The organism is Helicobacter sp. 12S02634-8 (assembly GCF_002272865.1).
In the GTDB taxonomy this organism is placed as follows: Bacteria; Campylobacterota; Campylobacteria; order Campylobacterales; family Helicobacteraceae; genus Helicobacter_J.
Genome location: NZ_MLAP01000001.1, coordinates 1 through 57,671, shown reverse-complemented (window position 1 = coordinate 57,671; position 57,671 = coordinate 1). Strand labels below are relative to the sequence as shown.

General features: G+C 41.9%; 56 protein-coding genes, 5 tRNA genes and 1 other RNA gene (1 of these 62 running past the window's edge). 23 read left to right on the top strand and 39 right to left on the bottom strand.

Annotated elements, in window-relative coordinates; translation table 11 throughout:
• From BKH46_RS00305 to BKH46_RS00225, 18 genes are all read right to left on the bottom strand, one after another.
• Positions 1-500 carry the start of a glycosyltransferase family 87 protein gene (locus BKH46_RS00305; protein WP_095224823.1) on the bottom strand. The gene continues 718 nt to the left of window position 1, outside the view, so 500 of the gene's 1,218 nt are visible here — the first part of the coding sequence; the start codon lies at positions 498-500; its stop codon lies off the left edge, out of view.
• Positions 501-502: 2 nt separating this feature from the next.
• Positions 503-2,167 carry a hypothetical protein gene (locus tag BKH46_RS00300; RefSeq protein ID WP_095224822.1) on the bottom strand — a complete coding sequence of 555 codons (1,665 nt, stop codon included), beginning with the start codon at positions 2,165-2,167 and terminating at the stop codon, positions 503-505.
• Between the two features lie 11 nt (positions 2,168-2,178).
• Positions 2,179-2,712, bottom strand: coding sequence for a hypothetical protein (locus BKH46_RS09725; RefSeq protein WP_253248261.1), 534 nt, complete (start codon positions 2,710-2,712; stop codon positions 2,179-2,181).
• On the bottom strand, positions 2,693-3,058 hold the full coding sequence (locus BKH46_RS09720; protein WP_253248260.1) for a UbiA family prenyltransferase: 366 nt from the start codon (positions 3,056-3,058) through the stop codon (positions 2,693-2,695). Before BKH46_RS09720 ends, BKH46_RS09725 begins: the two co-directional genes overlap by 20 nt.
• A gap of 171 nt (positions 3,059-3,229) precedes the next feature.
• Positions 3,230-4,954, bottom strand: a complete 1,725-nt coding sequence (locus BKH46_RS00290) for a thiamine pyrophosphate-dependent enzyme (RefSeq protein ID WP_095224821.1) — start codon at positions 4,952-4,954, stop codon at positions 3,230-3,232.
• Between the two features lie 345 nt (positions 4,955-5,299).
• The gene (locus BKH46_RS00285) at positions 5,300-7,012 is read right to left on the bottom strand and encodes a GMC family oxidoreductase (protein WP_095224820.1); all 1,713 of its coding nucleotides are present in this window, start codon (positions 7,010-7,012) and stop codon (positions 5,300-5,302) included.
• Positions 7,012-7,761, bottom strand: coding sequence for a gluconate 2-dehydrogenase subunit 3 family protein (locus BKH46_RS00280; protein ID WP_095224819.1), 750 nt, complete (start codon positions 7,759-7,761; stop codon positions 7,012-7,014). The genes BKH46_RS00285 and BKH46_RS00280 overlap by 1 nt, the downstream gene beginning before the upstream one ends.
• 287 nt (positions 7,762-8,048) lie before the next feature.
• An RNA gene (ffs, locus tag BKH46_RS00275) (signal recognition particle sRNA small type) lies at positions 8,049-8,146 on the bottom strand.
• Between the two features lie 47 nt (positions 8,147-8,193).
• Positions 8,194-9,336: a tricarballylate utilization 4Fe-4S protein TcuB gene (gene tcuB / locus BKH46_RS00270; protein WP_253248259.1), complete on the bottom strand. Its 1,143-nt coding sequence runs from the start codon at positions 9,334-9,336 to the stop codon at positions 8,194-8,196.
• The gene (tcuA, locus tag BKH46_RS00265) at positions 9,305-10,708 is read right to left on the bottom strand and encodes an FAD-dependent tricarballylate dehydrogenase TcuA (protein WP_095224818.1); all 1,404 of its coding nucleotides are present in this window, start codon (positions 10,706-10,708) and stop codon (positions 9,305-9,307) included. The genes tcuB and tcuA overlap by 32 nt, the downstream gene beginning before the upstream one ends.
• Positions 10,709-11,058: 350 nt before the next feature.
• A complete protein-coding gene (locus tag BKH46_RS00260; RefSeq protein WP_095224817.1) occupies positions 11,059-12,372 on the bottom strand; it encodes an MFS transporter in 1,314 nt (437 codons plus the stop codon).
• A 281-nt stretch (positions 12,373-12,653) separates the two neighbouring features.
• Positions 12,654-14,228, bottom strand: a complete 1,575-nt coding sequence (locus BKH46_RS00255; RefSeq protein ID WP_095224816.1) for a Na+/H+ antiporter NhaC family protein — start codon at positions 14,226-14,228, stop codon at positions 12,654-12,656.
• A gap of 57 nt (positions 14,229-14,285) precedes the next feature.
• Entirely contained in the window at positions 14,286-14,702 is a 417-nt protein-coding gene (locus tag BKH46_RS00250; RefSeq protein ID WP_095224815.1) for a DUF1090 domain-containing protein, read from the bottom strand.
• 86 nt (positions 14,703-14,788) lie between these two features.
• On the bottom strand, positions 14,789-15,175 hold the full coding sequence (locus tag BKH46_RS00245) for a DUF1090 family protein (RefSeq protein ID WP_095224814.1): 387 nt from the start codon (positions 15,173-15,175) through the stop codon (positions 14,789-14,791).
• 372 nt (positions 15,176-15,547) lie between these two features.
• Positions 15,548-15,635: transfer RNA gene (locus tag BKH46_RS00240), tRNA-Ser, on the bottom strand.
• Positions 15,636-15,667: 32 nt separating this feature from the next.
• A tRNA-Cys gene (locus BKH46_RS00235) sits at positions 15,668-15,742 on the bottom strand.
• A gap of 25 nt (positions 15,743-15,767) precedes the next feature.
• Positions 15,768-15,855 (bottom strand) — tRNA-Leu (locus BKH46_RS00230).
• 101 nt (positions 15,856-15,956) lie between these two features.
• Positions 15,957-16,031: transfer RNA gene (locus tag BKH46_RS00225), tRNA-Gly, on the bottom strand.
• 161 nt (positions 16,032-16,192) lie between these two features.
• Here BKH46_RS00225 and BKH46_RS00220 point away from each other — a divergent pair.
• The 4 genes from BKH46_RS00220 to BKH46_RS00205 are packed head-to-tail and all read left to right on the top strand — an operon-like array spanning position 16,193 to position 21,316.
• On the top strand, positions 16,193-17,329 hold the full coding sequence (locus BKH46_RS00220) for a succinyldiaminopimelate transaminase (RefSeq protein ID WP_095224813.1): 1,137 nt from the start codon (positions 16,193-16,195) through the stop codon (positions 17,327-17,329).
• Positions 17,329-18,663, top strand: coding sequence for a UDP-N-acetylmuramate--L-alanine ligase (gene murC, locus BKH46_RS00215; RefSeq protein ID WP_095224812.1), 1,335 nt, complete (start codon positions 17,329-17,331; stop codon positions 18,661-18,663). Before BKH46_RS00220 ends, murC begins: the two co-directional genes overlap by 1 nt.
• Complete coding sequence (locus BKH46_RS00210; protein ID WP_095224811.1) at positions 18,663-19,073, top strand: hypothetical protein; 411 nt, start codon at positions 18,663-18,665, stop codon at positions 19,071-19,073. The genes murC and BKH46_RS00210 overlap by 1 nt, the downstream gene beginning before the upstream one ends.
• Entirely contained in the window at positions 19,073-21,316 is a 2,244-nt protein-coding gene (locus BKH46_RS00205; RefSeq protein WP_095224810.1) for an endonuclease MutS2, read from the top strand. The genes BKH46_RS00210 and BKH46_RS00205 overlap by 1 nt, the downstream gene beginning before the upstream one ends.
• 67 nt (positions 21,317-21,383) lie before the next feature.
• On the opposite strand, the gene BKH46_RS09765 is transcribed toward BKH46_RS00205, so the two are convergent.
• Complete coding sequence (locus tag BKH46_RS09765) at positions 21,384-22,676, bottom strand: PAS domain-containing methyl-accepting chemotaxis protein (protein ID WP_095224809.1); 1,293 nt, start codon at positions 22,674-22,676, stop codon at positions 21,384-21,386.
• Positions 22,677-22,788: 112 nt separating this feature from the next.
• On the opposite strand from BKH46_RS09765, the gene BKH46_RS00195 reads away from it, so the two are divergent.
• A complete protein-coding gene (locus BKH46_RS00195; RefSeq protein WP_095224808.1) occupies positions 22,789-23,253 on the top strand; it encodes a tRNA (cytidine(34)-2'-O)-methyltransferase in 465 nt (154 codons plus the stop codon).
• Here BKH46_RS00195 and nspC read toward each other — a convergent pair.
• From nspC to folD, 12 genes are all read right to left on the bottom strand, one after another.
• Positions 23,250-24,461 carry a carboxynorspermidine decarboxylase gene (gene nspC / locus BKH46_RS00190; protein WP_095225024.1) on the bottom strand — a complete coding sequence of 404 codons (1,212 nt, stop codon included), beginning with the start codon at positions 24,459-24,461 and terminating at the stop codon, positions 23,250-23,252. The two genes, BKH46_RS00195 and nspC, sit on opposite strands and share 4 nt — an antisense overlap.
• Positions 24,462-24,472: 11 nt before the next feature.
• The gene (locus BKH46_RS00185; RefSeq protein WP_095224807.1) at positions 24,473-25,435 is read right to left on the bottom strand and encodes a chemotaxis protein; all 963 of its coding nucleotides are present in this window, start codon (positions 25,433-25,435) and stop codon (positions 24,473-24,475) included.
• A gap of 151 nt (positions 25,436-25,586) precedes the next feature.
• Complete coding sequence (locus tag BKH46_RS00180) at positions 25,587-26,468, bottom strand: radical SAM/SPASM domain-containing protein (RefSeq protein ID WP_253248258.1); 882 nt, start codon at positions 26,466-26,468, stop codon at positions 25,587-25,589.
• The gene (ychF, locus tag BKH46_RS00175; RefSeq protein WP_095224806.1) at positions 26,461-27,558 is read right to left on the bottom strand and encodes a redox-regulated ATPase YchF; all 1,098 of its coding nucleotides are present in this window, start codon (positions 27,556-27,558) and stop codon (positions 26,461-26,463) included. The genes BKH46_RS00180 and ychF overlap by 8 nt, the downstream gene beginning before the upstream one ends.
• A 1-nt stretch (position 27,559) precedes the next feature.
• Positions 27,560-28,993 carry a leucyl aminopeptidase gene (locus tag BKH46_RS00170; RefSeq protein WP_095224805.1) on the bottom strand — a complete coding sequence of 478 codons (1,434 nt, stop codon included), beginning with the start codon at positions 28,991-28,993 and terminating at the stop codon, positions 27,560-27,562.
• Positions 28,980-29,621 (bottom strand): DedA family protein, encoded by a 642-nt coding sequence (locus tag BKH46_RS00165; RefSeq protein ID WP_095225022.1) that lies wholly within the window; start codon positions 29,619-29,621, stop codon positions 28,980-28,982. Before BKH46_RS00165 ends, BKH46_RS00170 begins: the two co-directional genes overlap by 14 nt.
• Entirely contained in the window at positions 29,617-30,174 is a 558-nt protein-coding gene (locus BKH46_RS00160; protein WP_172402520.1) for an adenine phosphoribosyltransferase, read from the bottom strand. Before BKH46_RS00160 ends, BKH46_RS00165 begins: the two co-directional genes overlap by 5 nt.
• 17 nt (positions 30,175-30,191) lie before the next feature.
• Positions 30,192-30,533 (bottom strand): hypothetical protein, encoded by a 342-nt coding sequence (locus BKH46_RS00155; protein WP_095225021.1) that lies wholly within the window; start codon positions 30,531-30,533, stop codon positions 30,192-30,194.
• A gap of 13 nt (positions 30,534-30,546) precedes the next feature.
• Positions 30,547-30,981, bottom strand: a complete 435-nt coding sequence (gene rpiB / locus BKH46_RS00150; protein ID WP_095224803.1) for a ribose 5-phosphate isomerase B — start codon at positions 30,979-30,981, stop codon at positions 30,547-30,549.
• A gap of 12 nt (positions 30,982-30,993) precedes the next feature.
• Positions 30,994-31,665: a site-2 protease family protein gene (locus tag BKH46_RS00145; protein WP_253248257.1), complete on the bottom strand. Its 672-nt coding sequence runs from the start codon at positions 31,663-31,665 to the stop codon at positions 30,994-30,996.
• A complete protein-coding gene (lepB, locus tag BKH46_RS00140) occupies positions 31,652-32,575 on the bottom strand; it encodes a signal peptidase I (RefSeq protein ID WP_095224802.1) in 924 nt (307 codons plus the stop codon). The genes BKH46_RS00145 and lepB overlap by 14 nt, the downstream gene beginning before the upstream one ends.
• An 8-nt stretch (positions 32,576-32,583) precedes the next feature.
• Positions 32,584-33,444: a bifunctional methylenetetrahydrofolate dehydrogenase/methenyltetrahydrofolate cyclohydrolase FolD gene (folD, locus tag BKH46_RS00135; RefSeq protein ID WP_095224801.1), complete on the bottom strand. Its 861-nt coding sequence runs from the start codon at positions 33,442-33,444 to the stop codon at positions 32,584-32,586.
• A gap of 94 nt (positions 33,445-33,538) precedes the next feature.
• Between folD and BKH46_RS00130 the strand changes: the two genes are divergently transcribed.
• The 3 genes from BKH46_RS00130 (at position 33,539) to BKH46_RS00120 (ending at position 36,666) form a co-directional block, all read left to right on the top strand.
• Entirely contained in the window at positions 33,539-33,907 is a 369-nt protein-coding gene (locus BKH46_RS00130; protein WP_095225019.1) for a c-type cytochrome, read from the top strand.
• 163 nt (positions 33,908-34,070) lie between these two features.
• Entirely contained in the window at positions 34,071-35,363 is a 1,293-nt protein-coding gene (locus tag BKH46_RS00125) for an outer membrane family protein (RefSeq protein WP_095224800.1), read from the top strand.
• A 109-nt stretch (positions 35,364-35,472) separates the two neighbouring features.
• The gene (locus BKH46_RS00120; RefSeq protein WP_095224799.1) at positions 35,473-36,666 is read left to right on the top strand and encodes an NAD(P)/FAD-dependent oxidoreductase; all 1,194 of its coding nucleotides are present in this window, start codon (positions 35,473-35,475) and stop codon (positions 36,664-36,666) included.
• Between the two features lie 36 nt (positions 36,667-36,702).
• Here the strand turns inward: BKH46_RS00120 and BKH46_RS00115 are convergent, their stop codons facing one another.
• On the bottom strand, positions 36,703-37,068 hold the full coding sequence (locus BKH46_RS00115) for a rhodanese-like domain-containing protein (protein WP_253248256.1): 366 nt from the start codon (positions 37,066-37,068) through the stop codon (positions 36,703-36,705).
• 96 nt (positions 37,069-37,164) lie between these two features.
• On the opposite strand from BKH46_RS00115, the gene BKH46_RS00110 reads away from it, so the two are divergent.
• The 4 genes from BKH46_RS00110 to BKH46_RS00095 all read left to right on the top strand — a co-directional run bounded on the left by BKH46_RS00110 (position 37,165) and on the right by BKH46_RS00095 (position 42,343).
• Entirely contained in the window at positions 37,165-40,029 is a 2,865-nt protein-coding gene (locus tag BKH46_RS00110; protein WP_253248255.1) for an FAD-binding and (Fe-S)-binding domain-containing protein, read from the top strand.
• The gene (locus BKH46_RS00105; RefSeq protein ID WP_095224798.1) at positions 40,026-40,715 is read left to right on the top strand and encodes a di-trans,poly-cis-decaprenylcistransferase; all 690 of its coding nucleotides are present in this window, start codon (positions 40,026-40,028) and stop codon (positions 40,713-40,715) included. Before BKH46_RS00110 ends, BKH46_RS00105 begins: the two co-directional genes overlap by 4 nt.
• A 117-nt stretch (positions 40,716-40,832) precedes the next feature.
• A complete protein-coding gene (locus BKH46_RS00100) occupies positions 40,833-41,537 on the top strand; it encodes an ABC transporter ATP-binding protein (protein WP_095225016.1) in 705 nt (234 codons plus the stop codon).
• On the top strand, positions 41,534-42,343 hold the full coding sequence (locus tag BKH46_RS00095; RefSeq protein ID WP_095224797.1) for a hypothetical protein: 810 nt from the start codon (positions 41,534-41,536) through the stop codon (positions 42,341-42,343). The genes BKH46_RS00100 and BKH46_RS00095 overlap by 4 nt, the downstream gene beginning before the upstream one ends.
• Positions 42,344-42,350: 7 nt before the next feature.
• Here the strand turns inward: BKH46_RS00095 and BKH46_RS00090 are convergent, their stop codons facing one another.
• Positions 42,351-42,557, bottom strand: a complete 207-nt coding sequence (locus tag BKH46_RS00090) for a hypothetical protein (RefSeq protein WP_095224796.1) — start codon at positions 42,555-42,557, stop codon at positions 42,351-42,353.
• A gap of 194 nt (positions 42,558-42,751) precedes the next feature.
• Here BKH46_RS00090 and sppA point away from each other — a divergent pair, with 194 nt between their 5' ends.
• Positions 42,752-43,618 (top strand): signal peptide peptidase SppA, encoded by an 867-nt coding sequence (gene sppA / locus BKH46_RS00085; RefSeq protein WP_095225015.1) that lies wholly within the window; start codon positions 42,752-42,754, stop codon positions 43,616-43,618.
• 12 nt (positions 43,619-43,630) lie between these two features.
• Positions 43,631-44,461 carry a formyltetrahydrofolate deformylase gene (purU, locus tag BKH46_RS00080; RefSeq protein ID WP_095224795.1) on the top strand — a complete coding sequence of 277 codons (831 nt, stop codon included), beginning with the start codon at positions 43,631-43,633 and terminating at the stop codon, positions 44,459-44,461.
• Between the two features lie 24 nt (positions 44,462-44,485).
• On the opposite strand, the gene purE is transcribed toward purU, so the two are convergent.
• The 4 genes from purE to prfB form a co-directional block, all read right to left on the bottom strand.
• Positions 44,486-44,986, bottom strand: a complete 501-nt coding sequence (gene purE, locus BKH46_RS00075) for a 5-(carboxyamino)imidazole ribonucleotide mutase (RefSeq protein ID WP_095224794.1) — start codon at positions 44,984-44,986, stop codon at positions 44,486-44,488.
• Entirely contained in the window at positions 44,986-46,275 is a 1,290-nt protein-coding gene (locus BKH46_RS00070) for a peptidase U32 family protein (protein ID WP_095224793.1), read from the bottom strand. The genes purE and BKH46_RS00070 overlap by 1 nt, the downstream gene beginning before the upstream one ends.
• Positions 46,275-47,015, bottom strand: a complete 741-nt coding sequence (locus BKH46_RS00065; RefSeq protein WP_095224792.1) for a chemotaxis protein — start codon at positions 47,013-47,015, stop codon at positions 46,275-46,277. Before BKH46_RS00065 ends, BKH46_RS00070 begins: the two co-directional genes overlap by 1 nt.
• Positions 47,016-47,101: 86 nt before the next feature.
• Positions 47,102-48,190, bottom strand: a complete 1,089-nt coding sequence (prfB, locus tag BKH46_RS00060) for a peptide chain release factor 2 (protein ID WP_095224791.1) — start codon at positions 48,188-48,190, stop codon at positions 47,102-47,104.
• Between the two features lie 92 nt (positions 48,191-48,282).
• Here prfB and msrP point away from each other — a divergent pair, with 92 nt between their 5' ends.
• The 6 genes from msrP to BKH46_RS00030 all read left to right on the top strand — a co-directional run bounded on the left by msrP (position 48,283) and on the right by BKH46_RS00030 (position 53,832).
• The gene (gene msrP / locus BKH46_RS00055) at positions 48,283-49,287 is read left to right on the top strand and encodes a protein-methionine-sulfoxide reductase catalytic subunit MsrP (protein WP_095224790.1); all 1,005 of its coding nucleotides are present in this window, start codon (positions 48,283-48,285) and stop codon (positions 49,285-49,287) included.
• 107 nt (positions 49,288-49,394) lie between these two features.
• Positions 49,395-50,744 (top strand): NADP-specific glutamate dehydrogenase, encoded by a 1,350-nt coding sequence (gene gdhA / locus BKH46_RS00050; protein WP_095224789.1) that lies wholly within the window; start codon positions 49,395-49,397, stop codon positions 50,742-50,744.
• 115 nt (positions 50,745-50,859) lie between these two features.
• Entirely contained in the window at positions 50,860-51,516 is a 657-nt protein-coding gene (locus BKH46_RS00045) for an amino acid ABC transporter permease (RefSeq protein WP_172402519.1), read from the top strand.
• Positions 51,513-52,184 (top strand): amino acid ABC transporter permease, encoded by a 672-nt coding sequence (locus tag BKH46_RS00040; protein ID WP_095224787.1) that lies wholly within the window; start codon positions 51,513-51,515, stop codon positions 52,182-52,184. The genes BKH46_RS00045 and BKH46_RS00040 overlap by 4 nt, the downstream gene beginning before the upstream one ends.
• A 17-nt stretch (positions 52,185-52,201) precedes the next feature.
• Positions 52,202-52,951 (top strand): amino acid ABC transporter ATP-binding protein, encoded by a 750-nt coding sequence (locus BKH46_RS00035; protein ID WP_095224786.1) that lies wholly within the window; start codon positions 52,202-52,204, stop codon positions 52,949-52,951.
• A 50-nt stretch (positions 52,952-53,001) separates the two neighbouring features.
• Positions 53,002-53,832 (top strand): cysteine ABC transporter substrate-binding protein, encoded by an 831-nt coding sequence (locus BKH46_RS00030; RefSeq protein WP_095224785.1) that lies wholly within the window; start codon positions 53,002-53,004, stop codon positions 53,830-53,832.
• Positions 53,833-54,211: 379 nt separating this feature from the next.
• Here BKH46_RS00030 and prfA read toward each other — a convergent pair whose 3' ends face one another.
• Positions 54,212-55,267 (bottom strand): peptide chain release factor 1, encoded by a 1,056-nt coding sequence (prfA, locus tag BKH46_RS00025; protein WP_172402518.1) that lies wholly within the window; start codon positions 55,265-55,267, stop codon positions 54,212-54,214.
• Positions 55,268-55,305: 38 nt separating this feature from the next.
• Positions 55,306-55,578 carry a 30S ribosomal protein S20 gene (rpsT, locus tag BKH46_RS00020; RefSeq protein ID WP_095224783.1) on the bottom strand — a complete coding sequence of 91 codons (273 nt, stop codon included), beginning with the start codon at positions 55,576-55,578 and terminating at the stop codon, positions 55,306-55,308.
• Positions 55,579-55,666: 88 nt separating this feature from the next.
• Here rpsT and glmM point away from each other — a divergent pair, with 88 nt between their 5' ends.
• The 3 genes from glmM to BKH46_RS00005 all read left to right on the top strand — a co-directional run bounded on the left by glmM (position 55,667) and on the right by BKH46_RS00005 (position 57,566).
• The gene (gene glmM / locus BKH46_RS00015; RefSeq protein ID WP_095224782.1) at positions 55,667-57,004 is read left to right on the top strand and encodes a phosphoglucosamine mutase; all 1,338 of its coding nucleotides are present in this window, start codon (positions 55,667-55,669) and stop codon (positions 57,002-57,004) included.
• Positions 56,998-57,459, top strand: coding sequence for a signal peptidase II (gene lspA, locus BKH46_RS00010; RefSeq protein ID WP_095224781.1), 462 nt, complete (start codon positions 56,998-57,000; stop codon positions 57,457-57,459). Before glmM ends, lspA begins: the two co-directional genes overlap by 7 nt.
• A 31-nt stretch (positions 57,460-57,490) precedes the next feature.
• Positions 57,491-57,566 (top strand) — tRNA-Ala (locus BKH46_RS00005).
• Positions 57,567-57,671 lie beyond the last annotated feature (105 nt).

The following is a 57,671-nucleotide window of genomic DNA, read 5'->3' as shown; positions in this document are numbered from 1 at the left end:
TACGCCACAGAAATCAAAAAGCCCAAAATCATACCAATCTGACCATTTCTAAAAATATTCCCAAAGGGATAACCCCCTAAAAATACAATCGCCAAGGATAATACAAACGCTAAAGGGAGCTTGTGCTTATAAAACACCCATAAAGTCCCAAAAAAGCAAGCAAAATTAAGGATTGCAAAAGCCATCTTTGCGCCTTGAAAATCTAGCAAAGCCAAAGGATACATCAGCACATAAAGCATTGGGGCATAGTTAGGGCCTTGTGATAAAAATGTATCACCATTGAGATATGCTATGTAAGGATTGATCGACTCTACAAAACTCCCCAATCCCCAAAACTGCCTAGCAGGATACCACTGCATATCTTCACTACAGCCCATCGCTTCTTGATAGCCCAAATATCCATACCGCACAATAGCAATAGCAAAAATAATGAAAAACACCCATTTGTATTTTTCAAAAATATGCAAATAAAAATTCTTTAATGTTTCTAAAAATCCCACAGCTACTCCTTGATGGTTGATTTTGCCCCTTTTATAGGCAAGTCTTTGACATAAATAATAAAATGCTCGCTTTGAGCGACCTTTTTGAAGCCATAAGCACCTTTTTCTAGGGCTGCTATTGTCTGCAAGCTCAAAGCAAGGTCTTTAGAAATTTGTGTATGCTTGGCATAAAAGCCCCCTTGCCTTGAGAGGACAATCACATCAATGGGAGTAAAATAAGCAAGATTCTTTGAGTGCGATCGTTCAAGAAAGGCTTGGGGTGAAAGCATATCGGGTGAAATCCTGCCAAAAATCTGATGGATATTTTTATAGCTAAGCCCTAGCTCTTCATAGCCAAACGAGGGAAAATCGCTCAATATCGCAACGCCCCTACCCTCTGCATGCAGCTCTTGGACAATGGGTCTTAACATATGCAATAGCTCCGCACTTTGTGCATATAGCCCTGATAAATCTTGATTGTATTTTTTAAACACAGACACATAGCTATGATTTACCCCCCCCCCCCCGACCTGCAATAAAAGCAAAGGTATCAAGAGGTATCGGGATTTTTTTGAACCACACAGCCAAAAAACAAGAAGCAGCACGCCCAAATAAATCGTGCTCAAATAATAAATACTCCAAGCCTTATTGACAGCAAAAAGCAGATAAACCAAACTCACCAAAAACCCCACACTCACCACGACAAAAAACTCCATTTGCCCCAATCTCTGGTCTTTGCACGCTCTTTTTGGGTATTTTTGTGCCTGCAAATACACAAACTTCCCTAAAATAAATCCCCCCAAAACAATCACAAACAAAAAAACCACATTTTCAAAATAATAAAAATCGATCACACCAAAAATTTTCTCTCCCAAAGAAACAGAGGTATAAGCACCGTGATTGGTCGCATTTGAGCGCATATTGAGTATAAACATATCCCACCACGCAGCAAATCCACGAGGGTGGAACAGATATGGGTTTGTCAAAAGCCAAAGCAAAAGAGTGCTCGCAGTGATACCCAAACATTGCTTGAGTGCAAAGTGCAACGCTGCCTTATTTCTATAAACACAAAAAGGCATACAAGCATACATATAAAACAAAGGGAAAAACATCACTGCCTGAAATTTCGCTATGCCTACTGAGAGCCCAAAGACAAAAATCCCTCCATAATAGAATTTGCCAAAATCAAAACGATCCCTTGCTAAGAGATACACACTCACCAAAAGCAAAAGTGCTTGCAACACATCGGGTTTGAGCATATAGCCCATAGCCCAAAATCCCCCCATCAAGCCCACCATTAGCACAATCCCATACGCATAAACTGCACTCAAATAAAGCCTGCAAAATCGATACACCACCAACAAGCACAACACACTCAATAGCCCATTGAGTAATCTGGGCATATAAATAGCCATTTCTGTGTGATGGAGCATATGAAAAGGAGCGATGACTAAGAGATTGAGCACATACCACCCAAAGCCATAGTTATAAAATTCAAAGCGAAAAATCTTTTCAATATCAAGATGTAAAAAGCCCTCATACATATGCTGCCATTGATGGAACTGGGGCAATTCATCTCCACTTGTAGCGCCTAAAAATTGTATATCCAAATATCGATAATCCATATACGCAAACACGCCCAAACAAAGGAGCATGACAACATAAATCACCCTATCTTTCCACGCCATCTTCTCACACCTTACACATACATCAAAATCAGCAAAAAGACAAGCCAGCACAAAATCACCACTTGCAAAAACCTATCCTTTAAAACGATTTTACTCGGACTCCCACTTCTGTTTTCCACAAAAGTAATCTGCATATACCTAAATATCCCTGCAAGCACAAACACGCTGCTTAGATACAAATAATCACTATGCAATCGCTCTCTCACCTCCAAAGAAATGCTCCAAAAAATATACGCAAGCATTACAATAGAAGCACTGATAGCCATTGCAATATCTAAAAATTGCTTGTTGTAGCCATCGATGACTTTACGCATTTTAACCCCGCCTGATTCTTGCAAAATCACATCATCGCGCCTTTTAGCAAGGGCTAAAAAAAGTGCGAGCAAAAAAGTCATGATAATAATCCACTCTGAAAGCACAACACCCCCTGCAAATGCCCCAACAAACAAGCGCACATCAAAGCCCGCAGCGATGATAAAAATATCTAAAATAGGGATATGCTTGAGTTTGAGCGTATAGAGGATATTAAGGACGATATAAATCAATAAGCAAAGAATAATTGGGGGGGGGGGGAATCAAGACCCAAGCACCCACTAGCCCCAAACACAAAAGAATCAAGGCAACAAAAAGTGCCATACGCACAGATATTTTACCTGCAGCGATGGGGCGTTTGGCTTTAGTTGGGTGGATTTTATCCAGTGGTGCATCAATCACATCATTGAAGATATAAACAGCGCTCGCACACAAGCTAAAACACACAAATGCCACCAAAGTATCGAGCAAAATCGGCAAATCAAAAATCTTAAAACTAAAAAATACAGGCAAGAAAATAAAAAGATTTTTTACATATTGGTGGATACGCATTAAATGAAAGATATGTATGAGCTGCAATCAAACTCCATTAAATAATTGGATAATTGGATAATTTTTCAAAAGCAATCATATCCAATCCAAACTTAATCTTTCACCCCACTATTTAAAGTCCCCTCTCTCTATCACCAAAAAGCCAAGAGAGCGCATATCTAGCCAAGAGAGCTTGGGATTTGAAAAAATTTGAAAAAATCAGAGGATATTTTTAATATTATTGATATTTGTTTTCAGCATATCTTCGACATCTCCTGCCCTCCCTGCTAACAAGGCTTTAGCAGAATACAAAGAAAAATGTGCCACTTCGCTCAGATTGACCCTAGGGGGCATGATTAATTCTTTAGAATTGACAACAACATCTAAAAGTGCGGGCTTATTGGAGTGCATGAGTTTCTCCACGCACCCCTCAAGCTCTGCAGAACTCTCCACGCGCCACGCATCAAAGCCCATCATCGCAGCGACTTTAGCAAAAGAGGGATTTTTCAAATCCGTATAATTATCCAAAAGCCCCTCAACTTTCTGCTCTAACTCCACAAAATTCAAAGATGAATTATTAAAAACCACCACCTTGATAGCGAGATTTTCTTGAATAGCTGTCAAAAGATCGCCCAAAAGCATTGCCAACCCACCATCTCCAGAAAAAGAAATGACCTCTCTTGATGGGCAAGCCTTTTTAAGCCCTAAAGCCATAGGCATTGCATTTGCCATTGTCCCGTGCAAAAGAGAGGTAAAAAATCTCCGTCCCTTTTTCCCCTTTAAATAGCGCAGTGCCCAAAGCATTGGCGAACCACCATCAGCACTGAAAAGCGCATCATCGGCTGCATATTTATCAATCATCGCACTCAAGGCTTGCGGGTGTATCAAATCCCCTGATATTTCTATGTCTTTGAGTAGCTTTTTTTCTACTTGAGCTTTAGTCTGCAAACAAGTATCCAAAAACTCCCTATCCTCCCTCTCTTCGATAGCTGCAAGGAGTTTTTCTAAAGTATGCTTCACGCGCCCTAGCACACCAAGCTCCACATCGCAGCGACGCCCTAGATGGCTTGGGTCTTCATCGACTTGGATAATCCTAGCTTTTTGGGGATAAAATTGCCGCCAAGCCATATCTGAGCCCAACACCAATAAAGTATCGCATTCGTTCATCATATCAAAGCCCGATTTCAAGCCCACCAAACCTGTCATACCCATATTATAGGGATTGTCATATTCGACAAAGTCCTTAGAGCGCGCACTATGGGCAATGGGAGCTTTGAGCTTTTGTGCTAAGGCAACTAGCTCATCGTGGGCATCTTCTACCCCTGCTCCTGCATAGATAGCGACCTTTTTGCCTGCTTTTAAAATCTCTGCCATTTGTGCGATTTCATCTCCATTGGGATAAAAAATCGGCTTGGGCGTATGCACCTTCATATTGGGGTCATAGGTAGCAGTCTGCACACTCATATTCACAGGCATAATCACAACAGCCACGCCTTTTTTATTGATCGCATTTTGCAAGGCCATTGTAACAATCTGCTGGGCTTGTGAGGGTGCGAGAATCTGCTCACAATACACACAAAAGCTGCCATAAATTGCTTTAAAATCCACTTCTTGGGGGAAGTTAGTCCCTAGATGTGGCGTTTCTAGCTGGCTCGCTATTAAAACCACAGGTGCACGATTACGTCCTGCGTCCATCAATGAATTGATAAAATGCAGACTGCCTGGACCACAAGAGCCCGCACAAGCTACAGGTCTTTGGGTAATCAACGCATCAGCCCCTGCTGCAAAGCCGCCTGCTTCTTCGTGGCGCATATGCACCCATTGAATATTTTGATTGTGATAAATCGCGTCAGTAAAATGATTGAGCGTATCCCCAACAATCCCATAACATCTCTGCACGCCTGCTTGCACCAAAGTTTCTACAATGATTTCTGCTACCTTCATATATTCTCCTTTTTCCATCAATTTATTTAAATATATTTTATTCTAATGAAATAATATTAATAAATATAAACTTTTTAATATATAAAAATTATCATAAAATAAATTTTTTATTTTATACCATTTCTGTGGTGGCGTGATAGTGTGATGGTTGAGTGTGTTGAGTATGATAGTAGTGCAAAATCCCCCTCCCTTTTTTTCTTTTTGACCCCCTCCCTCCTTTTTTACTTGCTTGCTTGCGTTGATAAAAGAAAAAAGAGAGGGGAAGAGAGAGCAATTCAAAAGGCTAGCAAGAAAAGCTAGCCCAAAAGAAAATAAAAGAGAGAGTAAGAGAGCAAAAATGGGAGCTTATGCGAGCTTGCCACCATTTTTATGGTATTTGATGATACCCTCAGCACATCGATAAGCCAGCGCCCCAACAGTGGCAGTTGGATTATAACCACTATTGTGTGCGAAATTCCCCGCACCAACAACAAAAAGATTTGCGACATCCCAATGCTGCAAATAATTATTGACCACACTGATTGCGGGGTCATCGCCCATTGTTGTCCCACCAACATTGTGCGTTGATTGATAAGGCACGATACTATAATCAGTGATTTGAGGCACTGAAAGAATAGATTTGGGATTGAGCTCTTTAGCAATGGCCTGTGTTTTTTGCGTGATGAATTTATATAAGGCTCGGTCTTGGTCAGTAAAGTTATAAGTCATACGCAATAAGGGCAGTCCATAGGCGTCTTTATAAACAGGGTCTAAGTCGAGATAATTTTGGAAATGTGGCATACTCGCCCCTTGCCCGCCGATCTCAAATGTCCGTGTGTAGTAATAAAGTGAAGCTTTTTTGAAGGCACTCCCCCAAGATGGCGTCCCACTCGGCACAGGATTGCTAGCAATCGGTCTTGCACCACTTTGCACGGTATAAATAAGCCCTCCGTGGATAAAATCTAGCCCTGAGTGGTCAAAATTATCACCATTGAAATCATCGATATTTGTCCCCAAAGCCCCTGCGCCCATAAAAACATTGAACTGCTTATCAAAAAACGCCATTGTCCCAGGGTTGAGCTGATAGCAGTAGTTTTTACCCAAAGTTCCCTTTCTGCTTACGGGGTCATATTGTGTGCCAATCTTTGATACCATCAATAACTTCGCATTATTGAGCACAAAGCTAGAGAGCACGACAACATCAGCAGGCTGGATATACTCTTCAAGTGTGCGTGTATCGACATACTTCACACCTGTAACCTTATCGCCTTTTTTGAGAATCTCAACAACATTAGCGTGGTTTCTGATCTCATAGCGCCCTGTTTTGAGTGCTGTGGGAATGACTGTAACAATTGGGCTTGCCTTTGCTCCATATTCGCAGCCAAATCGCTCACAAAACGCACAATATTGGCAAGGGTTGAGCGTTTCACCATCGGGATTGGTGTAGCTTTGAGAGCTATTGGCTGCAGGCATGCGATATGGGTGGTATTTCATTTTTTTAGTGACTTCTTCAAACATATGCAACACAGGTGTATCGCTCAAAGGAGGATTGGGATAAGGACTGCTTCTTTTGCCCTCAAAAGGGTTTTTAGCCTCTCCAGAAATCCCCGCAGTCTTTTCAAATCGATCAAAATACGGCTCCATCTCATCATAAGTGATACCCCAATCTTGGAGGAGATAGTCTTTTGAAAGTTTATTTTTGCCATAACGTTTTTCTGTCATTGTCTTGATTTCAAAATCATAAGGGAAAAACCGATATGTCCAGCCGTTCCAATGCACGCCCGCACCACCAAGCCCATTACCTAGCAAAAACGAGCCCATTTTTCTCATCGGTAGCGCTGTTTGTTTGGGGTTGTTTCTGAAAGTTACACTTTCTTTAGAAAGGTCTTGCATCAAGCCATAATTGATAGCATAGCGGTATTCATCGTGGATTTCAGCAAAATCCTCAGTCCCCCTCGCTCCTCCTCGCTCCAATCCCACTACATGCAGCCCAGCTTTCGTGCATTCTGCAGCGACGATACCACCAGTCCAGCCCGCACCCACGGTCACCACATCAACTTTTTTCAATACCTTTGCCATCACATACCTCCTTCCATATCTGATAGGGACATTGGGGGAATCTTTTGAAATTTCTCATCAGTGATAAATGCCAGATAAGACATCTGTGCACCGGGAAATTCCTTCATTTTCCAGCCCTTCATACCATCATTGCCGCTATAAATAGGATCTGCATAGACCCCACATAAAGTCATCTCACGCAAAAGCGAAAAGAAATAACTCGCCTCCACTCCCTCCATAGCGACCTTATCTGCTTCAAAGTCATGCAAAATTTTATCTTGCTCTTTTGGGTTAAGATCAGGGAAATTTTTCTTAAATCTTTTCTTGGACTCTCTTTGGATACAATGCACACCCTCCAAAAAAATCTCCTGACGGATCATCGGTGTTTGGTAGCCTTGTGTGGGTTCGCCCTTTGAAAAAGGCCCTTGCATATACTCTCTGATATTATTCCCATATGCCCCAGCAAGCTGATTATCGATAAAATAAGGCACACCCAGTGCAATACTCCCCTCCCCTAACTCATCAGCAGGAAAAATCCGTTCTGTCGCTGCTGAGAGCACTTGAAAATCTTCATCTTTGGTAAAAAACATACGCCCTCTGGCTTGTCTGTATTTTTCTGTATTTGTGCTATCCTTAGATTTTGGGGTGGGATTTGTGCTGTGCTTGTGCTCTGCAGCATTGCCCATCACACCACTCCCTAGCACAGCGGTGGCTACAAATGTAGAAGTTTTTAAAAAACTCCTACGAGTTATTTTGTTTTCGTGTTCCATTATTTTTATTCCTTTAATAGTTTGATACAAAGTAATGCAATCAATTCTACTTTTTATAAAATAAATATTAAATAAAAATAAAATTATCTAAAATCAAATTTGTTTCAAAAATAAACAAAAAAGCAAATAGAAAACAAAAGACAAAATGGTTTTAGGGGATCAGCGAGATTTAATAAAAATATAAAAATATAAGGTTATAAAGTTGCGAGAGTTATAGAGATATGAGAGATAAAAGTAAGGAGAAATACAAGGACAAAGTGAGAAAAAAGTGAGAAAAAAATTGAAACCCCTTCCCAGATGACTAAGGCACACCACAAGCTAAGCTGCTCTGCTGTGTTCCCACCCTGAAGCATTGTCCTAGCCTATGATTGCATAGGTCTGAAAAGGAGCGAGGGTATTTTATATCGATTGGACTTAAAGTTTTGTAAAATCTCAGGCCTTTTTGGATTCTAAGGCGTATAAAATCAAAGCCCCCAAGCGATAAAACCCGTGGATAAACTTCCCATAAGGCATCATCACAAACAACGCAAGCACTACGCTCAAATGGAAGACCACTAAAAGCGCTAAAGCTTGTGAATCCCTTAAAAGCATCAATACAAGCCCACTGAGTGCAGCGATAAACAGACCAAAAATAAAAGCATAATCCATTCCGAGCGTTTTGAGCGATTTGGGAGTTTTATCCGCGATTATCTTCAAGACAAAAAGCCCCAAAGTCCCCACACACAGAGATATTCCCCCAAAAGTCCCAAATAATTTAGGCAGACTCAAAAAATCATAAGGCGCACGCAAATGCAAACAATGCGCATAAAAAGCCCCCAATGATGTAGCAACAAAACAAGCCAAAAAGCCATAAAAAGTAAAATGATGGAATATTTTTCGGATATTTGAGCGTCTATCTTTGGGATAGGTGCAGCCATCATTATCGTGCCCGCCTAGATATTTGAGCGAAAAAGCATCAAAAAGCCCTTGAGTGAGCGCGGGAAAAGTGATGGACTCATTAGGTGTGATGTATATCAAAAAGCGCACAAACCCCACCCCCAAAGCACACAGCACAAAAATCCCCACGACACTAAACACTCCTACCATCAGCCCATATGGGATCACTTGATAAAAATCACCTGCAAAATCTAAAGAAAAAAGCTCCCCTTGATGGAGGGCAGAAGCTAGCAAAAATAGAACAAAAATAGAAACAATCAATGCAATAAAAGCAAAAAAGCCATTTTTTTCAAACACTCTGCTAGCCCAAGTGGGATAAGCAAATTTCTGATAACTCAAAGCGCGTATATCACCGAGCTGTGCGGGGATATTGACATCAAATGTATGCGGGGGTGCGTATTGACAAGCATAAAAGCACTCCCCACACTGATGGCATAAATTAGCCAGATAATCAATATCGCGCACATCAAAATCCCTCCTTTGCTCCATAGCAGGGAAAACAGCACAAAATCCCTCGCAATAACGGCACGAATTACACACAACACAAGATTGTTTTGCTATGGTATATAAACGATTGATTTCTTGAGTTTTCTCCATCTTATCCATCTTAAAAGCTCCTTTGAAGTGATTTTGCTGCATTGGTGCCTGCTATCCTGCCAAACACCGAACCTATCGACATTCCAAACCCCGCTACATAGCCTTGAGTGAGGATATTCCCCGCCATAATCTCCCCTGCTGCAAAAAGATTAGCACACACGCCTCCATCTGCTTGGACAACTTGCGCATCTTTAGTGACTTTCACTCCCAAATAAGTAAAAGTCACTCCGGGGGCTAGGGGATAGCAATAAAAAGGTGGTGTATCGATGGCTTGCGCCCAATGGCTTTTGGGTATCTCTAGCCCTTGTGTTCTGCAGTCATCTAAAATCGTATGGTCAAACCGACCTGACACTAAAGCATTGTTAAAATCTCTTATGGTTTTTTCTAAGATTATGGGAGGAAGCCCTAATATTTTAGCAAGCTCTTTGATACTTGGGGCAATGATGGGAGGGAATAAAGAGGGCATATATTTGTCTAGGACTTTTTTATCTGTGATCGAATAAGCTATTTGCTCGGGCTGATTGGCTACTAATCGCCCCCAAATCGCATATCTCTTGGGCCAAAAATCCTCACCTTCATCATAAAATCTCACGCCATTTTTATTGACCACAATACCCAAAGACACGCAATCCACTCGAGAAACAATCCCTCCATCATATTTTGGTGCACGCGCATCAACAGCCACCATATGCCCTTGCGTGGGATCTCCGATAATCATAGCTCTAGCTTTTTGCAAGGCTTGGAGCATTTGCCCTTGGTTGTATCGCGTCCCACGAATCAAAAAATTATCTGCCTTCTCGCCCCACGCTTCCTTGAGCCATTTTAGATTGGATTCAAAGCCCCCAGAAGCGATCACATAAGCCTTGGCTTTGATTTTCTTATTCTGGAGGGTTTTTTTATCTTTGGCTAAAACATACAGACAATATCGGTCTTGTATGCATAAATCTAGCGCTTCATATTCATAGGCTATCTGGATACCCAGCTCCTCGGCTTTATGGTAATAGGCATTGAGTAAAGCCTTGCCCCCACCTAAGAAAAAGGCATTTGTCCGCCCCAACTGCAAAGTCCCGCCCAAACTAGGCTGGAATCGCACGCCATAAGATTTTGCCCACGCAATCACTTCAGGGGTTTGCGCGATCACAAAACGTGCGTATTCTTCATTGGTCTGCCCACCTGTCACCTTATAAACATCTTCATAAAATTCATCTTCACTATAGCACCCACTCAAAACATCAGTAGGCTCTGTATGCATTGAGCGCAAGTTTCTAGTGTGCTGCGAATTCCCCCCGCGCCAAAGCTTGGGCGCACTCTCTAAAACAAGCACACTTTTGCCCTGCTCTCTTGCTGATAGGGCTGCACAAAGGGCTGCGTTCCCACCTCCTATAACCAAAACATCACAATCAAAATTCTCCATAACTCCTACCTCTGTCCTTTAAAAATCAATCACTCCACTCACACACTCAAAGATTAATATTTTTTAGCTTAATGTATTCTTTTGTATTCAATATAAAAATATAAAAATTTCAGTATCCATAAAAGCACCACAACCACCACCCATCAAATCAGACAAAACAACACTCAAAGCAAGAGAAAAAATAGAGAGCAAAAGGGAGAATCAAGAAAAAACAGAATTCAAGGGGGCGAAAAAAAGGGGGGGGGGCAAGCGAGCAAAGAGGGCGAGGGGCAAATCATCAAATCATCAAATCCAAATCAAGACAGACCCCCTGCCCCCATCATCTCAATCCAAATGACAAAGGCAAATAGCTAAAGACTTGCTTTCTCCCCTTGAGTTCGCCTATGGTGTATGCCACCTTTTTTGAAAAGAGCCAAGGCAGCCAGCAAGCTACATAAGGCTGCTATACTCAGCCACACTCCGGGCATTGCATTATTACCACTCTCATGGATAAGATAGGTAGAAATAGCAGGAGTGAATCCACCAAAAATCGCTACAGCAATCGAATAAGACAGTGAAAATCCTAATGCACGCACCTCTCTAGGCATAATCTCAGAAAGCCCCACCACCATCGCACCATTATAGCTCCCAAAGATAAAACTAAACCATAGCTCTACAATCACAAGATTAGCAAAACTGATATGATGGGTCAGAAAATACATCGCAGGATAGGCTGTGATGAGGTTTAAAATCGTTATCGCAATCAAAATAGGCTTTCGCCCAATCCTATCGCTCAAAGCCCCTGCTACAGGGAGCCAAAAGAGATTACTCAGCCCGACAATCGCTGTAACAATAAAACTATCTAGGCGCGAAAGATGTAAGACTTTATTGGCAAAAGTAGGGGTATAGGCTGTGATAAAATAAAAAGTTACCGTAGTCATCATCACAAACAAACTACCTAAAATCATCACTTGCCAGTTTTGGACAATATTTACAAGCATTGCACTGAGCTTTTTGGGGGCTTGGTGGGCTCTGGCTCTAAACTCAGGGGTTTCTTCTAAAGTCCGCCTGATGATAAACAAAAAAGGCACCACCAAACAACCAAAAATAAAAGGCACCCTCCAGCCCCACACACTCACAATCTCATCTCCCAACCAATAATGCAAAGCAACTCCAAAAACTCCCGCTACAATCGTAGCCACCTGCTGGGAAGCACTCTGCCAACTGACATAAAAGCCCTTTTTGTCTGCGGGGGCAATCTCAGCCAAATAAACACTCGCCCCACCAAGCTCTGCCCCTGCACTAAAGCCTTGCAAAAGCCTCCCAATCACAACAATAATCGGTGCGAAAACTCCAATCTGTTCATATCCTGGGCAAACAGCTATTGTCAATGTGCCGATAGCCATCAGCGCAAGGGTCACTAAAAGCCCTTTGCGTCTGCCGTGCTTATCCATATACGCCCCAAGCACAATCGCCCCAATCGGACGCATCAAAAACCCCACTCCAAACGCCATAAAGCTCATCATAATCGAAGCAAATTGATTATCGGAGGGGAAAAATATCTGCGCGATAAAACTAGCATAAAATCCATACACAGCAAAATCATACATTTCCAAAAAATTGCCACTCGCAACCCTGAAAATCGACTTTGCGTCTTTCATAGCCCTGCTTTGAGTCTGACCCATAACGCTCTCCTAGTTTGTTTTGATAAATCTTTGATAAAACAATTTAAACTTTGATATGTTTTTACTTAAAGACTTCTAAAATGTAAACAAAAAAATACTTACTTTTACTAAATGCCACATTTCTATACAGACCTTAAGGGCTTGCTCTAGCTGGGTTTGAAGCGATAAATCCCCCCCCCCTCTTATCTTTTTAAAATCCAAAGACAAAAGGCACTCATCTAGTGCAAACTCCGCACAAAGAGCCAAAAACTAAAAGAACATAGACCCATCAAGCCAAGGGCTTAGCAAACTGTTGGAGAGGGGCTTGATGGAGGCAGATTTGATGGAGAGGGGGCAAAATAAATCTTATAAAAATAAAACAACCCCACCAATAACGCAATCCCCACGCCATAGCCCACCAAAAGCGAATCACTCAAACTCGCCACTCCAAAACTCACAAACGCACACAAAGCCGCAGTGGTCGCATAGGGGAGTTGCGTGATGAAATGACTCTGCACAGAGCACCCTGCCCCTGTAGCTGATAAAATCGTTGTATCCGAAATTGGCGAAGCGTGATCACCATACACAGCCCCAGCAAGCACAGCTGAAATCGAAAGGATCATATCTCCCCCTGAAGCGCCCACCACACTCACGCCAATAGGCAGCATGATAGCAAATGTCCCCCAGCTAGTCCCTGTGGCAAATGCGATAAATCCAGAAATCAAAAACAAAATCATCGGCATTGCCACCACAGCACCTTGGGATAAAAACTCCTTACTCAAGTGGGCTAGATACACCCCTGTTTGCATATCATCTCGTATCACAGGACCTATCGCCCAAGCCAAAATTAAAATCAAAATTGCTGGAAGCATACTTTTGATACCTTGGGTGATCATAGGTAAAAGCGAGCTAGGGGGCAAATATTTCCACGAAATCAAAACACTCAACACCAACGCAAACAACCCGCCATAAAAAAGCGAAAATGCTGTATCGGTGTTTTTGAGTATCACAAAAAGTGTGGCTTCCTTGCTTGCGTGATAACCTGTCCATAGAATCATTGAGCCAATAGAAACCATCAAAACTAGCACAGGAATAATGAGCAGCCATACCGAACTTGAGGGCTTCTTGAAATCTCCATCACGCAACAAATCGCTCACGCCCATATTGCGATATTTAGACATTGCAGGGAGATTGACCTGCCAATAGATTGTCAAAAACACCGCTAAAAGGGCAAACCACGCATAATAATTGCTCCATACACTCCCCATCAGCACAAACAGACCATCGCCCACAGAGGGCGGCACACTTGTCTGCATGATTCCTATGATATAAGCCCCCCAGCTTGAAATAGGCATTAAAATACACACAGGCGCTGAAGTCGAATCAATCACATAAGCAAGCCGCTCCCTTGTAGAGTGGTTAGCGTCATTGAGGGATTTGGAGATCTGACCCACGGTGAGGGCATTGAAATAATCATCAATAAAAATCACTATTCCAGCTAAAAAGGCTATGAATTCTGATCCTTGCGGGGTCTTGATTCGATGTCTTGCCCACTGCACAAAAGCATTGACTGCCCCAGAGTGCGAAATCACTTGAGTCAAAATCCCTAGTAAAATCAAAAATCCAAATACATAAACACTCCACCAGCTGATTGCAATATCCCAAGTGCCTGTATCGGTGGTTTTTAGGCTAAAAATAACCGAGGAAATTCTCTCATAAATATAAGCAAAAATCCCCCAAAAATGGTCATAATGCATCATCACCCCACCCAAGACGATACCAAAAAACAAAGAAAGCACTACTCTTTTGGTGATAAATACCAAAGCAATCACGCAAATAGGCACCAAAAGACTCAAAACAGAATTGGCATAATCCATACAATCCCTCTCATTATCAAAAAATTATACAATCATACCAAAATTTAAATCATCTACTTAAGGCTTAGGGCTTACTTTGTTGCCACTTGATAGATCTTGCTTTTCTTGATAATCCTTGCGATAAAATTCTAGTTCAGTTTGGAGCATTTTAAGCTTCATTTCTTGCTCTCTGACTTTATCTGTCTTGCCCTTGGCCTTGAGTGCTGTAATCTTGTCTTTGACTTCAGAGATTTTATGCTCTGTTTGGCTTATTTTTTCTTTACTTTTTGCAAGCATTTTTTGATCATCACAATGGTCTTGCACCTCTTTGAGTGCGTGTGAAAGCTCAGAGACTCTGTGCTTTTGTCCGTTTTTATTGGCGTGATCGATTTGGTTTTGGAGATCTTTAGCCTTAAAATCACAAATCGGACCTGCTAGCAACACACCTCCCAAAACACTCCCTAGCACAAAACCACAAGATAATATCTTTTTCATCAAAACTCCTAGTTGTAAAATATGATTACTAAAATATTAAAAAACCCTCGCATTGTAGGGAAAAAATCTTAAAAACAAGATTAAGTTTAAGGATTTTTGAGCAAATCTTTCATACGCAATAATTCTTGTTGTGCAGCGACAAACTGCATATTAGCGATCTTGACTTCGATTTGGGCTTGTCTGATTGCGTGGGGATCGCCTTGAGATTGGGCTTGAGAGAGATGGGCTTTTGCTTGTTTGTATTGATTTTGGGTGACTTCTATGTTGTGATGGATATCAGCTAAAATATCAGAATCCTTGCAATCTTTCTTAAAAGCTTCAAGCTTCTTGATGAGCTCTGCTGCCCTTTGTGTGTGTGCTTTGTTTTGTGCGTCTTGGATTTGGGTTTGCAAGTCTTTTATCTTAAAATCACAAATAGCCCCACCATACACAAAAGCCGCAAAAATCATCGGCACTATTAAAATTTTTTGCATTTTTCCTCCTTGTTTCCTCGCTCCCTCCCCAAAGCCCTCTTGTCCTCATAGCATACATAGCTTGGGCGATTGCTATAGGGGGTTTTGATAGGAGATTTTGACAAATTTTGATAAACAACAAATCATTAAGACAAGACAAAATAAGGCAAGATAAGATAAGACAAAGAGCGGGGGATAAAAGATAAAATATTCACAAAGCAATCAAAGAGGATAAAAAAGTGAGGGGGCATGGGAAAAATGGAGTATAGAAAAATAGAGTATGAAAGAAATGATTTTAAGGGATTGAAAAAAATAAATCATATGATTTGAGATTGGTTCAAGAGCTTGATTTAAGAGTTTGAAATTTAAGGGCTTGATTCAAGAAAAATAAGCTGGCCGGGAGAGAGGGATTCGAACCCCCGGAGGTGTGACCCTCAACGGTTTTCAAGACCGCCGCTTTCAACCACTCAGCCATCTCCCGAAATATCTCATTGGATTGTAGTGAATAAAATCTGGAGGCGACACTCGGATTCGAACCGAGGAATCAAGGCTTTGCAGGCCCATGCCTTACCACTTGGCTATGTCGCCCTCTTTAATGGGGGTCTATGATCCATGGTGCCCGGAGCCGGACTTGAACCGGCACGGAAGTAATATCCGAGGGATTTTAAGTCCCTTGTGTCTACCGGTTCCACCATCCGGGCATTGTATCACAAAGACATACATCAATCATTGACTCATTAAGTATTTCAAAAATAAAAATATTCTAAGAGAATTATTTATCTCAAAAAGAAAGTCAAAAGTATGGAGCGGGAAACGGGGGTCGAACCCGCGGCCCCAACCTTGGCAAGGTTGTGCTCTACCACTGAGCTATTCCCGCAAATATTTCAATCATCTAAGGGCGTAATTCTAGCAATCCTTTAGGAAAAAATCAAGACCCAAAGCAAAAATTCACAAAAATTTCTATACAATTACAAATAACATTATCCAAAGACAGCCTTGAGTCTAACTTAAAAAAAGAGAATTAAAGAGAGCAAAAAAGTGAATTTTCAGCCCTATCCATTTGAAAGACTAAAAAACCTCATTGCCCCCATCACCCCCAAAAAAGAGGGTTTGACCCTCACGATCGGTGAGCCACAATTCCCAACGCCCGCCACAATCCAAGACGCCCTCAAAAGCCACACAGATGAATTGCGCTATTACCCCAAAAGTATCGGTGAAGATTATCTTAAAAACGCTCAGATTGGCTTTGTCCAAAGCCGTTTTGGTATCAAGCTAGCTCCCAACGAACTACTCCCGACCTTTGGCACAAGAGAAGTGCTTTTCAACTTCCCGCAATTTTTGCTTTTTGATACCCCTAATCCCACTATCGCCCATCCCAATCCGTTTTATCAAATCTATGAGGGAGCTGCCAAGGCCTCTAGGGCTAAAAGCATTTATATGCACTTAGAAAAATCCAACGATTTCAAGCCAACTCTAAGCTTAGAACAAAGAAAGCAAGTGGATTTAGTCATCTTGAATTCGCCCAATAACCCAACAGGCGCTACTCTCACGCTAGAAGAGCTGCAAATTTGGGTGCGTTGGGCGCTTGAATATGACTTTGTCTTGCTCAATGATGAATGCTATAGTGATATCTACCAGACAACCCCACCCCACTCTATTTTAGAAGCTTCTTATGGGATTGGCAATCAAGATTTTAAAAACATCTTAGCCCTCAACTCCATCTCCAAGCGCTCCTCAGCCCCTGGCCTTAGAAGCGGCTTTATTGCAGGAGATTCTAAAATTTTAAAGAGCTATCAACAATACCGCACCTACCTTGGCTGTGCAATCCCTAATCCTATCCAAAGAGCGAGTGCGACTGCTTGGGAAGATCGCATTGAAAGTGAAAATATCCGAAAAAAATATGCTGCTAATCTCAAAATAGCCCAAGAAATATTCCCCGACACGCCCATTGCCCCATATACATTTTATCTATGGCTTTTTGTGGGTAAAGATATTGAGTTTACACAAAAACTCTATGAGCAAGAGGGGATTTTGGTGCTGCCAGGGAGTTTTTTAGGCAGAGATGGGGGAGGAGAGGGCTATGTCAGGATCGCACTTGTATATGAAGAGAGTGTCTTGAAGGAGGCTTTAAAATGCATTGCAAGTTTTCTTAATTCTTACCTAAAAGGCAAATAATGATTCTCAAAAAAGATATCGGCAAACTCAAAATCCATTTCATTGGTATCGGTGGGATCGGCATCTCAGGACTTGCCAAATATCTCAAAGCCCAAGGGGCTAAAATCAGTGGCTCTGATATCGCCCACAGCAACGCGACAAAGTATCTTAGCTCCATAGGTATCCCCATCAGCATTCCCCATACTCCAGCAGCAATCACTGACCAAGACCTCATCATACACTCTGCAATCATCAAGCCCGATAATATCGAGATCCAAGAGGGCAAAAAAAAAGAAATTTTAATTCTCTCCAGAAAAGAAGCATTGGAATTTATTTTATGCAACAAACGCGTTTTTAGTATCTGTGGCGCACACGGCAAAAGCACGACAAGCGCGATGTTGAGCGCTATTTTCCCACATTTTGGGGCAATCATTGGAGCAGATACCAAAGAATATGGCTCTAATGTCAGAGAAATCCAAAGTCAAAGCATTATTTTTGAAGCCGATGAATCAGATAAAAGCTTTTTGAATTCCAACCCCTATTATGCTGTGATCACCAACGCAGAGCCTGAACATATGGAAAGCTATGGGCATAATCTGGAAAATTTCTATGGTGCTTATCGTGAGTTTCTCCATATGGCCTCTAGGCGCTGTATCAATATCGAAGACCCATTTTTAGGCACATTTGAGCAAGAATCTTGCCGACTCAGCCCCTCTAAAGACATCAGCAATATCTCTTTTTACCTCAAAGATGATGAGCCTTATACACGTTTTAGCTTGAAAGATTTGGGTGAGTTTGAGGTATGGGGCTTTGGAGGGCATACAGCTATCAACGCTTCTTTAGCGATTTTAACAGCAATGAGTGAGCTCAGTATAGAAGAGATCAGAGAAAATTTGCTACACTTTAAAGGTATCAAAAAACGTTTTGATATCATACAAAAAGGTGATTTGACGATTATCGATGATTATGCCCATCACCCCACTGAAGTCAAAGCCACGCTCGAATCAGTCAAAATCTATGCCCAAGCCAAACAAAACCATAAAATCATTGCGATTTGGCAGCCACATAAATATTCAAGACTGCTCGATAATCTTGAGGGTTTCCAGCAATGCTTTACACAAGGCTATGATGAGCTGATTATCTTGCCTGTATGGAGGGCGGGGGAAGCTGAGATGGTGCTGGATATGGAAAAACTCTTTGGGCATTACCGCCCCATCTTTGCCCAAAGAATCCGAAAAAATGGCAATACCTTAGAATTGATCCATCAAGACAGAGTGATCCAAACAATTCAAAATGGTATCGCTATCGGACTTGGAGCAGGGGATATTACTTATCAATTAAGAGGAGAAAAATAATGCCCGCACTTTTAGCTATCTTTTTGGTGCTTGCCCTCACGCTCATACTTTTGTATTTTGTCTTGAGAGATTTTGGTATTATCACCACCAAGCAAAAAATTATCGCCCTTGTGGTTTTAATCGCATTTGGGGTCTTTGCCACTATCTATAGCTATTTTCAGAGCAAATCAGATAAAAACGATATGTTGCTCCAAACTGCCTTTTTGAGAGGGGAGTCATTGGAGTGTGGAGGGGTCATCATCAATAGAGAAAATTTCAACCTCGTAACAGGCACTTTGAGTCTTATAGGCAAAAAAAATGGTCCGATGAATAATATCATCATTTCCCTAGACACATGCAAAATCACGACCCAAGAAGTCGCACCCGAAGAGAGTTCTAGAAATCTCCAAGAAGAGCTGCAAAGAGATTAATGCAAGACAATCCCTCCTATCAAAGTCTTATTGACAAGCTCGATTTGAGTGCGTTTATCAGCTCTTTTGAGGGGTTTTTTGCACGCAAAAAACCGATTTGCCTAGAGGGCGATAGAGTGAGTTTAGGAGCGTTTATCAAAGAGCTAGACACATTAGTATTCACGCCCCCGCCCAAGCTCAAGGCCCTAGACACAGAGATATTACATCTCAAAAAATTTGGCGTCCTCAAACTCACAGAAATCTTTGAATTCATCAAACTAATCCGCTATTTTCTCTATCTAAAATCTCTCCAGCAAATCCCTGAAAACACACATCTCTACAAATATCTCCAAAATATCCAAATCCCCCAAGAGCTCAAAGATTTGAGTAAAAATTTTGAAAATGACGCGCAGATCAAAGCAGGGATTTATGAAGACTTTGACAGCTTACAACAATCCATATCAAGACAAAAAAGCCAGATTGCAAGGACAATGAGCGAGCTATTAAACGCCCCCAAGCTCGCTACATATCTCATCGATAAACAAATCCATTATATCAATGGCAATGAAGCATTATTGCTAAAAGCTGGGTTCAACCACGTCATCAAAGGGATTATTATCGCGCGCTCCCAAGGGGGCTTTTTCTATCTTTTACCCAATGAAATACATAGTATCCATCAAAAAATTGCTGCACTTGATGACAAACTGCAAGCTTGCGTTTATGAAATCTGCAAAAATATCTCCAAACTCTTAGGCAAGCATATTTTATTTTTAAAATATATCAATAAAGAATTTGATCGATTCGACCATCTCCAAGCAAGAGTCAAGTTTGCCCAGACTTATAACCTTGAATTCATCACCAACAAAGCCACAGACAAAGTCATCATACTCAAAGACTTCTCCCACCCCGCACTCTCACACCCAAAGCCCATCAGCATTGACTTTTCTTCTGCGCTATTGATGATCACAGGGGTCAATGCAGGGGGCAAAACAATGTTACTTAAATCGATTTTAAGCAGTGTCTTTCTCCATAAATACTTGCTCCCGATGAAAATCAATGCTGCTGCCTCTAAAATCCCGAACTTCAAAAACATATCCACCATCATTGCAGACCCCCAAAATAGCAAAAATGATATTTCAACCTTTGCAGGCAGAATGCTCCATTTTAGCCAAATCCTCAATCTCCCTGATTTACTCATTGGCATAGATGAAATCGAACTTGGCACAGATGCTGATGAAGCTAGCAGCCTTTATAAGGTGCTTTTAGAGGTCTTGCTAGATAAAGAAGCTAAAATCATCGTGACCACCCACCACAAACGTCTATCAAGCTTGATGGCACAAGACTCAAGGATTCAAATGTGCGCAGCTATCTTTGATGCAGACAGACAAATGCCTACTTATGAATTCCTCCAAGGCAGTATCGGCAAAAGCTATGCGTTTGAAACTGCTAAACGATATGGAATCCCTGAAAATCTCATCGCAAAAGCCAAGCTAGTTTATGGACAAGATAAAGAAAAACTCAATACCTTGATAGAAAAATCTGCACAACTTGAAATTTCTCTGAAGCAAAAAGCCCACGAACTAGAAACACAAATCGCCCAATATGAACGAAAAAAAATCGAACAACAAGAGCTCATCACAGCACTCAAAGCCGATTACACAAAAGAAAAATCACAACTCCAAAATACCTACCAAAAAGCCCTCGATGCACTCAAAGCTGTTATCAAAGACAAAGAAATCAGCAGCTTGCATAAAGGTATCAATAACGCCAATAAAATCCTATCTTCTCTCAAAAAACAAAGCGAACTCCAAGCACACGCCCAAAAGACCCAAAAAGAAATCAACATTGGCAATCGGGTCAAATACGGCTCTGCAAAGGGCGTAGTCATCGGTAAAAATGGAGATTCATGCCTTTTAGAGCTCGATGGAGGTATCAAACTCAAAATCAATGCAAAAGAACTCAAAGTCATCGCAAACACCAAGCTCCAAGCCCCAACAAAACTCCACTACTCTCCCCCCACAAAAGCTAACATCAGCCTAGACCTACACGGATTACGCGCACAAGAAGCCATCGAACAATTGGATAAATTCCTCTCAGATGCACTCATAGCAGGCTTTGATGAAGTGATTGTCTATCACGGAATCGGCACAGGCAAGCTTTCTTTTGCAATCAAAGAATTCCTCTCCACACACCCAAAAGTCCTCTCATTTTGCGACGCACCCCCGCAAATGGGAGGTTTTGGCACTAAAATCATCAAGCTTTGATGGATTGATGGCTTGATAAATTGATAGACCAATAAACTGATGGGTTGTTTGCTAGGATTTGCTGGGATTATTTGTCTAAAATTGCGTGGGCAACTTTTGAAGAGCTTTCTCTGATTTTTTCCATAAAATCCTTAGCTTCATTAGCAAGCGCTACACTGCTATCTACTTCATCAAGACTAATGCGTATGCCCTCGACAACTTGCGAGGTCGTATCCCGCATTGAATTGATTGTCGTAGTGATCTCAGTGATAGAGTGTGCTGTCCTCTCTGCGAGCTTACGCACTTCATCAGCCACGACCGCAAAGCCCCTGCCGTGCTCCCCTGCCCTAGCTGCTTCAATGGCTGCATTGAGCGCTAAAAGATTTGTCTGATCGGCAATATCTTTGATAGTCTGAATCACTGAAGTGATCTCGCCTGATTGCACATCTAATGAAGCAATGAGATTGGAGCTTGCTTGCATTGCTTCTGAAATATGCCTGATATTGTTTGCTGTCTTTTCGATAATCCCTGCCCCACTTTTAGTGAGTGTGTCATTTTCTAGCACCAACCCAGAAGCTAGCTGTTCATTGGCCTTATCCCGATCGACTTGAGCGGTAATATCAATGGCAAATTTAACGATTTTATAGACCTTGCCCTCAAGGTCAAAAATTGGATTGTAGTTTGCGTGCAAATAAATCTGCTTGCCACTTTTTGAAAGACGCACAAACTCCCCAGATTGAAACGCCCCTGCTCGAAGCTGCTCCCAAAATCTCGTATATTCTAAAGAATCTGTAAAGGACTTTTCACACAGCATACTATGGTTTTTGCCCACCAACTCATCTAAGCTATAGCCCACTACTTTTAAAAACATATCATTAGCGTGCAAAATCTTGCCACTGGGATCAAACTCAATCGTAGCCATAGAGCGATTGGCTGCCTTCAAAACACTCTCTAAGTCATTTTTAAACTGCACATCTTTTGTCACATCTGCAACAAACTTCATCAAACAATAAGGCTTGCCATCACAATCAGTGACTAAATTATAGCTTGCCTCCAGCCATACTTCCTGACCTGATTTGGTGTATCTTTTGCAAACACCTGATTTGTGCGTGCCATCTTTGAGCTTCTCCCAGAAGTGTTTATAATCGACAGAGCCCACAAACTTAGGGTCACAAAATATACTATGGTGTTTGCCTACAATCTCATCTAAGCTATAGCCCATCAAATGCAAAAAGTTTTCATTTGCAGTGATGATATTCCCATCAAGATTCAATTCAATACTTGCCCTGCAACGATTTAGAGCCCTTAAAATGTCGTCCATTTTTTGCATTTTTTCTCTGAGCTCTGAGATTTCAAGTGTATTTTTTTGCGTAAAAAACATTATCCCTCCTTGAGATTGAATTTTCAAATCATTTCAGATCACCAAACAACGCGCATAAATGCACGGATTCTATCAAAAAATGGATAAAATACATTTAAAAATAAGGGCTGTTATGATAAATATCGTGCTGATACAACCACGAATCCCCCAAAACACTGGCAATATCGGTAGGCTTTGTGTGGGCGCAAAGGCAAGACTCCATCTGATCTATCCCCTAGGCTTTTGTGTCGATGATAAATCTCTCAAACGCGCAGGGCTAGATTATTGGCAACATCTTGATTGGTATCAGTGGGAGAATATTGAGCATTTTTGGAGCGCACACCCCATCAACTCGCAGCACTTTTTCTTCAGCACCAAAGCAAGCAAGCTCTATTATGACGCCCATTTTGCTGATGAGTGTTTTTTATATTTTGGCAGAGAAGACGCAGGGATTGCTCCAGAGATTCTAGCACAGCACAGCGCACAAACCTTTAAAATCCCTATGACACAAGGCACACGGAGTATCAACCTCGCTACAGCCGTAGGAGCAGTGCTCTATGAAGCCATCAGACAGACCAAAATCTACCTAGACTTTTAATTGCGATTTTTATAGTCGCTATAATCAAAGCTTTTTAAAAGCTTGAATTTTTTATCTGCAATCACACCCAAACTCGGCAGAGGAACGCCATTGAAGGTATTATTTTTGACAATCGTATAATGCATCATATCTTCAAACAAAATCCTATCGCCCACATTTAAAGGACTCTCAAAGCTATAATCCCCAATCACATCACCTGCTAAGCAAGTAGGCCCTCCAAAGCGATAGCGATATTTCCCCACTCCTATGCCCTCATCTGATTGGATTTGTATGCCCTCAGCATTGAGTGAGAGCTTTTTGACTTGAGGGCGATAGGGCATTTCAAGGCAATCGGGCATATGTGCACTCGCACTGACATCTAAAATAGCAATAGGGATTTCGTTCCAGATAATATCAAGCACTTCCCCAATCAAAAAGCCACACTGCCAGCCCACTGCCTCACCGGGCTCTAAAAAAACCTCTGCCCCTTGATACCTTGCCCTAAACTCTTTGATAATCCCCACCAATCTCTCCACATCATAATCAGCCCTTGTGATGTGATGTCCCCCACCGAAGTTGAACCACTCCATCGCAGACATATACGGGGCAAAATGCTTTTGGAAATGCACCAAAGTCCGCTCGAGTGCATCAGAATTTTGCTCACAATGTGTATGGAAGTGCAGCCCTGTAATCCCCTCTAAACCAAACTCTCTCACCCCTTTTTCAAACTCTGAGGGCACAATCCCCAAACGACTCCCTGATATGCAAGGATTATAAATCGGAGGCTGCACCTCGCTATAAAGTGGATTTACGCGCAATCCCACTTTGATTGGTGATAGCCCTAGGGATTGGAGCTGTTTGTTTTTAGCCATGATTTTAGGCTTGAATTTCTGCCATTGCCCAAAGGAATTGAAAATAATATGCGTAGCCACAGGCAAAATCTGCTCCATTTCAGCACTCTTGTATGCGGGGCTGAATACACAAATCTCCTTATCACTCTCTCGCCCACCGAGTTCTTCAAAAGCAAGCACAGCCTCATACACACCACTCGCACAGCTCCCTGCTAGATATTCTCTAATCAGCTCAAAACTTCTCCAAAACGCATACCCTTTGAGTGCGAGCAAAATCTTTGCCCCACTTTGGACTTGCACTTGGCGCATGATTTCTAAATTAGCCTTTAGCTTATCTTCTTCAAGGACATAGCAAGGTGAGGGGATTTCAAATAACATCATATGACTCTTTAATCGTGGATAATGAATTGCTTGATGGCTCTTTCTATCTCAATGGGATTGGACTTAGAGATAAAATCATCAGCGTGCAACGATCGCGCCATACTTTCATTGCTACTCCCGCTCATAGAAGAATTGACTACAATAGGGATATGCGCAGTAACAGGATTATTTTTGACTTGCTTGATGACTTCAAATCCACTTGCTTCGGGCATTTCTAAATCTGTGATAATCATTCCGATATTTTCAATCTCTGTGCTAGGGGCAAATAAATATTCTAAAAGCCTTTGTCCATTGATAAAATCGTGGTGTGTTACTCCAAGTTTATCTAAAATAATCTGCATTGTTTTGAGCACGCTTGGGCTATCATCAGCGAGCAAAATACTTTTATTTGTCTTGACTTGCTTGACTTCTTTGAGCTCTGCTTGCTTTTCTTCTTCTATCCAAGGGAAAACATCTACAAGCATTTTTTCAATATCTACCACCTGCACAAGCCTCCCATCAAAATATCGCGTGCGGCTCACAAGCTTGCTATTCCCACCACTCCCGCCAATCCCTGCACTCTGCTCCATCTCTGTCCATTTTTTGTTTAAAATCCTATCGGCCTCATAAATCCTCACACCAATTGTCCAACGCGAAAATTCACAAATCATAATAATATCATCTTCATCTGCTTGGCGCTGGATTCTATAAGGTCTTAAATCTTTATCTTTGTTTTTGCCATCATAATAAAACCATTTTTTCATATCAATCAAAGGGATCGTAAGCTCCCTGATGGTAATAAGCCCCTCAATCAAAGAGCTATTTTCGTGGCTGATAATAGTCAGTGCGCCTTGATATTTGACCACTTCTCGGATTTTGAATACATTGACAGCATACAAATCTTTATCTTTCTCAAGGCGAAAACACAGCAACTGCAACTCATTGTTTTTATGCAAACTTGTGATTTGATCTACTTGGGTGAGATTTGACATTTTCTAAGCCCTTTTATTTTCTAGCCCCTTTTATAAGAGCAATCAAGCTATTGTGTGTATCATAGCATAGTTTTATTTCAAAAGTCTTTAGCCCAAGCCTTTAGCCCCCCCTCCCATCAGCCTACTCATCTGTATCCCCCCCCCTTTTTTTCTATGAGCCCCTTTTAGCTGGATAAAGGCAATGGCGACAAAGCTCCTCGCAAGCCTCCCCGCGCATAAACCCCTCTTGAATCCTTAATGCCCTCGGACTTTCTAGGACTTCTGTGAGTGCTTGTGTGTATAGATTGCCAAGTGCAAGCTTGCCCTCTGCGTCCATACAACAAGGCACAATTGTCCCATCAGCAAGAATTGCTACTTGAGAAATCAGCCCGTGGCAGTATTTTTCTGTCTTTATAGCACTTTGGGGAGAGATTTTGGGCCATTGAAAAGTCTGCGTGATATTCAAAAAGACCTTTTTGCCTAAGCGAAAACGCCCCTTGCTCCCATCACCACTCCCATCACCACTTCCATCACTATCATTCCCACTATCTTTGACCCCAAAATATTCAAGGATAGATTTTTTCACACCAGAAAGCCTTGCCATCGTGCTATCTTGGATTCTAAGATTGATAAAATTTGCTGTATCTTTAGCCAACTTATAGCGGCAAAATTCAAAAATAGTTTCTAGGTAGTTTTCCAAAGGAGGATTGGCTGGATCAAACCCTGCGTTTAAAGAGATAGAAATCTGTGCGATAGGGGGAGAGAGCAATCGATCAAAAGAGTGGGATAAGAGATAAAACCCGCTAGTCACCAAATCAACTTTTAAGCCATAGTGTTGCGCGATATCTAAATAATCACTGAGATTTTTTGCCCTACACGGATCGCCCAAGACATGCAAAGCAATGCGATCACACAATCTCTTACTTTGCACACAAGCCTTTTCAAACAAAGCTAAAGGCATACTTTTACGGACATTTTTTGCACTCGGACAAAAGCTACAAGCAAGACCACAGACATCACTGATTTCGATATAAATCTTTTTGAACCTAGACATTGAATCTAAAATGCATCACATCGCCATCTTGCACCACATAATCCCTGCCCTCCACTCTTAGGGCTCCTGCTTCTTTTGCCTTGGCTTCTCCACCATATTGGATAAAATCATCATAAGAAATCGTTTCTGCACGGATAAAGCCTTTTTCAAAGTCTTTATGGATCACACCAGCAGCTACAGGGGCTTTATCCCCTTGATGGATCGTCCAAGAGCGCACCTCTTTGACCCCTGCGGTAAAATAACTAATCAAACCGAGTTTGGCAAAGCCCGTGCGGATAATCTGCTCCAAGCCACTCTCCTCACAACCCAAGCTTTTTAAAAACTCTTTGCGTTCTGCCTCGTCCATATCCACCATTTCTTCTTCGAGTTTTGAACAAATCACGATCGCTTCAGCTCCATGGCTATGCGCATACTCAAACACCTGCTTGGAATATGCGTTTCCATTGATTGCATTTTCTTCGACATTAGCACCAAAAATCACTGCTTTATTACTCAAAAATCGCAATTCTTTATTCAAAACCTCAAATGCCTCACTATCCTTGCCCCCAAAGCTCCTTACTGGCAAAAGATTCTCTAAATGTGCCAACAAGGCATGTGCGCACTCTAGGGAATTTTTAGCTTCTTTGTCTGTTTTGGCTTGTTTTTGGAGTCTTTCAATGCGTTTATTGAGCGTTTGGATATCAGCAAGCAAAAGTTCAAGCTCGATAATCTCAATATCACCAATCGGGTCAATCCTCCCCTCAACATGCGTGATATTGCCATCTTCAAAACACCGCACCATATGCAAAATCGCATCACATTCTTTGATATTTGCCAAAAACTGATTCCCCAGCCCCTCGCCCTTGCTCGCACCCCGCACAAGCCCAGCAATATCAACAAACTCAACAACAGAGTGCAAGACTCTCTCTGGATTGACAATCTTAGCCAACGCTAAAAGTCGCTTGTCAGGGACATTGACCACAGCTCTATTGGGCTCAATGGTGCAAAAGGGATAGTTAGCTGATTGCGCGTTTTGGGCTTTTGTGAGTGCGTTGAAAGTGCTAGATTTTCCCACATTTGGCAGCCCTATAATCCCAATAGAAAGCCCCATATCAGCCCCTTTTTGCTACATCAAGGACAAACTCCACGCCTGCACGCACGCCTGCTCCTGAAGCCCCAAAGGCATTGATATCCCACTCTTTTTCTACATACGCAGGGCCAGCAATATCAATATGCAGCCACTTGTCTTTGTATTGCGGGCGGATAAATTCGCTCAAAAACATTCCCGCAGTGATTGCCCCTCCATATCGAGAAGAAGCCACATTGCAAACATCGGCAATTTTAGACTCAATCAATTTAGCCAAATGGCGATTGAAAGGTAATCGCGCCATCAATTCACCCGATTGCAAAGCTAGGGCTTCAAACCTGCTTTTGAGCGCTTCATTATGCCCCATGATACCACTAGTATATTCACCCAAGCCAAGCACACACGCCCCTGTGAGCGTAGCAAAGTCAATCAAATAATCAGGCTCCAAATCTTGCGCATAGCTCAAGCAATCAGCCAATACCAATCGCCCCTCTGCGTCGGTGTTGCGGACTTCAATGCTCTTGCCCTCGCGTGCAAAAAGCACATCATCAGGTTTATAAGCATTCCCTCCAATCATATTTTCAGTAGCCCCTATAATGGCGTGGATCTCAGCTTCAACTCCGATTTTTGCGCAAATATCTATAATCGCCAAAACAGCACAACCTCCACTTTTATCAGCCTTCATCGTAACCATATAATCAGCTGGCTTCAAGCTCAAGCCCCCGCTATCATAAGTAAGCCCCTTGCCTACAAGCACGATTTTTGCCTTTGATTTTTGGGGCTTATAGCTCAAATGGATCAGTCGTGGTGGGTGGCTTGAAGCGCGATTGACAGCCAAAAAGGCAAGCATTTTTTCTTTTTTGAGGAATTTTTCATCACCGATTTTGCACTCTAAATGATTATTTGTAGCGATTTTTTGAGCCAAATCAGCCAAAAATACCGGCGTGGCGTATTCTGGGGGTGTGTTGATAGTATCGCGTGCTAAATTTACCCCACTAGCAATCACTTCAACCATATCCAATATCTTACCCAAAGGTGCAATCGGTGCTTTATCAAAGCTTTCATGGGCAATAAAAATCTCGTTGAGTGCTGCAGGATTGGGCTTGGTCTTGTATTGATAGAATTCATAATCCCCCAACAATAGACCTAAAAACATTGCCTTATTCATCTCTCCATCGCCATAGATACCGATTTTAGCATTTTTAAAAGGTGTTTTTTTGATATAACGCACCACTTGCGCACTCACTTCACGCATCATATCGGCATTATAAGGACTGATACCTGCATAAAGTGTTTTATTCTGCTGGTCTAAAAACAGCCCCTCGCCTTTGTAGTCAAATTCTTTGAGTGTCTTGAGCTCTATCCAAGGGTGTTTGAGATTTTTGTCTATGACAAACACAATGGATAATTCTGCCTTGGTCTGTGCAAAATCTGTCTTTTTCAAACTAATTTTTAACATCGTTTTTTCCTTCCTTCACTTCTAATTGAGATTGTATTTTTTGAATTTTTTTATCAATTTTTTTTGTATGGGACTTGAAATACCAAACCACAAACCCCAAAAAGCCCACTAATAAAATCACAAAAATATAAGGGTGGTGTTTGAGCCAGCCCAAAAGATGTAAAATCTGATCGCCCAAAAACCACGCCAAAAGAATTGTAATCGCTGCCCAAACCCAAGCACTGATGAGATTGATGATAGCAAATTTGAGCGCACTATAGCGCGTGAGCCCTATGCTAATGGGAATAATCGTGCGCATTCCATACATATATCTTTGGATAAAAATAATGGGCCAGCCGTATTTTTGCAGCAATAAATGCGCTAAAGCAAGCTTGCGCCTTTGCTTGCTTAAATGCCTTTGGATATAGCCTTTGTTGAACCTACCGATATAAAAATAAATCTGATCGCCCACAAACCCCCCTAAGCCCGCTACAAACACAGCCAAAAACACATTCATATGCCCCGTATGCGCTGCGATACCAGCAAATATCAAACCCAGCTCGCCCTCTAAAATACTCCAACAAAACAAAATCAAATAGCCCCAATCAGCTACATAAGTATCCCAAAGATTGATAATATACCCCTCAATGCCCATTGCCAACCCCTACATCTAATATCGTAAAGACTCCAACAAATTCTCTCAATCTCTCTGCCCCGCCAGCTTGAGGGATATCAAGCAAAAAGCAAGCCTCTACGCAACGCCCTCCCACGCGTTCAATCAACTTCAAAGCCGCTTGAGCCGTCCCTCCAGTAGCAATCAGATCATCAATGAGTATCACTTGAGCATTAGGGATCTCTCTAAAAGCGTCTGTGTGTATCTCGATTGTATCAAAACCATATTCAAGGCTGTAAGATTCTTTTGCAGTGCTAAAAGGTAGCTTGCCTTTTTTTCTGATAGGGACAAAGCCCACGCCAAGCGCATACGCAAGTGCTGCTCCAAAGATAAACCCTCGGGATTCAATCCCAACGATAAAATCGATTTGCATACGATTGTATCGCTCCTTGAGTGCCTCTATCAAGGCAGCAAACAACGCCCCATCATTGATCAATGTTGTGATGTCTTTGAATAAAATCCCCGATTTAGGATAATCAGGTATCTCTCGAATCGCAGAATTCAAATCTTTTTTGAGTTTTTCAGAAATTGAGTGCATATTTTTCCTTATAGCAGAGCTTCGATTTTTTGTTCTAAGTCTTTGATTCTGCTTTTGTATTTGTCTGTTTCAATGCGATATTGTGAATTTCTTTGCTTGAGCGTTTTGACCTCATTTTTGAGTGCGTTCATCTCTTGGGTGAGAATATCGATATTCCCCAAAGCCCTCTGGAGCTGTAGCTGGTGCTTTTGGATCAAAATCTCGGCTTCTTGGAGAGTGAGTTTCATTGAAGCTGCGTTGCGCTCTTCTTTTTCAGCAATGGATTTGTAAAAAAATGTTTTGATAATCATATAAAGCACAAATAGCACAAAAACCGTTGCTAAAAACCACTCTATCGCCGCATTGACCATCATACAACTCCCATCAATCAAAGGCTTCTATTTTTGAGATCCTGCCCATATGCCTGCCCCCTTCAAAATCTGTCTGGACAAATGCCTCCAAAATCGATTCCACCTCACCAAGCCCACTGATCCGTTCTGCTAAACAAAGCACATTAGCATTATTATGCAAACGAGCCATTTTTGCCATATATGCATCCAAGCATAAAGCAGCCCGAATCCCAACAAAACGATTGGCCGCAATACTCATACCAATCCCTGAACCACAGATAAGCACACCTCTAGTATCTTGTGTATTCAAGATTTCTCGGCAGACCTTTTGGGCAAAATCAGGATAATCCACCCTTTGGGGAGTCTTTGGCGCGAGGTCAAGCACTGCAAACCCCCTAGAGTGCAAATATTCCTTTACAAAATCTCTTAAAACAAGCCCTGCGTGATCAGTCCCTAAAACATAACGCATTGATTTTCCTTTTTAAGTCAATAAAAATTGCAACAAAAGCTGCGTAGGGTAAAAAAATACTTGTGATAAAGGCGTCGCTAAAATAATCAAAACAATAATCATACCATAAGGACTGATTTGATACATCATTTTTGGGATTCTATAACTCCCTAAAGCAATGCAAGCAAAGCCCAACGCTCGCCCACCATCTAAAGGTGGAATCGGCCAGAGATTAAACATTCCTAGCACGACATTATAGACAATAAGCTGCACTAAAAATAACACCAAAATCTGACCCACTTCCCCAGAGATACCCCCAAATACACCACTAAAGAGCAATCCACTGATGATGAGGGCTAAGATGAGATTATAAGCAATGCCTGCTAAACTCACAACAATCCCCGCTCCATAGCCCCATTTTTCGATGATATATTCCATATTGATCGGCACAGGCTTTGCCCAGCCAAACAAAAAAGGCGCGTTAGCAAAAAACAACACCAAAGGAACGATAATCGAACCAACAAGATCAATGTGCTTGAGTGGATTGATACTCAAGCGACCTAGATTTTTAGCTGTGTCATCTCCATACCGAAAGGCCACATATCCGTGCATGATTTCATGCCCAATCACAGCGATCAAAAATGCCAACACCATTATGAGCGTTTTCAAGATATTTTGCGCAGAAAACAATTCATAAAATTCCATTATCAATGCTTCCTTTTTGTATGTTTGAAGTCTTTATCTGCTTTTCTAGGTATTCTACACTCTTAAACATACGTTTCCATCGGATTGTAAAAAGAGCTTTAGGATTTTTGTCTGCACCAGCTTCATAGCTATTTTTGAGATTGACACTAAAATAAATAAACCAAGGCTTGCCAATGATATTTTTATAAGGCACACTCCCCCAAAATCTTGAGTCATTGCTATCATCGCGATTATCACCAATCATAAAAAACTCATCGGGCGCGATTTTTTTATAAAACACCACTTCCCCATCAAGATTTAAAGGCATCATTGCAATCCCGCGCCCATTGGGATTGTCATTGAGGGCTAAAAAGCCACTGGAGAGGTCTTGTTGGGCGATAGAAGCCATCACAAAATACGATGAATTGCCATTGCTATAGTGGATACCTGGGTGGTCTTGCGCATAAGGCTCAAAGACAAATTGCTTGCCCATCATCATGACAATTCTGGAGGAGTCATAATGGGCTTGGATATACGCATCTCCCTCGTGTGGACGGAGATAAAAACCATTTGGAGTAAACAGCACCTCATCACCACCTACAGCAAAATTTCTCTTGACATAATAAGTCTTGGGCTCATTGGGTGGGATAAAGACAACGACATCACCTCTTTGGGGGTATGCCCCATCAATAATATGCCCATCACCTTTAAAATCAGGCAACACAGGGATTTCCAACCAAGGGATTTTAGGCACAGGGATACCATAAGAAAATTTTTTCACAAACAGCATATCCCCCTCATATAAAGTCCCTACCATCGAGCGAGTCGGGATTACAAAGGCTTGCGCTACAAAAAAAATCACAAACAAAACAATGATAATTGTGCCTGTCCAGCTCGCACAAAAGTTATACACAGATTTTAAAAACTTCATCAACTTCCTTAATATTTTTGATTTTTTGACTTTCTCTTGCGGGCTGATATGAGCGTATTTTGCAGCAAAGAAATAATTGTCATGGGTCCCACGCCCCCAGGCACAGGTGTGATAAAACTTGCCTTTTTGCTCACACTCTCAAAGTCTACATCTCCGACTAAACGCCCATCTTGGAGGCGATTGATTCCAATATCAACCACTATAGCACCCTCTTGGATCATCTCTGCACCAATCAAGCCCGCCTTACCCACGCCGACACACACAATATCTGCGTGTTGGGTAAAGGTCTTGATGTCTTTTGTCAAGATATGGCACACACTGATAGTTGCCCCTGCATTGAGCATCAAGGAAGCCAATGGCTTGCCAACGATATTACTCGCACCAATTATAGCAACATTTTTGCCTGCTACATCAATGCCATAATGCTCCAAAAGACTCATCACGCCCAAAGGTGTAGCTGGCACAAAGGCTTCAATCCCAGCAAGTGTACGGCCTGCGTTAAATGGGTGGAAACCATCGACATCTTTTTGAGGATCGATGGCCTCTAAGATAGATTTGGTATCGATATGCGCACTCAAAGGGAGCTGCACTAAAATCCCATCAATCTCTGGGTCAGCATTGAGTTCTTCAATCATAGGTATGAGCTCTATTTGTGTGATCTCTTCTTTGAGTTTTTTAGCAACACAAGCAACCCCGCAACGCTCGCAAGCCTTGATTTTCATATTGACATACGCACAGCTTGCAGGATCTGTTCCGACCAAAATCACTGCGAGTGTGGGGATAATGCCTTCTTTTTGCAGCAAATCTGTTTGTATGATAATCTCTTTTTCGATACTTTGTGCTAGAGATCTGCCATCAAGAAGTGTCATTTTATCCCCTTTAAAATTGAAGTGGTGTATTATAATAAAAACTCTATTCTAAAATCTTTAAAGGATATTTGCGATAATGACAAATAAATTTTTAATGCTATTTTTGCTTTTGCTCTCTCCCCTCCCCTTGCTCACAGCAGATTCTCCTAAAGATGATAGTTTCATCACGCCCCAAGAATATGGCAAAAAGCTCTATGAAAACCCTCGCAATATCGGCTGTATCAAATGCCACGGCAAGAGTGGAGAAAGCGAAACCATCGCACATTACAAAGCCAAGGGCAAAAACAAAACAATCCAAACTCCCCAAATCAACCATATGGATTTTGAAACCTTCAAAAAAGCACTCAATAAAGACAAAGGAATCATGCCAAAATACGACTTGACAGAGGAAGAAATCAAAGCAATTTATTTTTATATCACTAGCAAAAAATCTTCCAACCCCACCACGACAAAAACCCCCTAAAACGCCCAAACACAAGGACTTTTAAGATTATTAAAAACGCCCAAACACACAAACAAGCCAAAGACTCTACCCAGCAAGGGGCAGCAAAATATAGTAAAATAAGGCGTTTGTATCTCTACAGATCAAACGCGTTTTTTAAATCATACCTAACTAAGGAGGAGAGATGGGTAACAAATATTCCAAACAAATAACTAGCAAGATTTTATTGCTGACTTGCTGGGGTCTTGCGCCTCTTTTTGGCTTTGACTTCCAAGTCAGCGGACAAGCAAGCAGCTTTTCAAAAATCGGCTTTGATACTCGAAAATACAATCCCCAAAAAGGCGTCTATCCTACTGAAAGCTATGCTACGATGTTAGGAGAGCTTGATTTACATCTCAATCTCGCTAATCATCTCAATATCACTTTAGGCGGTATGATCAATACAATTGTGTATGACTCTACAATCTATCAAAGTGGAGAGCCATTAGCCAGTGCATATATTGGCTATTGGGCGACCCATAGCGGTCAAGACCTCAAAGACCCTCGCTTTGCGATGGTGCATAATGCTTATATCAGCTATGAATACAATGATATGTTTGGCTTCAAAGCAGGGCGATATGAAACACAAGGCTATGATTGGTTCAGTGCGTTCAATCAAGGCGGGGAGGCTTATGTCAAGCTCTATGATACCAAAGCTTGGATACTCTTTTCTGATGCCCGTGCTTCAGCTTACAACGACTGGTTTTGGCCCTATGGCAGATACTATACAAGTGGGGCACCACTGATTGCAGAGGGGATTATATACACCAAAAATGGCTGGAGTATTTCACCTTATATCTACCATATCCTTGAAAATATGAACGCCCCTGGCTTTAATATCAGCTTTGATAGCAATCCTGATTTTGCTTCTGAGGGCTTTCGCTCATCAACCACTTTAGTGGCGTTGTTTCCGTTTTATCAAGGCGTGAGTGCGAGCTCAAGAGATACGATCGTATTCAACCAACCACTCGGGAAAAGTGCACAAACACTTTTTATCAAACAGCATTTTGATATCAATAACTATCATTTTGGGGCTATCATTTATAAAAACTTTGGCAATGCCAATGGCAAGATAGGTATCTATGGCGATCCCATCACTTACAATATCTGGACAGGCAGTATCTATGACCTAGGGACTTCGCTCTCTAATATGGTCGGCAAAGACGCTTTGAGCGGGTTTTTGTATGTAGGAGCACATTACCAAAGCTTCAAATGGCAGCTACTTGGCAGACTCACTACAAGCCCTAGGGCTGATGAGCAAAGCTTAGCGCTTTATTTGAGCTATGTTTTTGACAAACACATCAGCACAGGGCTTAAAATCGAGTATTTTAAAGATACAACCCATAAAGGCTATACCATCGGCACAGGCCCTATACTGCAAAACAACAACACTTCTGATAGAAGCCATATGATGATGCATATCACTTATGCATTTTGATGATAAGGCTAGGGTTAGATAGTGCCTTTAAAGATGGGGTTTATTATTTTGAATACTATAAAATGCGATTAGAATCATTATAATCTCAAATCTAAGGAAAACAAAATCAATGAAACAGCTGAATATTCTTCTTTTAGGTGCGGGCTATGGGGTCTTGAGCGTCTTAAAAAATCTCGATTCTAAGACCTTGCAACAAGCCAAATTCACCCTCATCAACAACAACCCCTACCACTACCATACGATTTTGCTCCACGAAGTGAGTGCTGGAGTCAAGGATAAAAGTGTCTGCTACCCCCTCAAAGACATCTTGCCTCAAGAAATAGAAATCATCACAGACACAGTCCTCTCCATAAAACACAATCAAGTCATTACAAAAAATGCTACCTATGCTTATGACTATCTCATCATCGGTTTGGGCTTTCGCTCAGATTCTTTTGGGATAAAAGGCATTGAAGAATACGCCTTAAATATCACCTCTTATGCAAGTGCGCTCCATATCAGAGAACATATCCAAAAAAAGCTTGAGATGTATTTGCAAGACAAAAACCCCCAACACCTCCAATTTGCCATCTGTGGAGGGGGCTTTACGGGGATTGAATTGAGTGCGTCTTTAGCCCAAGAATTACACAAAAAAGCAAAACATTATGGGATCGATCCTGCTCTTTTTGACATCGCTTGCATTGAGGCAATGCCCCATATTTTGCCAATGTTTGATACCAATGCCAGTCAGATCGCACGCCAAAGGCTTGAGTCTTTGGGCGTGAAGGTATGGGAAAGCTCTAAGATTTTGGAATGCTTGAGTGATGGAGTCTTGATCCAAAATGGAAATGAAAACAAAAAAATCCCTGCTAGCACTATCGTCTGGAGTGCTGGAGTCAAGGGCTCTGCAGTGATAGAAAACTCACCTTTTTTCCAAAGCGAGCGCAGCAAGATAAAAATCGATTCTTTTTTACACCCCATACAAGACCTGCCCAACAGAGATAAAATCTTTGTTGTAGGGGATTGTGGGGCTTTGAGCGATCCCATATCGCAACGCTTCTACCCCCCTACTGCTCAGCTTGCCACTCGCGAGGGGGCATACCTAGCCCAAGCCCTCAAGGCTATTCTTGATGGCAAAGCCCCCACCCAAGGCTTTAGCTTTAGCTTGGGCGATAGCATTTGCTCTTTAGGCAAGGGCTATGCCATAGGCACACTCAAGGGCAAAACCATCCATGGCCTTAAGGCTTACATACTCAAAAGACTTGTAGAAAACATCTGGAATCTCAAAATCCAAGGACTCACAAGCCTTTTCAAAAAAGACTAAAAGCCCTTAAAAACAAAAATGAGAGAGGAGGGGCAATCAGCCTTGTGGGGATTTTTGCAAAACAATGCCATAATGTTCAAAATCTAAAATATTTTCATCTAAATAATAAATATTCTCTAACCCCGCTAAAGTCAGCTCACTGCCATAAACAGAAGCTGTATGCCCGCTATAGCAGTGCAAGAGGATTTTTTTATCGGGATTTTCTTGTGCGATTTTAGCTATTTTGCCCAATTCAACGATATTCAAAGCCCCATTGATATGCCCTTGTGCGTGGTCATAAGGGTGACGGATATCGATGATGAGATAATCTCTCATATCCAAGCCCTCTAGATACACAGGATAAGCATAGCTTTTATTGTGCTTGCCTAGAAGCTGCTTGTTGCGTCTTATTTCTTCACTCATTTTCAAACCTTAAAATTTTTTCGGTATTCTATAATGTTTTGTTAAGAACTTCCCCCAGATTTGCTAAAATAATAAAATTTTTCATACGAGGTGAGTTTGAGCACACAAAATAGCATACCAGATTATGTGTCATTTCAGCAAGAAGCCGAGCAATTTTTAGGCGATCGGGTCTATAGTGATTATTTGCGACGATTTGTTTATGGCACAGACGCCTCTTGCTATCGCTATATCCCAAAGCTTGTTATCAAAGCCCATTGCGAATCAGAAATCATCAAACTCTATGCCCTCGCACACAAATACAACACCCCCATCACATTTAGAGCAGCAGGCAGCTCACTCTCTGGGCAAGCCTGCTCTGATAGTATTCTCATCATCACCACGCACCATTGGCAAGATATCCATATCGGAGCAAACGCAGATTCTATCAGGCTCTCTTGTGGGGTCATAGGCTTGAGTGCAAATGAAGCCCTCAAACCCTATGGCAAAAAAATCGGCCCTGATCCTGCGACACTCGCGACTGCGATGATAGGAGGGATTCTCTCAAACAACTCCAGTGGTATGTGTTGTGGGGTCAAGCAAAATAGCTATCAGACTCTAAAATCCTTGCGCGTGATCTTATCTGATGGCACCTTGCTCGATACAGCAGACCCACAAAGCGTGCAAAATTTCACACGCACACACGCCCATCTCATCAATGGACTCCTAGCACTCAAAAAAGAAGTATTGGCCGATCCAATGCTCTCAGAGCTCATCACAAAAAAATACAAAATCAAAAACACCACTGGCTATAGCCTCAATGCCCTGCTTGACTTCACAGACCCCATCGACATACTCACACATCTTTTTATCGGCTCAGAGGGGACTTTGGGCTTTATATCTGCGTGTGAATATTTCTGCGTGCAAGACCTACCTTATAAAACTTGTGCCTTGCTGTTTTATTCTGATATGCATACAGCCTCAGAAGCGATCAAAATCTTAGCCAGTCTTGATTCTATCATCACAGCAGCTGAAGTGATGGACTATGCTGCACTCAAAAGCACGCAACACTCCAAAGATATGCCCAGTTTTATCACACAAATTCAGCCCAACAATGCGTGTATCCTCCTCCAAATCGAAAGCACACAAAAAGACCTCCTAGAAACAAACACGCAAAAAGTTCTCAATGCACTCAAGCATATCCCCTTGGTTTTGCCTTTATTGAAAAGCGATGATGAAAAAGTCTATGCCTCTTGGTGGAAAATACGCAAAGGACTGCTCCCGATTGCTGCAAGCACTCGCAGAAAGGGAAGTTGTGTCATCACAGAAGATATTTGCTTTGAAATCAAAGATTTTGGTGCGGGCGTAGCAATGATTGAGGGATTATTCAAACAATATGGCTTCCAAGATAATGGCATTATATTTGGACACGCCCTGAGTGGGAATATCCATTTTATCATCACCCCGATTTTGGACGATCCTGTTGAATACAAAAATTTTGAGGGCTTGATTGAAGCGATGGCAAAAAATGTCGCAAGCTTTGGTGGGTCTATCAAAGCCGAACACGGAACAGGCAGAATGGTCGCACCATTTGTAGAGATTGAGTGGGGTCAAAAGGCCTATGCACTCCATCAAAAAATCAAAAAACTCTTTGACCCCAAAAAGCTCCTCAATCCCGATGTAATCATCTCTGATGACCCCAAAATCCATACCAAAAATCTCAAAAGTATCACAGAAATACAAGACTATCTTGATGGCTGTATGGAATGTGGCTTTTGTGAAAAAATTTGCCCAAGCAAAAATCTCACACTCACTCCAAGACAGCGCATCACACTCCAAAGAGAAATCAAACGACTTGAAATCAGCGTATCAAAGGGCAATCTCGCCGACCAAAAACTCTTAAAAGAACTCCAAAAAGGCTATGCTTATCTCAGTGATACTACTTGCGCAGTGTGTCATATGTGCGCGACACTCTGTCCGCTTGAAATCTCTGCGGGCAATATCAGTGCAAACTCCAGAAAAAAGAGCACACAAGGCTTGAAGACAAAAATAGCACAACAAATCGCCCACCACATGCCAGCAAGCACTTCTATCGCAAAATGGAGCTTGGGGCTAGCAAATAAAAGTGGGAAGATTTTAGGAGAGCAGTCTTTAGAAAATCTAAGCACCACCTTAAGAAAGCTCACCCCCCTCTTCCCCCATATCAAAAAGCACCTCCCCCAAAAAAATACCTTCAAGCTCACCAACAAGCAAGCTAGCAATGCCTCATCTTGTGTTATCTATTTCACCACTTGTATCAATCGCACTTTCGCCCCCTCCAAACACATGCCCGATACAAGAAGTATCCAAGAAGTGTTTGAATCCCTATGCCATAAGACCCATACCACGCTTATCTATCCCAAAGAAATCCACTCCATGTGCTGCGGGAAAGCCTTTAGTGATTATGAACAACTCACAAAAGAAAATACCAAAAAAAACTACGCCCTACTCAAAGAACTCTCTTGTGATGGCAAAATCCCCATCGTGCTAGACCACACTGCCTGCAGCGCCTATCTCCTCCAAACTCTCAAAGACACGGGGCTAAAGGTCTATGATATGAGTGCTTATATCCATACATTTTTGCTCCCTGCTTTGAAATTCAATCCTATCAATGAAAATATCGGACTTTACACGATGTGCGCAGGCAAAAAGCTAGGATTAGAGAGCTCAATGCTTGCATTAGCAAAGCAATGCACAAAAGGTGCAATCATTATCCATAAAGACACAGGCTGCTGTGGGTTTGCTGGAAATAAAGGCTTTTTCACCCCTGAGCTCAATCAAAGTGCCCTAGAAGACTTCGCAAAATTCTATGCAGACAAGAATATCCAAAGAGGTTTTGGAAGCTCTAGCACTTGTGAAATTGGCTTGAGCGATGCAAGTGGCTTTGCTTGGCAACATATCGCTTATCTCATCGATAGTCTGACCTCACCAAGGGAACTGCCTTGAGCGCACTCAAACATCTAGCCATCATTATGGACGGCAATGGCAGATGGGCTAAGCAACGTGGGAAAATGCGCACCCAAGGCCATAGAGAGGGGATCAAGACCTTAAGAGAAATCACAAAATGGTGCGCTAAAAATCATATTGCCTATCTCACACTCTATGCCTTTTCTACTGAAAACTGGAATCGCCCCCAGACTGAAGTGGATTTTTTGATGAAATTACTAGAAAAATACCTCATCAAAGAAAGGCAAACCTATCTGCAAAATGATATTCGTTTTAAGACTATCGGGGATATGCGAGCTTTCAACGATCCCCTCAAACAGACCATACAAGCCCTCCAAGCCGACACAGCCCACAACACAACACTCACTCAAATTCTAGCACTCAACTATGGCTCTAAAGATGAAATCAAACGCGCGTGTGAAAAGATTATCCAAACCCAAGCATACAAACACACAAGCGACACACTCAAGCTGATTGAATCCCATCTTGATACCCAAGGTATCCCTGATGTAGATCTGCTAATCCGCACAGGCGGGGAAATACGGCTCTCAAATTTCTTGCTCTGGCAAGCGAGCTATGCAGAGCTTTTTTTCACACCCACGCTATGGCCAGACTTCGCCCCTAGCGAACTTGCAGAGATTATTGCGCATTTCAAGCAGCGGGATAGGAGATTTGGCGGGCTATAGGCTTGATTAAAATATTTTAGATAAAATCCCACCACCCTCCCTAATCCCCCCCCCCAAAAAAAAGAGGAGGGGGGCGAGTGATTGGGGATTGAATAGTCGGAGTAATGGGAGCAGATGATGGAAACCTCTTTAGTGCCTTTGATCTCTATCAAACACCTCAGCAAAAGCTATGCAGGCACAAAAGTCCTTGATGGTATCAACCTCACGATTTGGCCCAAACAAATCATCGGCTTGCTCGGTCCAAATGGCGCGGGCAAAACAACTTTATTAAAAATCCTAGCCCACCTCCTCACGCAATTCCAAGGCTCAGTATCTGTCAATGGACAAGCCCTTGGTCTGCAAAGTAAAAAAATCATTGCCTATCTGCCTGATATTGATTTTTTAGACCCCAATGTGAGCACAAAAGATATGCTGGGCTTTTATCAAGATTTTTTTGAAGATTTCCAAATGCAAAAAGCCCTAAAACTCCTAGAACAATTCTCTATCCCCCCACTCAAAAGGCTCAAAACCCTCTCCAAAGGCACTAAAGAAAAAATTCGGCTGATTCTAACCCTCTCACGCAAAGCAAAGCTATATCTTCTTGATGAACCCATCGCTGGGGTCGATCCTTTAGCGCGTCAAGAGATTTTTGATTTGATTTTGCAAAATCGCAGTGCAGATTCTAGCGTCATCATTTCTACGCACTTAGTCGCTGATGTGGAGCGCTATCTTAATCAGTGTATTTTCATCAAAGAAGGCAAGATCATTGCCTTTGCCCCTACAGAGAATATCACAAATGGCTTTGCCAATCTCCAAGAGAGCTTTAAGGAATATTTCCGATGAAAAACCTACTCAAACACGATTTTTTAGAAAACTACATCGGCATAGCCCTCATCAATGCTTTGATATTTTTCTCTCTCATTGGTTCTGGCCTTTTATCGAAGTTTGACTTTGATGACATGCCCTATTTTTTAATGCTTTTGGTGGTTTTGTATGGGGTGATGGTTGTGAGTGGATTTTTTTGGATTGCCTTGATTGTGCTTGCGATTTTAAATTCTATCAACAAAAAGCTCTTCTCCCCCCAAGGCTATCTGACATTTTGCTTGCCCGTGAGTATTGATACGATTTTGATAGCAAAAATCCTCATCAATCTATTTTGGATTTTTGTGAGTTTTTTGTCTTTTTATATCGCGCTGTGTATTAGAGAGTGGATCTACCCCTCATTATTCCAAACCATCTTTGTCAATTTTTATCGCTCCATATCCAACGCCCCGCTCCATTTATTTGCCCTCTATCTTGATATTTTTATCTCCATTGTCTTGCTTTTAGTGAAATTTATTTTTATCCTCAGCCTACTCAATATCGGTAAGATCAAAAAACATCGTTTGCTTGCAGGGATTTTTATATTTTTAGGCTTACAGATTCTTTTAGGTATGTTAGAAGCTATCCCATCAGCCCTATTTCCAGAAATTTATGCCAATCATCTCGCCCCAATGACCCTCTATCATTTCGCACAGATTTTCACAGACCAAAGCCCCACGCTTTTGCCCTATCTCCTCAAAATCTCTGCAAACCTGATACAAATCATCATTTTCTACCTACTCGCTCGCTATCTCATCGCAAACAAACTCGAACTCGAATCATCTTAACCCATCATTATTTTTCATCAACCCCTGCATAGACCTTTTTGCAAGCATATGTATCACCATACAAGCAAGCTTTCTGCAAGGCTTCAAAGGCTTCCACTCTTGATTTTTCCCTCTGTTTGCTCTGATATTTATCCACACCATAAAAAGCCACGCACACAATCACTATCAAAACAAGGTCAAATTTTCTTATCTTAGGGCAGAATTTACAAGCCATTGCCAATCCTCAATTTCTAAATATCACCCACAATCATAACCCAATTCCTCTAAAAACCATATTTATCAAACAAAACTAAGCAACCCTTGAATATAATGGCAAATTTTAATGCCCCCCATCAAAACGATAGAACACTCAATGCACTCTATCGGCTATCACAGCACACATGGGGTATCTATAAAAGAGGACTTTTAATGTTTAAAAAATTTTTTCAGCTCTTGATTTTACCCTTAGATTTTATCACCAAATATTTTAAAGCCCTTGTGCTGCTTTTGATTCTCATATTTATCTGTATCGCCCTTATCCCCCAAGACACAGAGCTCAAAGCCCCCAATCTAGCAAAGATATATCTGCAAGGCCCCATTTTAGACAGCCATAGTATCTATGAACAAATTGAAAAAATTTCAAAAACCCCTAGCATACAAGGCGTGCTCCTCCTCATCGATTCTCCAGGCGGGGCGATGGGTGCTAGTGTAGAAATCAGTGATATGATTAGCGAACTCAAAAAGAAAATGCCCGTTGTTGTCTATGTCCAAGGGGCTATGGCAAGTGGTAGCTATTATGCAGGAATGTATGCTGATAAAATCTATGCGAATCGTGCCGCACTCATTGGCTCAATCGGCGTGGTCTTTAGCAGCTTTGATATTCAAGATCTTATCCATAAACTAGGTATCAAAGCCCAAGGCATTGCTGCAGGAGAATACAAAGAAGTTGGCACTTTTATGCGCCAATGGACGCCCAAAGAAAGGGCTTTCCTCCAAGACCTTATCCAAGAAGAATACCAGATGTTTGTTTCTGATGTCGCTGATGCTAGAGGGCTTGAAGTCAAAAATAGCACCCAATACGCCCAAGGCAAGGTATTCACAGCTGCCAAAGCCCTCAAATTAGGACTGATAGATGTGATAGGCACACAAAATGATGCGATAGAAACACTCAAAAATCTCTCTCAAGTCACAGACCCCATTTGGCTCAAAAAAGATAAATTTGAAGCCTTTGTAGATAAAATCATCAAAACAACCACGCAAATCAGCCTGCAAGCCCTCACCCAACAACTCCACTAATCAAGGGACACTATGAAACATACCGTGCTGATTGCCTGCCCTGATATGGCTGGGCTTGTTTATAAAATCTCTTCTGTGTTTTTGAGCTTCCATCTCAATATCGAACGCAATGATGAATTTGTCGAGAAGCAAAGCGGGCAATTTTTCATGCGCACACTCATCAAAGGCACATGCAACCCCATAGAGCTAGAAGCTGCCTTGAGCGCACAACTCCCCCAAGAAGCACAGATCAAAGTAGTTTCTGAGAAAAAAAAGTCTATCATCATTTTATGCACCAAAGAAAACCACTGCTTAGGGGATTTGCTCCTGCGCTATGATAGTGGGGAGCTTGATGGAGAAATCAAAGCAGTCATTAGCAACCACACAAACCTCAAAGATCTTGTGAAAAAATTTGGCATTGATTTTTTCCATATACCTGCTGAAAATATCCTGCGCCAAGAGCACGAAAAGCTCATTGCAGAAGTCTGCGATCAATATGCAGTGGATTTTTTGGCCTTAGCAAAATATATGCGTATCCTCTCGCCCTCTTTTGTAGCAAAATACACAAACAAAATCATCAATATCCACCACAGCTTCCTACCGGCTTTTATCGGTGCTAATCCCTATAAACAAGCTTATGAACGGGGCGTGAAAATCATAGGCGCTACAGCCCATTTTGTCAATAACCACCTCGATGAAGGTCCCATCATCGCGCAAGATATTATCAAAATCGACCACACCTACACTTGGCAAGATATGCAGCAAGCTGGTAGAGATGTAGAAAAAGTCGTATTTGCTAAGGCTTTAAGTCTGGCTTTAAACGATCGCATATTTATCTATGGCAACAAAACCGTGGTTTTTTAAGCCATCCCCTCTTTTTTAGCCTTATTAAAGGGGGATTTTGACTTCTATTTCTTGAGAGTCTATTTCTAGTTTTTTGGCCTTTAAAAGCCTATCTTCGAGTAATTTATTATAAATTCTATCGTTTTTAAGCCCCAAAATCTGTAATGCCATATAAGCTGCATTGATCGCCCCTGCTTTGCCAATAGCAAGCGTCCCTACGGGCATACCTGCGGGCATTTGCACCGTGGAAAGTAAAGCATCCAAGCCATCTAATGCTCCCCCACTCAAAGGCACCCCAATCACAGGCCGGCAAGTCTGAGAGGCAATCGCGCCCGCAAGATGAGCGGCCATTCCTGCAGCTGCGATGAAAACTTGAGCGCCCTTTGCTTGGGCTTGTTCGACATAGTTTTTTGTGCGCTCAGGGCTTCTGTGAGCTGAGCTGATGATGACTTCATAAGGTGCTTCAAAATGCTTGAAAATCTCCACACATTCACGCACAACCACCCAATCACTCTTGCTACCCATAATGATTGAAACAAAATCCATCAGTTCTCCTTTGAGTTGGTTTGGATACGCAAAAAGCTATAAGCAGGCAGTTTATGGGGCAATCGCACAGGATTGATATTGCCGCTATGGATTTCGCTGAGCTCTTGATTGTTTTGCAAGATGATTTTATACAAGCACAGATAGTGCCTATCGTTATAAGTATAGATTTTACCCATATCATTGACAACAGATTCGATTTTGCTCCCTAAAGGGGCGATAATCTCATAAGTCTGCCCGATTTTGGTTGTGTATTTACACAAAAAATACTCCCCACTCTCATCAACTTCACCACTGACTTGATAATCCCCCTCAGAGATAGCACTCTGATGGTTTTGAGTATCAAGGCGCTCAAAAGGTCGCCTGATGATATAACCATCAGTGAAACCTCGATTTTTGAGTGTATGCAGCTCGCTTTGATACAACATAGGATTTTGCTCGTTGTTATAATAATCATCAATCGCCATTCGATAAGTCCTAGCTGTCAAGCCCGCATAATAAGTCGATTTGGTGCGCCCCTCAATTTTAAGGGCATCGATAGCCCCTGAATCTAAAATCTCAACGATATGGCTTGCGAGGTTGAGATCTTTGGCATTGAAAATATGTGTCCCCACACCCTCTTCTTCTTCAAGGCGCATCATCACGCCATTATCGGGGTTTTTGACATAGTATTCATAATCAAACCTACAATCATTGGCACAACTCCCACGATTAGGCACGCGACCATTTTGCAGCGATGATATCAGACATCTACCCGAAAAAGCAAAGCACATACTGCCGTGTATGAATATCTCAAGCTCTAAATCAGGCAAATGCTTTTTGATTTCTACTGCATCACTCAAGCTCAGCTCCCTAGCGGCCACAATGCGCTTGACTCCCATTTCATAAAAAACCTCAGCGTCTAAAACACTCAGCACATTAGCTTGCGTGGAGAGGTGTATGGGGATATGGGGGGCGAGCGATTTGGCTAGCTTGATGACACCTGGTGCTGCGACAATAAAGGCATCGGGCTTGAGCTGGGCCATTTTGATGATATGGTCTTCTAGGAGCTTGATTTGGGAATTAAACGGGAAGCCATTGATTGTGACAAAGACTTTTTTACCCAGATGGTGTGCGTATTCAATCCCCTCTTGAAAACTTTCTAAATCAAAGTCCTTGCCCGCTCGATTCCTCAAAGAAAAATGACTGACCCCACCATAAACAGCATCAGCGCCATAACTCAAGGCAATTTTTAGCTTCAAAAGATTGCCTGCTGGGGAGAGGAGCTCAACTTTTTTAACGTGTTTGGGCATTATTTTTTACCCAATGCTGCAATCAATGCTTCAATATCATCTTCGCTAGCAAGATCGCCCTTTGTGTCCCCTGCGATATAGGCTGCAGAACTCACGCGTTTAGAATCTTCGATCTTGCCCTCAAAGAGTGAATTCATATATTTTGCCAACGCCCGCATAACATGGATCACGCGTTCGATTTTTTGGCGGTGGATATCTTGGAACTGCATGATATCAATAGCTTGCATGCACGCGTCATTGCATTTGTTGGTGTCTTGGGTGATATGCTCTAAGGTTTCAAAGATCGATACGCTCTCTTGCAATGAAGTCTTAAATATCTCGATATTAGGGAAACTCTCTGCAAGCTTGGCAAAGACTTGATGCTGCCTTTGGAGCTGGGCTTGCAGGATGTTGATAGATATAATGATTTGGCTAGCGCTAGCACTGATGTGTTCGAGCTGGTCAAATACCTCTGTTGCCTTGGCTTCAGAATCTTTTGTCACATCATCAAGCTGATGGACAACTTTATGCTCATTGGTCGGAGGAGGTGGGGGCCATTTTTTATTCGTATCAATCTTATAATTTTTAGGATCGATAAAGCCTGCTTGCATGCTTTCATCTTGCAATTCTTCTTTGCCCTCTAAATCCTGTGTCAAATCTTGCGAGTCATCTTTTGTAGGGGCTTGCTCGGACATACTCTCATCTATAGAGAGTTCTAAATCCCCCGAATTGATGAGTGCATCTAATTCTTCTTGCGTCATTGTTTTCTCCTTACCAATCAAGCAAATCAACCAAATAGGCTAATTATAGAGTTTTTTTATCCATTTTTTCTTAATCCCAAAAGCTTTTAAGCCCTAGAAACCAAAACCCCCTCAATGATCCCATCAATATCCCCATCAAGAATCGCTTCTACATTGCTATAGGCAATATTGCTTCTGGAGTCTTTGACTTGCTGATAAGGGGCTAAAACATAGCTTCTGATCTGATGTCCCCAACCAATCTCGCTTTTTTCCTCGCTCGCACTCGAAGAATTTTGTTTGGCAAGCTCTAGTTCATAGAGCTTTGATTTGAGCATTTTTAAGGCTGTGGCTTTGTTTTTATGCTGGCTTCTGTCATTTTGGCATTGCACGACAATGCCCGTGGGGAGGTGGGTGATACGAATAGCTGATTCAGTTTTATTGACATGCTGCCCCCCTGCCCCGCTCGCCCGATAAGTATCAATCCGCAGATCCTTCTCTTCAATCACAATATCAATATCATCATCAAGCTCTGGACTCACTTGCACGCTAGCAAAGCTAGTATGGCGCTTGGCATTAGCGTCAAAAGGAGAAATACGCACCAAACGATGCACGCCATTTTCGCTCTTCATATAGCCATAGGCATTTTCGCCCTTGATGAGAAATGCAACCCCCTTGATCCCTGCCTCTTCGCCATCTTGATAGTCTAAAATCTCTGTCTTAAACCCCCGACGCTCTGCCCACCGCAGATACATACGATACAAAATACTCCCCCAATCTTGGCTTTCAGTCCCCCCTGCACCAGGCTGGATTGTTACAATCGCATTGGTATTGTCATTTTCACCACTAAGCATGACAGCGATTTCTACTCTCTGTATCTGCTTTTGGAGTTGGGGGGCTTCAGCAAAAAGCAGTTCCAAAGTCGCCTCATCGCCATCACTTGAGAGTCCAAAAAGCTCTGAAGCGTCATCTATAGCTAGCTTTGCGTCATTGTAGCTTTGCAACAAACGCTCGATCTTGGCTTTTTCTTTATTGGTTTCACCTGCCCTTTTAGCATCATTCCAAAACTCTGGATCTTGCTGCGTCTGCAAAATCATATCCAATCGCGCCTGCAAGTCTTGAGGTTTGATGATTTTGGCGATATTTTCACATTTATTTGCCAGCTCTTTGAGCAACTCGCCATATTCGTATGCGTCCATTTTTGTCAGCCTTTAGTGATTCTAGAATTTGCTTTGTTTATTTTACAAAAATAATGTATAGTTCAAGATAAAACTTAAAACAATGGATAGAAATGCGTATCAAAATCAAGAAAAAATATGAAATTTCTGAAAACCTCACCACCCCGCAAACCATCTACAAACACCGCAGGCAAATCCTTAAAACTATGGGAATTTTAGGACTTGGAGGGGCTTTAGACCTATTCAATCCACTCAATGCTAAAGACATTAACAAACAAGTCCATACACAAACCATAGACATCAAAAACACTCCCTATCCCTATACCACCAACCCAAACTACTCACAAACCCCCATCACCCCATATGCAAAAGCTAGCACTTATAATAACTTCTATGAATTTGGTCTGCAAAAAGACGATCCCTACCATCGAGCCAAAGTCTTGCAAACAAGCCCTTGGAGCGTGGTGATAGATGGAGAGGTGCATCAAGAAATCACAATTTCTTTAGAAGATATACTCAAAAAATTCCCTCTTCAAGAGAGGATCTATCACCTCCGTTGCGTGGAGGCTTGGAGTATGAATATCCCTTGGATTGGCTTTGAGCTAGGGAGCTTGCTTGCATTATCTCGCCCTAAAGGAAATGCAAAATTTGTCTTATTCCAAACAGCTGTGCAAGAGCAAATGCCTGCTGTCAAAAACCCTGCCTTAGGGGGTTATATCAAGTTCCCTTATCAAGAGGGATTGCGGCTTGATGAAGCGATGTGTCCCCTGACTCTGCTGGCTGTGGGTATGTATGGCAAGGAGCTGCCCCCACAAAATGGCGCGCCCTTGCGGCTTGTAGTGCCTTGGAAATATGGTTTCAAAAGTATCAAATCAATTGTGCGTATCACATTGGTTGAAACAATGCCTACTTCCACTTGGATGCGCCTAGACCCTTCTGAATATGGCTTTTATGCTAATGTCAATCCCCAAGTCGCCCACCCACGATGGTCGCAAGCCAAAGAACGTTTTATGGGCGAGGGCTTTGGTTTCTCTTATATCCCCACTCAAATGTTTAATGGCTACAGCGAGGTCGTGGGGAGATTATATGCAAAAATGGATTTGAAGAAAAATTTTTAGTTTTTAAAATTAAAAAAAATGATAACCTATGATATTACACACATTTTCTTAAAATTATTGCGATAAAATAGCTCTGCAATCAAGAAACTAAACAAAAGGTTAACAAGATGTATGTAAATAGTATTATCGAAAAAATCAAAACCAAGTATCCTGCTCAAAAGGAATTCCATCAAGCCGTAGATGAAGTGCTCACTTCACTCACTCCAGCTATTGCAAAGGAAAAGAAATATCAAGAAAATGCTATTTTGGAACGTCTTACTATACCAGATAGGGAGATACATTTCCGTGTGACTTGGGTCGATGACAAAGGACAGATTCAGGTCAATCGGGGCTATCGCATTGAATTCAATTCTGCTATCGGCCCTTACAAAGGAGGACTCCGTTTCCACCCTAGCGTCAATGAGGGAATCATCAAGTTTTTGGGCTTTGAACAGATATTCAAAAACTCTCTGACTACCTTAGCCATGGGTGGGGGCAAAGGAGGCAGTGATTTTGATCCTAAGGGCAAAAGCGATGGTGAAGTCATGCGATTTTGTCAAGCCTTTATGAACGAACTCTATCGCCATATCGGCGCGCACACTGATGTCCCTGCGGGGGATATTGGCGTAGGAGGGCGAGAAATCGGCTTTTTGTTTGGTCAATACAGAAAGCTTACTAATCGCTTTGATGGCGTGCTGACAGGTAAGGGATTGGGCTGGGGCGGAAGCTTGGTACGGCCTGAGGCAACAGGATATGGCTGTGTGTATTTTGCTCAAGAAATGCTCAAAGAAAGAGGAGAGAGCCTTGAGGGGAAAATATGCACCATCTCAGGTAGCGGCAATGTGGCTATCTATACAGCCCAAAAACTCTACCACCTGGGCGCTAAACCTGTCACTGCGAGCGATTCAAAGGGTATGATCTATGATGAGAGTGGTATTGATGTCGCACTACTCAAAGAGCTCAAAGAAGTCAGAAGAGTGAGCCTAGAAGAATACACCAAGCACAAACCAAGTGCAAAATACACAAAAGTCAGTGATTATAAATCCGGAACTCACGGAGTTTGGAGCATACCTTGCTTTGCTGCATTCCCTAGCGCTACAGAAAATGAACTCAACGCCACAGACGCTAAGACCTTGCTAGAAAATGGCTGCAAATGCGTAGCTGAGGGAGCGAATATGCCCTCAACACTTGAGGCAACTGATTTGTTTTTGAAGGCAAAAATCTGCTATGGACCCGGCAAAGCTGCTAATGCTGGGGGCGTGGCAGTGAGCGGGCTAGAGATGGCACAAAATGCGAGTATGCATCGTTGGGAGTTTGATGTTGTCGATAAACATCTCCATAGCATTATGGAAAACATTTTTGCCAACGCTTCCCAAACAGCCAAAGAATTTGGCGATCCCACTAACTTAGTTTTAGGAGCGAATATCGCTGGATTTAGAAAAGTTGCTGATGCAATGATTGACCAAGGTGTCTTATAATTTGAGATTTTTATGCCGATCTTTTGAGGTTGGCAGAGTCTTGTGTTTTGTTGCGCTCTTTAAGAGTCATTAAAGCCATCAGCACAACACGTTCAAATCAACACTTCAAAGGTCGCTGATGTTGCAATGGCAATTCATGATTGATTCTATACCTGTGTATGCCAAGGGGCTGTATTTGACTCTTGGCATATCGTTTTTTGGGATTATTTTTTCTGTTTTGATTGGCTTTTTGGTCGCCTTGATTGTATTTTATCGTGTGCGATTCTTAGAAACACTCGCTAAAGCTTATATTGAAATCTCCCGCAATACACCTTTATTGATCCAATTATTTTTCCTTTATTATGGTTTAGCTGGCGTGGGTCTTGTCTTGAGTGCATATGCTTGTGCCATCATTGGTGTGGCGTTTTTAGGTGGGGGATATATGGCTGAGAGCTTCCGATTGGGGCTATGTGCTGTCCCAAAGACACAGATTGAAGCAGGGCTGAGTTTAGGGCTTAGCCGTTTGCAGATGGTCTATCATATCATTATCCCACAAAGTCTAGCTATCTCAATGCCCTCCATAGGGGCTAATGCGATTTTTCTACTCAAAGAAACTTCAGTGGTGAGTGCGATTGCTTTAGCTGATGTGATGTTTGTCGCAAAAGATTTGATTGGGACTTATTATAAAACAACAGAGAGTTTATTGATGTTAGTGATTGCGTATTTGATTGTTTTATTGCCGATGTCAGCACTCTTTGTGGGTCTTGAAAATTATTATAAAAAGAAATTATGATGGAGGGTTTATTTGTCTTTGCACCCAATAATTTAATGCGCTTGCTTGAGGGCTTGGGTATCACCTTATACATCGCTATAATCTCTATACTCATCGCGCTCATCGGTGGGGGAGTGATGGGCTTAATCATGGCTTTTGGCGCTTGGTGGGCGCGCTTGATATGCCGCTTTTATCTGGAGTGCATACGCATTATTCCTATTTTGGCGTGGCTTTTTATCGTTTATTTTGGTCTTTCATCTTTTTTGGGTATCCATATGAGCGGGCAAGTCGCTAGCATTGTGGTATTTAGCCTTTGGGGTATTGCTGAAATGGGAGATTTGGTGCGGGGGGCACTGAGCTCTGTGAGCACACATCAAATCCAAAGTGCTAAAGCCCTAGGACTCAATGGACTTTTTATTGCAATTTTTATTATTTTCCCTCAAGCAATCCCCCGATTATTGCCTGCTAGTATCAATCTATTCACAAGGATCATCAAAACCACATCTTTAGTCGCACTCATCGGCGTAGTCGATCTACTCAAAGTCGGTCAGCAGATCATCGAACTCAATATCCTCTCAATCCCGCAAGCAAGCTTTTGGGTGTATGGAGTTATTTTTATCATCTATTTTTTGCTATGCTATCCACTTTCTGTTTTGAGTGCTAAGCTGGAATTAAAATATCACGATTAATACTAAAAAGAGGAGTGATGGAAACACTTTTAGAAGTCAAAAATTTAAAAAAATTTTATAACCACCAGCATATGGTGCTCAATGGCATAAATTTTAAGATACAAAAAAGCGAAGTTGTCGTGATACTAGGGCCTAGCGGCTGTGGCAAAAGCACATTTTTGCGCTGTCTGAACGGGCTTGAAAATATACAAGATGGAGAGATTATATTCAATGGACAAACCATCAGCTCGCCCAAGACTAACTGGAATCAGATCCGTCAAAAAATCGGTATGGTATTTCAGAGCTATGATCTTTTCCCCCATATGGATGTGATGGAAAATATCTTGCTAGGGCCTTTGAGAGTCCAAAAGCGCCAAAAAGCAGAGGTCAGCAAACAAGCTTTGAGCCTGCTTAGGCGCGTAGGACTAGAGAGCAAGCAGCACGCCTATCCTAGGGAGCTTAGCGGCGGGCAAAAGCAGCGAGTGGCTATCGTGCGGGCTTTGTGTATGCAACCTGAAATCATACTTTTTGATGAAGTCACAGCTTCTTTAGATCCTGAAATGGTCAAAGAAGTCTTGGAGGTGATTTTAGAGCTTGCCAAAGAGGGCATGAGTATGATTATTGTCACCCACGAAATGAAATTTGCCCAAGCTGTGGCTGATAGGATTGTGTTTTTTGATGGTGGTGTGATCATCGAAGAAAACAATGCCAAAGATTTTTTTGCCACGCCACGCTCGCAGAGAGCAAAAAAGTTTTTGGATATTTTCAAATTTTTGGGTGGTTTTTAAAGTTTTTGTGTTAATGTATGCCTTTTAAATTTATCACTTAAGGATTTGTTATGCGATTTTCTAAAACATTTTTACTCTCTGGGATATTTTTAGCAATGGCTTTGATGGTGAGTGCTTGCTCAAAGACTTCAGAAAACTCACAAGACTCTATCGCTGCGATCAAAGACAGGGGCGTGCTAGTGGTTGGGGTTTTTAGCGATAAACCTCCCTTTGGCTTCATCAATGCACAAGGGCAATACGATGGCTTTGATGTTTATATCTCTAAAAGATTAGCCAAAGATCTCCTTGGTGATGCAAGCAAGGTGAAATTTATCCCCGTAGAAGCCGCAGCTCGGGTCGAATTTCTCAAATCTGGCAAGGTCGATATCATCATGGCAAATTTCACAAAAACCAAAGAAAGAGAAGAAGTGGTAGATTTTGCCACACCTTATATGAAAGTCGCATTGGGCGTTGTTTCTAAAAATGGCACAATCAAAAATATTGACGCACTCAAAGGCAAGCAACTCATCGTCAATAAGGGAACTACAGCTGATTTTTATTTTTCTAAAAACTATCCTGATATCAACTTACTCAAATACGATCAAAATACAGAGGCATTTTTAGCCCTCAAAAATGGTCGAGCAGACGCACTTGCGCACGATAATACACTGCTTTTTGCTTGGGCAAAGGAAAATCCAGGGTTTGTTGTGGCTATCCCATCTTTAGGGGATCAAGATGTCATCGCCCCAGCAGTCAAAAAGGGCAATCAAGAGCTTTTAGAGTGGCTTGATAACGAAATCAAAACACTCACACAAGAGGGCTTTATGCAGCAAGCCTATGAGGCCACGCTCGCACCTATCTATGGCGATACAATCGCTCCTTCTTCAGTGATATTCCAATAACACTAATAACGCGATCCTCCCCCTCCCCCTTTTTTTATGCAAAGGGATTTTGGAGGGGAATAGCTTGTATCCATCGATGTTGTACAATAATTTGCAATAGTTTGTAATAGTTTATGCAATGGCTTGCAATAGCTTAATTTTTCCTGCTTTTCTAGCACTAAAATCCCACTAAAAAGTCTAGCCATATTTATATTTATTTTATCAGTCTAAATGGCAACAAAAAAATTTAGAGCCCCATAAGTATGTGAAATAGGGAGTTATAAAGGATTTACGCCATGGCGTAAATCAAAAGAGTGGGGGAGGAAAATATAGAAAAATCACAAAAGTAAAATCAAGCAAAATAGCTTGAATATTTTTCTTAAATTTTTATATGCAAAAACTATCTTTCACTCTGCGCATATGCAATGAGGGGGTCAATGATGGCATCTAAATTGCCTGCTAGCATGATTTCCTCTAGGCTATAAAGCGTTGTGTTGATACGATGGTCAGTGAGTCTGTTTTGTGGATAGTTATAAGTCCTGATCCGCTCGCTCCTATCCCCGCTACCCACTTGGGATTTTCTTGCTTGGGAGTTTTGAGCTTTTTGCTCCTCTAGTTGGGCTTCATAAATCCTTGCTTTGAGAATCTTCATCGCTTTGTCTTTGTTTTTATGTTGGGATTTTTCATCTTGCATAGAAACGCTAATCCCTGTGGGTAAGTGCGTGATACGCACAGCTGAGTCTGTAGTATTCACGCATTGCCCGCCATGCCCCCCTGCTCGGAAAACTTCGATTTTAAGGTCATTGGGATTGATCGTGATGGATACATCATCGACTTCAGGCATGATCGCTACGGTGATAGCTGAAGTGTGGATTCTGCCTTGAGATTCTGTTTCTGGGACTCTTTGGACTCTGTGTGTGCCTGCTTCATATTTGAGCCGAGAATACGCCCCCTCGCCTTTGATGAGCGCGATAATTTCTTTATACCCCCCAAAGTTATTTTCACTCGAACTGATAATTTCAACTTTCCATTTTTTCAAATCTGCATACCGACAATAAGCCCGAAACAAATCCCCCACAAAAATCCCCGCTTCATCGCCGCCTGTCCCTGCACGCAATTCAAGATAAATATTTTTATTATCATTAGGATCTTTGGGAATTAGCAGTGTTTTTATCTGCGTTTCTAGTGTGGTTTTTTGAATTTCTAGTATTTTTAGCTCTTCTTTAGCAAGCTCACTGAGCTCTTTGTCCTCTAGCAAGATTTTATTTTCTTTGATGGAATTGAGGGTATTAGCATATGCCTTTGCAGCTTGGGCTAGCTCTTGGATATCGCTTTGTTCTTTGGCTAAAGAAGTGAGTTTTTTGATATCGTTGAGATTTTCTGGCTGGATCAGTAAAGCAGAGATTTCATCATAACGTTCAATGATGGGAGTGAGTTTTTGGACGAGCATATAAATTCTAAGGTCAGAGTGATGGTTGGAGCAAGCTTAAGGGCTTAAGCTGCTTGGGCAATCTTTTTGACAGAGGCATTGAGTCGAGATACTCTTCTAGCCGCAGTATTTTTCTTGATAATGCCTTTAGAAACAAATTTATGCAATTCTTTGTTGGCAATTTTCAAGCTCTCTTGAGCTTTTGCAACATCATTACCACTCACAGCCTCTCTGACTGCCTTGATGATGTTTTTGATACGCGTTCTGTAATATCTGTTTCTCTCGGTTTTCTTATGTGTCTGTCTGATTCGTTTTTCTGCAGATTTATGATTCGCCATTGCCTTGGTTAATCCTTTTATAATTTTATTTAGGGCAAAATTATGCCTAAGTTTTGATTAAATGCAGTTTAAATTTGGAGATTGAGCGATGAAAATTTTTGGGACTGATGGCGTGAGGGGCAAGGCAGGCGTAGATATCACGCCAATGCTAGTGATGAAGCTAGGGGCAGCAGCGGGGTTGTATTTCCGCAAGCATTCAATCACCAACAAAATCTTAGTGGGCAAAGACACACGCAAAAGTGGCTATATGATTGAAAATGCTTTGGTGAGTGCTCTGACTTCTGTGGGCTATGATGTGATCCAAGTAGGGCCAATGCCTACCCCTGCAGTGGCGTTTTTGACCGAAGATATGCGCTGTGATGCTGGAATCATGATTAGTGCGAGCCATAATCCTTATGAAGACAATGGGATCAAATTCTTTGATCGCTTTGGCTATAAGCTCGATGAGGGGGCTGAGGGGGAGATTGAGCGATTGTTTTATGATGATGCACTGATTGCTCGCAGCTATAAATCAGGCTGTGAGATAGGCAGCTCTAAACGCATTGATGATGTCGTCGGGCGCTATATCGTGCATCTCAAAAACTCCTTTCCTAAAGATCTCAATCTCCAAGGGATTCGTGTCGTTATCGATACAGCCAATGGCGCAGGATACAAGGTCGCACCCACGGTGTTTAGCGAGTTAGGTGCTGATGTGGTTGTGATCAATGATGAACCCAATGGCTATAATATCAACGCCCAATGTGGGGCAATGTATCCCTTAGCACTCAGTGATGAAGTCAGGCGCTATCGTGCTGATGTGGGCTTTGCGCTAGATGGTGATGCTGATAGGCTTGTAGTCATCGATAACAAGGGCAATGTAATCGATGGGGACAAGCTCATAGGGGCTTTGGGCGTTTATCAAAAATCTTCTGGCAATCTCAATAATGACAAAATCATTGCCACAGTGATGAGTAACTTGGCCTTAGAAGAGTATTTCAAAACGCACCATATCGACCTAATCCGCTGCAATGTCGGGGATAAATATGTATGCGATACGATGGTGAAAAATAATGCTAATTTTGGAGGGGAGCAAAGTGGGCATATTATCTTTGGGGATTATGCAAAAACAGGTGATGGGCTAGTGAGTGCCTTGCAAGTGATGGCTTTGATGGTGCAGAGTAAGAAAAAAAGCGCAGAAATTCTCAATCCCTTTGAGCTCTATCCACACAAAATGCTCAATCTCCCCATCGAACAAAAAACTCCCCTAGAAGATCTCGCTGGCTTTCAAGCACAGATTGAAAAAATCGAAAAACTAGGAATCAGGCATTTGATACGATATTCTGGCACTGAAAACAAACTCCGCATATTGCTTGAGGGCAAGGAAAAAGCCGTGCTTGAAAAAGTGATGGAAGATATCAGTGGATTTTTGAGGGAAAAGCTTTGTTGAATATTAAAATCAGAAAATCTTTTGTGATTTTTGCCATAGGCTTTGGGCTGGTCTTTGGGCTAGATCAGTGGATCAAACACCTGATATTAGGCGGCTTGCGATGGGAGAGCGAGGTGCTTTCTATTATTCTTGTGTATAATCGTGGCGTGGCTTTTTCGATGTTGAGTTTTTTGGGAGATTGGCTCAAGTATTTGCAGGTTATTTTGGTCTTAGCAGTGTGGCTTGTTATCATATCTCAAAGGCAGTTTTTTGATCGCAATAGTGGCGTTTTTGGGGTGATATTTGGCGGGGGGTGTTCAAATATCTTGGATCGGTTCATGCACGGAGGGGTGGTCGATTATGTCTATTGGCATTATGGTTTTGAATTTGCCGTATTTAACTTTGCTGATGCAATGATTGATGTGGGTGTGGGGGTATTTATCCTCAAAGCATTTTTTTTAAGTAAAACCAAATAAATGATATATTATAATGCTCTCTTTTAATTTTGGGGTGTTAGCTCAGTTGGGAGAGCGCGACGCTGGCAGCGTCGAGGTCAGGGGTTCGAACCCCCTACACTCCACCATCTCTATTTTCTTTTGCATACAATATTCTAAACATTGATACATTATTTTCCTCTAAAACCACCTATTTTGCGAGCTTTTGTGTAGATTTTTTTGATAGATTTTCT

What these genes read in the sequence shown, in the direction of transcription:
- BKH46_RS00125 (WP_095224800.1), top strand. Translation starts at nt 34,071, where the DNA reads ATGGGTAACAAATATTCCAAACAAATAACTAGCAAGATTTTATTGCTG.
- rpsT (WP_095224783.1), bottom strand. Translation starts at nt 55,578, where the DNA reads ATGGCGAATCATAAATCTGCAGAAAAACGAATCAGACAGACACATAAG.
- BKH46_RS00300 (WP_095224822.1), bottom strand. Translation starts at nt 2,167, where the DNA reads ATGGCGTGGAAAGATAGGGTGATTTATGTTGTCATGCTCCTTTGTTTG.
- BKH46_RS00170 (WP_095224805.1), bottom strand. Translation starts at nt 28,993, where the DNA reads ATGTTAAAAATTAGTTTGAAAAAGACAGATTTTGCACAGACCAAGGCA.
- BKH46_RS00260 (WP_095224817.1), bottom strand. Translation starts at nt 12,372, where the DNA reads ATGGGTCAGACTCAAAGCAGGGCTATGAAAGACGCAAAGTCGATTTTC.
- gdhA (WP_095224789.1), top strand. Translation starts at nt 49,395, where the DNA reads ATGTATGTAAATAGTATTATCGAAAAAATCAAAACCAAGTATCCTGCT.
- lepB (WP_095224802.1), bottom strand. Translation starts at nt 32,575, where the DNA reads ATGAAGTTTTTAAAATCTGTGTATAACTTTTGTGCGAGCTGGACAGGC.
- glmM (WP_095224782.1), top strand. Translation starts at nt 55,667, where the DNA reads ATGAAAATTTTTGGGACTGATGGCGTGAGGGGCAAGGCAGGCGTAGAT.
- BKH46_RS00065 (WP_095224792.1), bottom strand. Translation starts at nt 47,015, where the DNA reads ATGACGCAAGAAGAATTAGATGCACTCATCAATTCGGGGGATTTAGAA.
- sppA (WP_095225015.1), top strand. Translation starts at nt 42,752, where the DNA reads ATGTTTAAAAAATTTTTTCAGCTCTTGATTTTACCCTTAGATTTTATC.
- prfB (WP_095224791.1), bottom strand. Translation starts at nt 48,190, where the DNA reads ATGGACGCATACGAATATGGCGAGTTGCTCAAAGAGCTGGCAAATAAA.
- BKH46_RS00130 (WP_095225019.1), top strand. Translation starts at nt 33,539, where the DNA reads ATGCTATTTTTGCTTTTGCTCTCTCCCCTCCCCTTGCTCACAGCAGAT.
- purU (WP_095224795.1), top strand. Translation starts at nt 43,631, where the DNA reads ATGAAACATACCGTGCTGATTGCCTGCCCTGATATGGCTGGGCTTGTT.
- folD (WP_095224801.1), bottom strand. Translation starts at nt 33,444, where the DNA reads ATGACACTTCTTGATGGCAGATCTCTAGCACAAAGTATCGAAAAAGAG.
- BKH46_RS00245 (WP_095224814.1), bottom strand. Translation starts at nt 15,175, where the DNA reads ATGCAAAAAATTTTAATAGTGCCGATGATTTTTGCGGCTTTTGTGTAT.
- BKH46_RS00070 (WP_095224793.1), bottom strand. Translation starts at nt 46,275, where the DNA reads ATGCCCAAACACGTTAAAAAAGTTGAGCTCCTCTCCCCAGCAGGCAAT.
- tcuB (WP_253248259.1), bottom strand. Translation starts at nt 9,336, where the DNA reads ATGCAGCAAAATCACTTCAAAGGAGCTTTTAAGATGGATAAGATGGAG.
- BKH46_RS00035 (WP_095224786.1), top strand. Translation starts at nt 52,202, where the DNA reads ATGGAAACACTTTTAGAAGTCAAAAATTTAAAAAAATTTTATAACCAC.
- BKH46_RS00285 (WP_095224820.1), bottom strand. Translation starts at nt 7,012, where the DNA reads ATGGCAAAGGTATTGAAAAAAGTTGATGTGGTGACCGTGGGTGCGGGC.
- BKH46_RS00205 (WP_095224810.1), top strand. Translation starts at nt 19,073, where the DNA reads ATGCAAGACAATCCCTCCTATCAAAGTCTTATTGACAAGCTCGATTTG.
- BKH46_RS00100 (WP_095225016.1), top strand. Translation starts at nt 40,833, where the DNA reads ATGGAAACCTCTTTAGTGCCTTTGATCTCTATCAAACACCTCAGCAAA.
- purE (WP_095224794.1), bottom strand. Translation starts at nt 44,986, where the DNA reads ATGGATTTTGTTTCAATCATTATGGGTAGCAAGAGTGATTGGGTGGTT.
- BKH46_RS00280 (WP_095224819.1), bottom strand. Translation starts at nt 7,761, where the DNA reads ATGGAACACGAAAACAAAATAACTCGTAGGAGTTTTTTAAAAACTTCT.
- BKH46_RS00090 (WP_095224796.1), bottom strand. Translation starts at nt 42,557, where the DNA reads ATGGCTTGTAAATTCTGCCCTAAGATAAGAAAATTTGACCTTGTTTTG.
- BKH46_RS00210 (WP_095224811.1), top strand. Translation starts at nt 18,663, where the DNA reads ATGCCCGCACTTTTAGCTATCTTTTTGGTGCTTGCCCTCACGCTCATA.
- nspC (WP_095225024.1), bottom strand. Translation starts at nt 24,461, where the DNA reads ATGTTATTTGAAATCCCCTCACCTTGCTATGTCCTTGAAGAAGATAAG.
- murC (WP_095224812.1), top strand. Translation starts at nt 17,329, where the DNA reads ATGATTCTCAAAAAAGATATCGGCAAACTCAAAATCCATTTCATTGGT.
- BKH46_RS00120 (WP_095224799.1), top strand. Translation starts at nt 35,473, where the DNA reads ATGAAACAGCTGAATATTCTTCTTTTAGGTGCGGGCTATGGGGTCTTG.
- BKH46_RS00040 (WP_095224787.1), top strand. Translation starts at nt 51,513, where the DNA reads ATGATGGAGGGTTTATTTGTCTTTGCACCCAATAATTTAATGCGCTTG.
- msrP (WP_095224790.1), top strand. Translation starts at nt 48,283, where the DNA reads ATGCGTATCAAAATCAAGAAAAAATATGAAATTTCTGAAAACCTCACC.
- BKH46_RS09765 (WP_095224809.1), bottom strand. Translation starts at nt 22,676, where the DNA reads ATGTTTTTTACGCAAAAAAATACACTTGAAATCTCAGAGCTCAGAGAA.
- BKH46_RS00250 (WP_095224815.1), bottom strand. Translation starts at nt 14,702, where the DNA reads ATGAAAAAGATATTATCTTGTGGTTTTGTGCTAGGGAGTGTTTTGGGA.
- BKH46_RS00095 (WP_095224797.1), top strand. Translation starts at nt 41,534, where the DNA reads ATGAAAAACCTACTCAAACACGATTTTTTAGAAAACTACATCGGCATA.
- BKH46_RS00155 (WP_095225021.1), bottom strand. Translation starts at nt 30,533, where the DNA reads ATGGTCAATGCGGCGATAGAGTGGTTTTTAGCAACGGTTTTTGTGCTA.
- BKH46_RS00290 (WP_095224821.1), bottom strand. Translation starts at nt 4,954, where the DNA reads ATGAAGGTAGCAGAAATCATTGTAGAAACTTTGGTGCAAGCAGGCGTG.
- BKH46_RS00115 (WP_253248256.1), bottom strand. Translation starts at nt 37,068, where the DNA reads ATGAGTGAAGAAATAAGACGCAACAAGCAGCTTCTAGGCAAGCACAAT.
- tcuA (WP_095224818.1), bottom strand. Translation starts at nt 10,708, where the DNA reads ATGGAGAATTTTGATTGTGATGTTTTGGTTATAGGAGGTGGGAACGCA.
- rpiB (WP_095224803.1), bottom strand. Translation starts at nt 30,981, where the DNA reads ATGCGTTATGTTTTAGGGACTGATCACGCAGGGCTTGTTTTAAGAGAT.
- BKH46_RS00145 (WP_253248257.1), bottom strand. Translation starts at nt 31,665, where the DNA reads ATGGAATTTTATGAATTGTTTTCTGCGCAAAATATCTTGAAAACGCTC.
- ychF (WP_095224806.1), bottom strand. Translation starts at nt 27,558, where the DNA reads ATGGGGCTTTCTATTGGGATTATAGGGCTGCCAAATGTGGGAAAATCT.
- BKH46_RS00195 (WP_095224808.1), top strand. Translation starts at nt 22,789, where the DNA reads ATGATAAATATCGTGCTGATACAACCACGAATCCCCCAAAACACTGGC.
- BKH46_RS00030 (WP_095224785.1), top strand. Translation starts at nt 53,002, where the DNA reads ATGCGATTTTCTAAAACATTTTTACTCTCTGGGATATTTTTAGCAATG.
- BKH46_RS00180 (WP_253248258.1), bottom strand. Translation starts at nt 26,468, where the DNA reads ATGTCTAGGTTCAAAAAGATTTATATCGAAATCAGTGATGTCTGTGGT.
- BKH46_RS00185 (WP_095224807.1), bottom strand. Translation starts at nt 25,435, where the DNA reads ATGTCAAATCTCACCCAAGTAGATCAAATCACAAGTTTGCATAAAAAC.
- BKH46_RS00255 (WP_095224816.1), bottom strand. Translation starts at nt 14,228, where the DNA reads ATGGATTATGCCAATTCTGTTTTGAGTCTTTTGGTGCCTATTTGCGTG.